27 protein-coding genes (1 of these 27 only partly in view) are annotated in these 43,298 nt (G+C 59.7%); 23 read left to right on the plus strand and 4 right to left on the minus strand.

The genetic code is table 11. From position 1 onward, the window contains the following. From VQ071_RS26080 to VQ071_RS26100, 5 genes are all read left to right on the plus strand, one after another. Positions 1-301 carry the 3' end of an ABC transporter permease gene (locus VQ071_RS26080; RefSeq protein ID WP_340517358.1) on the plus strand. It extends 629 nt beyond the left edge of the window, so only the last 301 of its 930 coding nucleotides appear in the window; its start codon lies beyond the left edge, outside the window; its stop codon occupies positions 299-301. A gap of 36 nt (positions 302-337) precedes the next feature. Further along, positions 338-1,273, plus strand: a complete 936-nt coding sequence (locus VQ071_RS26085) for a carbohydrate ABC transporter permease (protein ID WP_340517360.1) — start codon at positions 338-340, stop codon at positions 1,271-1,273. Positions 1,274-1,366: 93 nt separating this feature from the next. Then, positions 1,367-2,878 carry an ABC transporter substrate-binding protein gene (locus tag VQ071_RS26090; protein WP_340517362.1) on the plus strand — a complete coding sequence of 504 codons (1,512 nt, stop codon included), beginning with the start codon at positions 1,367-1,369 and terminating at the stop codon, positions 2,876-2,878. A 177-nt stretch (positions 2,879-3,055) separates the two neighbouring features. Further along, positions 3,056-4,381: a glycoside hydrolase family 125 protein gene (locus VQ071_RS26095; protein ID WP_340517364.1), complete on the plus strand. Its 1,326-nt coding sequence runs from the start codon at positions 3,056-3,058 to the stop codon at positions 4,379-4,381. 29 nt (positions 4,382-4,410) lie between these two features. Next, entirely contained in the window at positions 4,411-8,034 is a 3,624-nt protein-coding gene (locus VQ071_RS26100) for a beta-galactosidase (RefSeq protein ID WP_340517366.1), read from the plus strand. Between the two features lie 143 nt (positions 8,035-8,177). On the opposite strand, the gene VQ071_RS26105 is transcribed toward VQ071_RS26100, so the two are convergent. Then, the gene (locus tag VQ071_RS26105) at positions 8,178-8,957 is read right to left on the minus strand and encodes a hypothetical protein (RefSeq protein ID WP_340517368.1); all 780 of its coding nucleotides are present in this window, start codon (positions 8,955-8,957) and stop codon (positions 8,178-8,180) included. 253 nt (positions 8,958-9,210) lie between these two features. Between VQ071_RS26105 and VQ071_RS26110 the strand changes: the two genes are divergently transcribed. The 4 genes from VQ071_RS26110 (at position 9,211) to VQ071_RS26125 (ending at position 12,820) form a co-directional block, all read left to right on the plus strand. Then, positions 9,211-9,825: a DUF47 domain-containing protein gene (locus tag VQ071_RS26110; RefSeq protein ID WP_340517370.1), complete on the plus strand. Its 615-nt coding sequence runs from the start codon at positions 9,211-9,213 to the stop codon at positions 9,823-9,825. A gap of 29 nt (positions 9,826-9,854) precedes the next feature. After that, a complete protein-coding gene (locus VQ071_RS26115) occupies positions 9,855-10,850 on the plus strand; it encodes an inorganic phosphate transporter (RefSeq protein ID WP_340517372.1) in 996 nt (331 codons plus the stop codon). Positions 10,851-10,953: 103 nt separating this feature from the next. Further along, complete coding sequence (locus tag VQ071_RS26120; RefSeq protein ID WP_445293342.1) at positions 10,954-11,898, plus strand: DUF1861 family protein; 945 nt, start codon at positions 10,954-10,956, stop codon at positions 11,896-11,898. 520 nt (positions 11,899-12,418) lie between these two features. Beyond that, positions 12,419-12,820 carry a VOC family protein gene (locus VQ071_RS26125; RefSeq protein WP_340517376.1) on the plus strand — a complete coding sequence of 134 codons (402 nt, stop codon included), beginning with the start codon at positions 12,419-12,421 and terminating at the stop codon, positions 12,818-12,820. A 209-nt stretch (positions 12,821-13,029) separates the two neighbouring features. Here the strand turns inward: VQ071_RS26125 and VQ071_RS26130 are convergent, their stop codons facing one another. After that, on the minus strand, positions 13,030-13,590 hold the full coding sequence (locus VQ071_RS26130; RefSeq protein ID WP_340517377.1) for an aminotransferase: 561 nt from the start codon (positions 13,588-13,590) through the stop codon (positions 13,030-13,032). A 287-nt stretch (positions 13,591-13,877) separates the two neighbouring features. Here VQ071_RS26130 and VQ071_RS26135 point away from each other — a divergent pair, with 287 nt between their 5' ends. The 9 genes from VQ071_RS26135 to VQ071_RS26175 all read left to right on the plus strand — a co-directional run bounded on the left by VQ071_RS26135 (position 13,878) and on the right by VQ071_RS26175 (position 33,155). Further along, the gene (locus VQ071_RS26135; protein ID WP_340517379.1) at positions 13,878-14,219 is read left to right on the plus strand and encodes a YerC/YecD family TrpR-related protein; all 342 of its coding nucleotides are present in this window, start codon (positions 13,878-13,880) and stop codon (positions 14,217-14,219) included. A gap of 235 nt (positions 14,220-14,454) precedes the next feature. Next, positions 14,455-16,305, plus strand: coding sequence for a cache domain-containing sensor histidine kinase (locus VQ071_RS26140; RefSeq protein ID WP_340517382.1), 1,851 nt, complete (start codon positions 14,455-14,457; stop codon positions 16,303-16,305). Positions 16,306-16,318: 13 nt separating this feature from the next. Then, positions 16,319-18,004, plus strand: a complete 1,686-nt coding sequence (locus VQ071_RS26145) for a response regulator transcription factor (protein WP_340517384.1) — start codon at positions 16,319-16,321, stop codon at positions 18,002-18,004. Positions 18,005-18,149: 145 nt separating this feature from the next. Next, the gene (locus tag VQ071_RS26150) at positions 18,150-24,464 is read left to right on the plus strand and encodes an Ig-like domain-containing protein (RefSeq protein WP_340517386.1); all 6,315 of its coding nucleotides are present in this window, start codon (positions 18,150-18,152) and stop codon (positions 24,462-24,464) included. Positions 24,465-25,118: 654 nt separating this feature from the next. Then, positions 25,119-26,984: an S-layer homology domain-containing protein gene (locus VQ071_RS26155; RefSeq protein ID WP_340517388.1), complete on the plus strand. Its 1,866-nt coding sequence runs from the start codon at positions 25,119-25,121 to the stop codon at positions 26,982-26,984. A 562-nt stretch (positions 26,985-27,546) separates the two neighbouring features. After that, on the plus strand, positions 27,547-28,554 hold the full coding sequence (locus VQ071_RS26160; RefSeq protein WP_340517390.1) for an ABC transporter permease: 1,008 nt from the start codon (positions 27,547-27,549) through the stop codon (positions 28,552-28,554). A 38-nt stretch (positions 28,555-28,592) separates the two neighbouring features. Further along, positions 28,593-29,522 carry a carbohydrate ABC transporter permease gene (locus VQ071_RS26165; protein WP_340517392.1) on the plus strand — a complete coding sequence of 310 codons (930 nt, stop codon included), beginning with the start codon at positions 28,593-28,595 and terminating at the stop codon, positions 29,520-29,522. 119 nt (positions 29,523-29,641) lie between these two features. Continuing rightward, entirely contained in the window at positions 29,642-31,240 is a 1,599-nt protein-coding gene (locus VQ071_RS26170) for an ABC transporter substrate-binding protein (RefSeq protein ID WP_340517393.1), read from the plus strand. 247 nt (positions 31,241-31,487) lie between these two features. Then, the gene (locus VQ071_RS26175; RefSeq protein WP_340517395.1) at positions 31,488-33,155 is read left to right on the plus strand and encodes a DUF4091 domain-containing protein; all 1,668 of its coding nucleotides are present in this window, start codon (positions 31,488-31,490) and stop codon (positions 33,153-33,155) included. 336 nt (positions 33,156-33,491) lie between these two features. On the opposite strand, the gene VQ071_RS26180 is transcribed toward VQ071_RS26175, so the two are convergent. Beyond that, positions 33,492-35,096 (minus strand): fibronectin type III domain-containing protein, encoded by a 1,605-nt coding sequence (locus tag VQ071_RS26180; protein WP_340517397.1) that lies wholly within the window; start codon positions 35,094-35,096, stop codon positions 33,492-33,494. A 261-nt stretch (positions 35,097-35,357) separates the two neighbouring features. Here VQ071_RS26180 and VQ071_RS26185 point away from each other — a divergent pair, with 261 nt between their 5' ends. The 5 genes from VQ071_RS26185 to VQ071_RS26205 all read left to right on the plus strand — a co-directional run bounded on the left by VQ071_RS26185 (position 35,358) and on the right by VQ071_RS26205 (position 42,809). After that, positions 35,358-36,266, plus strand: coding sequence for an ABC transporter permease (locus VQ071_RS26185; RefSeq protein WP_340517398.1), 909 nt, complete (start codon positions 35,358-35,360; stop codon positions 36,264-36,266). Between the two features lie 34 nt (positions 36,267-36,300). Next, the gene (locus VQ071_RS26190; protein ID WP_340517400.1) at positions 36,301-37,152 is read left to right on the plus strand and encodes a carbohydrate ABC transporter permease; all 852 of its coding nucleotides are present in this window, start codon (positions 36,301-36,303) and stop codon (positions 37,150-37,152) included. A 55-nt stretch (positions 37,153-37,207) separates the two neighbouring features. Continuing rightward, a complete protein-coding gene (locus tag VQ071_RS26195) occupies positions 37,208-38,815 on the plus strand; it encodes an extracellular solute-binding protein (RefSeq protein WP_340517402.1) in 1,608 nt (535 codons plus the stop codon). Positions 38,816-38,919: 104 nt separating this feature from the next. After that, positions 38,920-40,494 (plus strand): extracellular solute-binding protein, encoded by a 1,575-nt coding sequence (locus VQ071_RS26200; RefSeq protein WP_340517404.1) that lies wholly within the window; start codon positions 38,920-38,922, stop codon positions 40,492-40,494. 14 nt (positions 40,495-40,508) lie between these two features. Further along, positions 40,509-42,809, plus strand: a complete 2,301-nt coding sequence (locus VQ071_RS26205; protein ID WP_340517406.1) for a helix-turn-helix domain-containing protein — start codon at positions 40,509-40,511, stop codon at positions 42,807-42,809. Between the two features lie 247 nt (positions 42,810-43,056). Here the strand turns inward: VQ071_RS26205 and VQ071_RS26210 are convergent. Continuing rightward, the coding region (locus VQ071_RS26210; protein ID WP_340517408.1) for an integrase core domain-containing protein at positions 43,057-43,298 on the minus strand (242 nt) is incomplete at its 5' end.

A 43,298-nucleotide genomic window follows, 5' to 3' on the forward strand; every position in this document is an offset into this window, starting at 1 on the left:
GCAGACGACGAAGATCACCGTGCCGCTCATCCGGCCGATGATGATTATCCTGACCATCCTGGCGATCGGCGGAATCTTCCGGGCGGACTTCGGGCTGTTCTTCCAGATTCCGCGCGATTCGGGCGTGCTGTTCCCGGTCACCAACGTCATCGACACCTACGTCTACCGCTCGATGAAGGTGCTGGGCGACTTCGGACTGGCGTCGGCGGCGGGCTTCTATCAATCGGTCGTCGGGTTCATCCTCGTCATCAGCGCCAACTGGTTCGTTAAAAAAGTGAGCGAGGAGCAAGCCCTGTTCTAGCGGATTCGAATCTATCAGCCAAAGGAGACCATGCGCATGAGTTCCGACGCCAACGCCAAGGGAGCCAAGCTGCGCGATGTCCATCGGTTGTCGCCGGGCTGGAACGCGCTGCTGCATCTGATCGCGGGCGCGTTCGCCCTGTCCTGCATCTTCCCGTTCGTGCTGGCGATCGTCATCTCGTTCACGGACGAGAACACGCTGGCGCTTGACGGATACAGCATTTTTCCGAAGAAATGGAGCCTGTTCGCCTACGATTACATCTTCAAGACCGGCGACCAGGTGCTTCACTCGTACGTCGTCACGCTGGGCGTGACCGTCATCGGCACGATTCTCACCGTCTCCATGACGGCGCTGTACGCCTATGCGCTGTCGCGCAAGTCGTTCAAATACCGCAAGTTTTTTACCTTTCTCGCCTTCTTCACGATGCTGTTCGGCGGCGGCCTTGTACCGAGCTACATCATCGTCGCCCAGATGCTTCATCTGAAGGATACGATCTGGGCGCTCATCCTGCCGATGGCGCTCAACGCCTTCAACATCGTCATCCTCCGCACGTTTTTCCAGACGATGATCCCGGACGCCATCGTGGAGTCCGGCAAGATCGACGGCGCCGGCGAGTACAAGATTCTGCTGCGGCTCGTGCTGCCGCTGGCGCTGCCCGGCCTGGCGACGATCGCGCTATTCAGCACGCTCGGCTTCTGGAACGATTGGTTCAACGCGCTGCTCTACATCGATTCGAACAGCCTCGTGCCACTGCAGGCGATGCTCATGCGCATCGAATCGAGCATGCAGTTCATCATTCAGAACTCCAGTCTGCTCAACAGCGGCGAGAGCCGGGAGATGCTCGCCTCGCTGCCGCAGGAGACGTCGCGGATGGCGATGGTCGTCCTCGCGACGGGGCCGATCGTACTGGCCTATCCGTTCTTCCAGCGCTACTTCATCGAGGGACTGACGATCGGGGCGGTCAAGGATTAAGGAAGCGGCGAATCGCGGTTTTAGTTGCTTGTGCGCTGCAGCGCACAGGCGGTTAAAATAGATGAATCCATATCATAAGGGGAGTTGGGCCGATTGAAAAAAGTATGGATGGGCACGACGGCGGCCGTCTTGACGGCCGGCCTGCTGATGGCGGGCTGCGGCAACAGCAACGATAAAGGGGCATCGCCTTCGGCATCGTCCGCCGGCAGCCAGAGCGCCGGGACTTCGGCCGAGCCGTCGAAGAGCGCGGCGCCGGAGGAGACGGTCAACCTCGTCTGGTATACGATCGGCACGCCGCCGAAGGATCTGAAAAAGGTCAATGACGCGGTCAACGATTATATTAAACCGAAGATCAACGCGACCGTGGAGATGAAGATGCTCGACTGGGGCGACTACTCGCAGAAGATGCAGATCATCATCGCCTCGGGCGAGCCGTACGATATCGCCTTTACCAGCTCCTGGGCCAACGACTACTTCGGCAACGCCAAGAAGGGCGCATTCTACGAGCTCGACGGATTGCTGGATGCGCAGGGCAAGGGCGCCAAGGAAGCGCTCAACCCCGCCTTCCTCGAGGGCACCAAGGTGAACGGCCACAACTACGGCCTGCCGACGAACAAGGAGCTGCCGCAGCAGCGCGTATTCCGCTTCAACAAGACGCTCGTCGACAAGTACGGCCTCGATATCTCCAAGGTGAAGACGATCCAGGATCTTGAGCCGCTGCTCAAGACCGTCAAGGAGAAGGAGCCCGGCCTGAACCCGATCCCGGGCAAGATCGCGGAGTACCTGCCGTTCGATCTGCCGTTCAGCGATCTGCCGTTCATCGGCGTGCCGCTGGACACGACCGATTACAAGCTGATCAACGTATGGGATACGCCGGAGGCGATGAGCTACCTGGAGACGGTGCACAAGTATTATCAGGCGGGCTACTTCCCGAAGGACGTGGCGACGCAGACCGATGCGGGCGACTACTTCAAGACGGGCAAATGGCTCGTCGACGTCGCCGACGCGCAGCCGTACGCCGACAACCTGTGGAGCAACGATGCCGGCTACGGCGTCGTCAGCGTGCCGATGCAGGAGCCGATCACGTTCAACTGGTCCGTGGCGGGCTCGCTGCAGGCGATCAATGCGAAGTCCAAGCATCCGGAGAAGGCGATGGAGTTCCTGAACCTGCTGTACACGGACGCCGATCTGATCAACCTGATCGACTTCGGCATTGAAGGCGTGCACTACAAGAAGACGGGCGAGCAGTCCAAGGACGCGATTCCCGACAGCGGCTACGGCTTCCCGGCGTTCAGCACGGGCAATCTGATGCTGACGTATCTGAACACGAACGATCCGGCCGACAAGTGGGAGAAGTTCAAGGAGTTCAACGACTCGGCCACAAGTGCGCCGCTGCTCGGCTTCCAGGCCGACACGTCCGCGATCACGACCGAGATCGCCAACCTCAAGAACGCCAAGGACTCGATCTACAACGCGCTGTTCTCCGGCACGATCGATCCGAAGGAGAATCTGCCCAAGGTCGACCAGAAGCTCAAGGACAGCGGCCTGGACAAGGTCATGGCCGAGCTGCAGAAGCAGGTCGACGCCTGGCGGACGAACAAATAAACAAGCGGGGCGCGCGGCGAACAGTCCGCGGTTACGCACGCGCCGCATACCAGCTATTCGTTACCGGGGACACAATCGAAGCAGCCGCGTCGAGTTTGCGGCTGCTTCCTTTTTTTACGGCTGCGCTCTGCACGAATATGCGGGCAGCCCCAACGAGGGAGAAGGAGGTTCGGTACAATGAAACAGTTCAGATTGCCCCAGGTCGACATGCCGGCGCTCGCGCTGCCGGCAGCCGTGCGTGCCGAGCTCGAAGCAGTCGAAGCCCGGCTCGCGCATCGGCCGAAGCTGCAGCGGTTGTTCAGCAATTGCTATCCGAATACGCTGTCGACGACGGTGAAGCGCATGGACGACGGGACGACATTCGTCATCACGGGGGATATCCCCGCCATGTGGCTGCGCGATTCCGTGGAGCAGGTCATCCATTACGTCCCGCTCGCCAAGGAGGACGCGGAGCTGCGCGGGCTGATCGGCGGGCTGATCAGTCGTCATGCGCGCTGCATTCGGACCGATCCGTACGCCAACGCCTTCAACGAGCGGGCCAGCGGCTGGCATTGGAGCGCCGGCGACCGGACGGAGATGTCGCCCTGGGTGTGGGAGCGCAAGTTCGAGCTGGACTCGATCTGCTTTTCAATGAAGCTCGCTTATGCATATTGGAAGGAGACGGGACGCGCGGACATCTTCGATGCGGAATTCAAGGAAGCGATGACGACGGCGCTGTCGCTGTGGCGGACGGAGCAGCGCCATGCCGCACAGTCGCCCTACCGCTTCGAGCGGGACAACGGGATCGAGGCGGACACGCTGGTCTGCGGCGGGCTCGGCTCCCCGGTCAACGACACGGGCATGGTCTGGTCCGGCTTCCGTCCGAGCGACGACGCCTGCGACTTCCATTACAACGTGCCGTCGAATATGTTCCTGGTCGTCACGCTGCGCCGGATGCGGGAGATCGCCGAGTTCGTGTACAGGGATCTCGGCTTCGAACGGGAGCTGGCGCGACTGGAGCGGGAGGTGGACCGGGGCATTCGCCTGTACGGCATATACCGGCATCCCGAGTTCGGGCGGATCTACGCCTACGAGACGGACGGCTACGGCAACTACGCGCTGCTGGACGACGCGGGGACGCCGGGACTGATGTCCATCCCTTATATCGGCTATGCGGACGCGTCCGATCCGATCTATGCGAATACGCGCCGGTTCGCGCTGAGTACGGCCAATTCCTATTATTATGAAGGCGCCGCGGCGCAGGGCATCGGCAGTCCGCACACGCCTCCGGGCTATATATGGCCGATCGCGCTCGCGATGCAGGGGCTGACGAGCGCGGATGCGGCGGAAAAGCTGCGGATGCTCGCGCTGCTGGAGGCGACCGACGCGGACACGGGATTCATGCACGAGGGCTTCCATATGGACGATCCGTCGCAATATACGCGCGACTGGTTCGCCTGGTCCAACAGCCTGTTCGCGCAGCTGGTACTCGAAGCGATGAAGGCAGGGCTGCTGGATGCGTAGCAATGAAGCGATGAAGGCAGGGCTGCTGGATGCGTAGCAATATTGTTATTTTCTGCGATCCGGCGTTCCCCGGGGCGCCGGCATGGGCCGCCGCGCAGGCCGAGGCGCTCGCGGCCATCGGCACGGTCGCATCCGCCGAGAGCCTCGCGGAGACGCTCCGGCTGACGCAGGGCGGCGCGTTCGCGACGCTGCATGCGCCGTATTTCCCCGCCGAGGCATGGGAGGCGCTGGTCGGCTTCCTGGAGCGAGGGGGTGGGCTCGTGAGCGCGGGCGGCGCGCCGTTCCGGCGGCCGGTCGTGCCCGACGGCAACGGCTGGCGCGTGCAGGCGGAGACGACCGCCTATCACCGCGAGCTGCGCATTCACGAGCTGCTGCCGGTCCGAAGCGGGGCGCGGACGGTCGGTCACGAGGCGTCGGCGGACCTGCCGCTCCTGGCGGGCTGCGAAGCGCTGTTCGATGAGGCGGCCGATACGTGGAACATGGTCCCGCATGTCACGAGAGCGAGCGATCTGCCTCATCAGATGGGCTCGTCCGGTCCGATGGACGCGCGGCTGCATGCGCTGCTGACGGCTGTGAACGGCGACGGGCGCCCTATTGCGGCGCCCGTCGTCCTGCTGGACAATACGCGCGGCGCGTTCGCCGGCGGACGCTGGCTGTTCGTCAACCGCCAGCTCGGCGGGAGCTTCGCCCGGCTTGGGGGCATTGAAGCGCTTCGCGTGTGGACGGCTTACTGCGCGGGCGGCGTGACGGAGCTGTCGCTGGCGCCGGGGTATGCCGCTTATGAACTGCACGAGCGTCCGACGCTCACGCTGCAGGCGCAGCGTCTATCGCGGGCCGGCAGTCTTGGAGATAGCGCCAACGGCTGCATGCGCCCGCACGCCAGTGCCGGGGCCGCGGCGCAGGCACAAGCGGACAGCCGGAGCCTATGGCAGTTCGACATCGAGGTCGTCCACGAGCCGTCCGGCCGTGTCGCGCATGCCGAGCGCGTCGAGCTGGAGGTCGGCTCCGGATTGGTCGTCCGCCGTATTCCGCTGCCGATCGAGCTGGCGCCCGGCCTATACCGGGTCACCTGCGGGGCCGGATCGGCTGCAGGCGAACGACGCACGCTCCGGCAAGGCTTCTGGGGAGCGGACGAGGCACTGCTGACTGCCGGGAAGCGGGTGAGCGCAGGGCGCGATTACTTCGAGCGGGACGGGCGGCCGATGCCGGTCGTCGGCATGACCTATATGGGATCGGATACCGCGCGCAAGTTTTTGTTTCTGCCCAATGCATCCGTCTGGGACCGCGACATGGCCCACATGCGGCGAGCGGGCATCAACTGGATTCGCACGGGCATCTGGACCGCCTATCGGCATGTGATGCAGGTCGACGGCCATGCCTCGGAGGAGGCGCTGCGAGCGATCGACGCCTTCGTCCTGACCGCAGCCAGACATGGACTGCAGCTGACCTTCACCTTTTTCTCGTTCACGCCGGAGACGTGGGAGGGGCTCAATCCGTACCTCGATCCGCGCAGCGTCGCGGCGCAGAAACGGTTCGTGCGCGCCATCGCCGGGCGCTACGCCGAGGCGAAGCACATCGACTGGGATCTCATCAACGAGCCGTCGATGTTCGATCCGGCCCGCATCTTCGCGGACGGCCCGCGTTCGGCGCAGGACTCATACGAGCGGGCGGCCTACGCGGAGTGGCTGGAGCGGCGGCACGGCCGGATCGAGACGCTGCGGGAGCGATGGGGGATGACGGCCCGCGAGCTGCCGGACTTCCGGAGCGTGCGGGCGCCGGAGCCGGAGGAGATCAACTTCGACGTTCAGGACATGCACCGGGGCAAGCGGGGAACGCGCTGGCTCGACTACACGCTGTTCTCGGCAGACATGCTGAACCGCTGGGCAAGGCAGCTGTCCGCGGCGATCAAGGACGTCTGTCCGGACCATATGATCACCGTCGGGCAGGACGAAGCGCTCGGGGCGCAGCGGCCGTCGCCGTTCTTTTACGGCGAATCCGTGGACTATACGACCGTTCACTCGTGGTGGCTGAACGACGACCTGCTCTGGGACGGCGTCTTCGCCAAGACCGCGGACAAGCCTTGCCTCGTGCAGGAGACCGGGATCATGTACGTAGAGACGCCGGACGGCTTCGCCAAGCGCTCGGAGGAGGAGCTGCGCGCGATGCTCGAGCGCAAGTACGCCTATGCGTTCGCCGCAGGCGGGGCCGGCGCGATGCAATGGATCTGGAATACGAACTACTACATGGACAACGCCAACGAGTCCCATATCGGCGCGATCCGCGCAGACGGCACCGAGAAGCCGGAGACGGACGTCTCCTACGGTTTCGGCGCGTTCATGGAGCGCACCCGGGATTTGTATCGCGGCAGGGCGCTGGAGGAGATCGCCGTCGTCTACCCGTACTCCAACGACTTCTCCAATCGCAAGCTCGCGTTCGATGCGACGACACGGCTCGTGCGCGTGCTCGGCTACGAGCTGAAAATGCCGCTGCGCGGCGTGTCGGAATACGATCTGGCGCCGCTGGAGCGCGATCCGGCCAAGCTGATCGTGCTGCCGTCCGCGCACAATATTGACGACGAAGCGCTGGCTCGGTTGATTGGGATCGTGGAGCGAACCGGCGCGACGCTGCTCTTGACCGGTCCCGCCGGGCTCGATGCCTACTGGCGCCACACGGAACGGCTGAACGGATTGCTCGGCGCGCGGCGGCTTGCGAACGTCGTCCGCGAGGAACGGCTGGCGATCGGCGGGCAGACATATGCCGTGTCCTACGGCCGGCGGCGCATCGCCGAGGTCGCCAAGGAGGTGCCGCTGACGACTGAGCCGCGCGGCAGTTCTGTCACTGCTGCCGAGCTGGCGGTGATGGCGCCGGAGCGCCAGGGCGCTTCGCTGCAGCCGGACGGCGGGGATGAGGCTGCGGCGGCGGGCACTGATGCGCGCGAGCGGCCGGGAGCGCTAGGGCGGGAAGGTGAAGCTGCGGATGTGCGTGAGCGGCCGGGAGCGCTAGGGCGGGAAGGCGAAGCTGCGGATGTGCGTGAGCGGCCGGGAGCGCTAGGGCGGGAAGGCGAAGCTGCGGATGCGCGTGAGCGGCCGGGAGCGCTAGGGCGGGCAGGCGAAGCTGCGGATGCGCGTGAGCGGCCGGGAGCGCTAGGGCGGGCAGGCGAAGCTGCGGATGCGCGTGAGCGGCCGGGAGCGCTAGGGCGGGCGGGCGAAGCTGCGGATGTGCGTGAGCGGCCGGGAGCGCATGGGCGGGCAGGCGAAGCTGCGGATGCGCTGATCGAAGTGTCGTGCGGGGCCGGACGGCTGATCTGGTGTCCGCTGCCCGTCGAGCTCGGCGAGCACGACGAGGCGCTGATCGCGCTGTACCGCCACGCAATCGAGGCGGCGGGGTGCAGCGATGACTTGGAGTGGATCGCCGGAGGCGATCTGGTGGGCGTATATGGACGGCTGTTGCGCTTTGCCGAGGGCGCGCTTTTCGTATTCGTATCGGAGCATGCGTACGATGTTGAGATTGCCGTGCGAGATCTGTCGACCGGCGTTTTGTACCGGTTCAACCTGGAGCGTGAGCGGGCAGTATTGTTCGCGGCGGATCGGTCAGGTAGCGTGTCCTGCGTGTACCGGCCAGACGAAGTGGGGGTTGAGGCGGAGATGGTATGAGTTTTAAGAGATGATGCATGTCTGGGCAGCGGCTGAGAGAGCGGTAGAAAGTTGCTTTGAACCACGCTCCCGTGCAGAGAGCGAACGCATACCCCAAGAGGCCTTGCACAGCAAGGCTTTTTGGCGATTCAAAGCAAACCTGTCTAATACGACCGATAGCCACCAGTCGCGGCCGTATCGCCTTCACTACGAGAGGCGATGCGCCCACAGAGTCCGCGCCGCTGTCCATCGCCTTCACTACGCGAGGCGATGCGCCCTCGGAGTCTGCGCCGCAGCGCATCGCCTTCACTACGAGAGGCGATGCGCCCGCAGAGTCCGGGCCGCAGCGCATCGCCTTCACTACGCGAGGCGATGCGCCCGCAGAGCCCGCGCCGCCGCGTATCGCCTTCACTACGCGAGGCGATGCACCCGCAAAGTCCGGGCCGCAGCGCATCGCCTCCACTACGCGAGGCGATGTGCCCGCAAAGCCCGCGCCGCAGCGCATCGCCTTCACTACGAGAGGCGATGCGCTCGCAAAGCCCGCGCCGCAGCGCATCGCCTTCACTACGAGAGGCGATGTGCCCGCAGAGTCCGGGCCGCAGCGCATCGCCTTCACTACGCGAGGCGATGGGCCCGCAGAGCCCGCGCCGCAGCGCATCGCCTTCACTACGAGAGGCGATGTGCCCGCAGAGTCCGGGCCGCAGCGCATCGCCTTCACTACGCGAGGTGATGTGCTCGCAGAGCCCGCGCCGCAGCGCATCGCCTTCACTACGAGAGGCGATGTGCCCGCAGAGTCCGGGCCGCAGCGCATCGCCTTCACTACGAGAGGCGATGCGCCCGAATGCTGCTCCAGGAAGCCGGTCCTTTTTGGTTTCGACAAACGCTACTTTATACCTACTACGCGACTTGTTGAGACAGCACCCTCCGTCCGTTTTAGCGTCCATCCGTTCGTGTTCAATTTTCGTTAAGCAAGCCGACTTACAATGGTTATAAGTAATTATGGAGGTAATACGCCCGTCCGCTGGCGGATTAGAACAACCAAGGAAGGCAAAACTAATCCTAAACATCAATTTGTCAGACTCTATACCGTGCTTGTCCGCTGTGATAAAATATGAAAGGCTAATCGCGTCGAATCGTGTAAAGGCCTGGAAGGGCAAGCAAATCAAGGCATTCATCTGTGAAAGAAGGGGCTTAAACGTGTTCCGGAAAAAAGACATTTTTTTTAAAACGCTCGAGGATATGGCCGATTTGATCATGGAAACGACCGAGCGGTTTTTGACCGCCGTCAACAGCGATATTCCCGATCCGAGCGTCTTCTCCAAGGAGATGAAGGATTACGAGCACCGCGGGGATCAGTTTGCCCATCTCATCATCACCGAGCTGAACAAGACGTTCATCACGCCGATCGAACGCGAGGATATTCTGGAGCTGACCAAGCTGCTGGACGACGTCCTGGACGGCATCGAGGCCGTGGCGTCCCGCTTCGATATGTATCATGTCAAAAAACCCGACGGCAACATTCGCAACTTCGCGGACTGTCTGCATCGCTCGGCCATCGAGATCAAATCCGCCATCTACCTGCTCGGGCAGAAGAAGCTGCTCGCCATCCAGACGCACTGCGTGAAGCTCAACGAGCTGGAGAACGAGGGCGACGACCTGCTGCGCGAGAGCGTGAAGACGCTGTTCCTGAATGTCAAAGACCCGATCGAGCTCATCAAGCTCAAGGAAATCTACGAGCGTCTCGAACAGACGACCGATTCCTGCGAGGATGTCGCCAACACGCTGCAATCCATTATTATGCGCAATTCTTGATGCGCCCGGGACAGGACTGAATATATCGCATGGACATCACAATCTTAGTCGTTATCATCGTCATCCTGGCGCTGGGCTTCGACTTCATCAACGGCTTCCACGATACGGCGAACGCGATCGCCACCTCGGTATCCACCCGCGCGCTGCGGCCGCGCGTCGCGATTCTGCTCGCGGCAGTCATGAACCTGGTCGGCGCGCTCCTGTATACGGGCGTGGCCAAGACGATCGGCGGCAAGGTGACCGACCCGTTCAAGCTGGAGCACGGGCTCACCGTCGTCATCGCGACGCTGATCGCAGCCATCATCTGGAACCTGGTCACGTGGTGGAAGGGGATTCCGTCGTCGTCCTCGCATGCGCTGATTGGCGCGCTCGCCGGCGCGGCGGTCACCTCCGAGGGCTGGAGCGGCATCAACGTCGGCGGTTTCTCGACGATTGTCATCGGCTTGCTGCTGTCGCCAATCATTGCGTTCGTTTTGGGGTATATAATTATGTTCTTGCTGAAGCATCTATTTGCAAGGACGAGCCCGCATCACGTGAACAAGGTGTTCCGGACGGGCCAGATTCTGACGGCGGCGCTCCAGTCGTTCACGCACGGCACCAACGACGCCCAGAAGGCGATGGGCATCATCACGCTGGCGCTCGTCTCGGCGGGCTGGCAGGATCATCTCGAGGTGCCGCTGTGGGTCAAGATCTCCGCTGCGCTCGCGATGGCGCTCGGCACGTCGGTCGGCGGCTGGAAGATCATCAAGACGATGGGCACGAAGATTTTCAAGATCGAGCCGATCAACGGCTTCTCGGCGGATGCGAGTTCGGCCGCAGTTATCTTCACGGCGACGCTGACGCATCTGCCTGTCAGCACGACGCATGCGATCACGTCCTCGATCCTCGGGGTGGGGGCGGCCAAGCGTTTTTCGAGCGTGCGCTGGGACATGGCCGGCAGGATCATCATGACCTGGATCATCACCATTCCGATCTCGGCCTTGGTCGCCGCCGCCGTATATGCCGTCTTGAGCCTGTTTCATTAAAAATGGGCACTGCGGCAAGCGCCAATACTGCCGTTACCACATTACAATATAGAGAGACACGGCGATCTCCTAGGGACGGAGTCTGGAGGAATTCACGCTTATGATCCAAACATCCGCACAGCAAGCCAAATCATGCGTTGAACTGCTCAAGGAGTTCCGCCTCAAAGGCACGGACGCCAGAGGCGAGAAGCTTTTCTTCGCCGGCGTCGGCAGACGCGACGTGTACAATGTGACCGCGCCGTTCCTCGACGAAGGGGAATGGGTCATTGCGGGCCGGGTAGAGGACCGGGCGAGCGAGCGCTCAACGATTATGTTTTTCGTCGAAAAAAACGGCAAATGGATGCCGCGCGAAGGCGCGCCCGCCTTCGATCTGCAGGATCCGTTCTTCACGTTTGTCCGCGGCGAGCTGGTATTCGGCGGGGTGCAGGTGTTCTTCGACCCTGACGATCCCCACTATGTCACGACGTGGCGGACCGTCTTCTACCGCGGCTACCGGATTCGCGATCTGCGCGAGTTCGCGCAGGGGCCGCTCACGATGAAGGACGTGCGCCTCGTCGACCAGCAGAACGGCCGAATCGGCGTCTTCACGCGGCCGATGCCGGTCGGCGACGCCCGGGCGATGATTGGTTATGCCGAGATCTCGGACCTCGACGAACTGACCGAGGACGTGATGACGGACGCCGAGGTGCTGAAGGGCCAGTTCCTGAAGATCGAGTGGGGCGGCGCCAACGAGATCCATCTGCTGAACAACGGCCGGCTCGGCGTGCTCGGCCATGTAGCCTGGATGGACTATGGCAACATCCGCCATTACTACCCGATGGCGTTCGCTCTCGATCCGGCGACGCGTGCGCATACGCCCCTCAAGCTGATCGCCACGCGCAGCCTGTTCCCCGAAGGCCCGGCCAAGCGGCCCGACCTCGAGGACGTATTGTTCAGCGGCGGCCTGCGTCGCAACGGCGACGGCACCGCGACGCTGTACACCGGCGTCAGCGACGCCGAAGCCGCGCGGATCGTCATCGAGGATCCGTTCGCGGAGTATGAGGCATAGGATGTCAGTGACAGGAACCGCTCCGATGGGGCGGTTTTTGTCGTTGGTCGCGGATCCTATGCGCTCAAGCCTTCAGGATACTGTAGAGGCGGTTCTGCCGCGCGCAGGCTCGGTGGATACGCCAAGCACGCGGCGGCAGAAGCGCGAAAGTGGCTCTGTATGGAGCCGCATAGAAGGATATGGCGTGTCGGCGGAGGAGTGCGGTCAAAGTAGTCTCGGGTAGGAACAAACTGGTGTGTCGGCGGCTGCGTGCGGTCAAAGTAGTCTCGGGTAGGAACAAACTGGTGTGTCGGCGGCTGCGTGCGGTCAAAGTAGTCTCAGGTAGGAACAAACTGGTGTGTCGGCTGCTGCGTGCGGGCAAAGTAGTCTCGGGTAGGAACAAACTGGCGTGTCGGCGGCGGAGTGCGGGCAAAGTAGTCTCAGGTAGGAACAAACTGGTGTGTCGGCGGCGGAGTTATGCGCAAGTGGCTCTGTATGGAGCCACATGCCCCCCATTCGTCTTAAGAGAGGAGAGTAAGACTTGAAATCATCAGGTATTATCGTAGACAGGCTCGATCACCTCGTACTGACGGTAAAGGATATCGAAGCGACCGCGGCTTTCTACGATCGGGTGCTGGGTATGCGCACGATTTCGTTCGGCAGCGGTCGATATGCTTTGCAGTTCGGCTCGCAGAAGATCAATCTGCACGAGCGGGGCAAGGAGTTTGAGCCGAAGGCGAAGTACCCGACGCCGGGTTCCGCTGACCTGTGCTTTATCGTTGAGACACCCGTCGAGGAGGCCCTCGCCCATCTTCAGGTTTGCAGCGTTGAGGTGGAGGAGGGGCCTGTCCAACGTACGGGCGCGACCGGTCCGATCCTGTCCGTATACTTCAGGGACCCGGATCGGAATCTGATCGAGATCGCCAATGAGCTGCAGGCGTGACCGTTCGGACCATGCGCTCTGCCGAACCAACCCGGTCACACTTGGAAGCTCTACGCGGTCTGCTGGTCGAAAGTGCGGCTGTGTAAGGACACTTGGCGTTTGGCGCGGACCGGCGGGCGATTGACGCACACGCCGCCGGTCCGCCGGCCGGTTGCTGCTATACAGAAGCTGGCCCCCGCCTTCACGACAGCGTCGACAGCCGCGCCGCCTTAGCGCCGCCTGCCGCCTGCGCGCCGCTTGCCGGTGCGGGTGCGCCGTCGGCTGCCGCCGCCGGAGCGGCGGCGCGTGCGCCTGCGCCGTCTGCGCCTCGGCCGCGGCGCCTCGTATTCGTCGTCGTCCGACTCCGACTTCTTGCCCTTGGACGTGAACAGCTTGATGAGCGGGGCGATCTGTTGGACCGAGGACATGATCTTCTGAATTTTGCCGATATTGCTCAGCAGGCCGTCGATGCCGCCCATCTTGTCGATGAAGCCTTTCACATTTTCCAGATTGCCCATGTTGAGCAGCGCGCCGAGGCCGCCGCCCTTCGCGGCGGGAGCCGCGGCCTGCGCCGCCTGCACGGGCGCCGCGCCGAACAGCGCCGGAGGACCCGACACGATGGGCTCGCCGCCGAGACCGGGGAACCCGCCGCCCCCGGCTCCCGGACCGGGAGCGCCGAGACCGCCGAGGCCGCCGAAGGCATCGAGTCCGGCGCCGCCTCCCTGCGCAGGGAAGCCCGCACCGGGACCGCCGCCCCAGTTGCGATGATACGAAGACGGTATGCGGTTCATGCCATCACTTCCTTCTCTGCTCTGAATCGCCGCGCCCGCCCATGCCGACGGGCAGGGTGAACCTATTTCCGGCGTCCGATGATACAGCATATGTGCGATGGCCCGGCGGCGCATGGACGGATGCCCGCCCAGAACGGCATTTTGCGGCTGCTGCCCGATTTAGTTCTGTAAAGCGCGAATACGTTACAGGTTGAACTGCTTAACCAAACGCAGTACAATAGAGAGAATCGCAATTCGTGTTCCGTCCTGCGGACGGGGCTACAAGTTAGAAACTGGGGTGTGCCTGAATGCAGCTGAAAAAGCTGAATGACAAGTCGATCGACCAATTGTTCGAGGCCATTCTGACACTGAAGTCGGTGGAGGAATGCTACGTCTTCTTCGACGATCTGTGCACGGTCAACGAGATTCAGTCGCTGTCGCAGCGGCTTGAGGTCGCGCGGATGCTCGGCAAGGGTCAGACGTATAACCAGATCGAAGCGGAGACGGGGGCCAGCACGGCGACGATCTCGCGCGTGAAGCGGTGCCTGAACTACGGCAACGACGGCTACAAGATGACGCTGGACCGTCTGGGGCGCTTCGGCAAGGCCGGCGAGGAGTCGGAGCAAGCGACGGAGATTGAGCAAGTCTAGCTCGTCGGCGAGCTTCTCATGCGAGGAGCCCGGAGAGCTTGCATAGCATGGCCATCATACGATGGGAACGGGTTGTCAGACGGTCCGACAGGACTGCGGGCGACCCTTTTTATCATGCGCAGCTCCCGCCTCTGCCTGTCCGCGCAGCCTCACATTTTTACATATTTGCCATTGCCGGGCGGCTGACGGGCAGTTATTCTATTAACAAACGCCGTTAGCCCGGGGAGAGACTGGCATGCGCATTTGGCAATCGGTGCGTTTCAAGATCGTTTTCGGATTTTTTGTTGTAATCGCTCCCATGGTGCTGTTCCTCATCTACAACAACCTGTACGCGATGAAGGTGGTCCGGCAACAGATCTCCGCCCACTACAACAATCTGCTGCTCGCCAACATTTTGGAGAACGACAACATCATGCATGAATACATGCTGTACCTGAACCGGCTGGAGAGCAATCCCGACGTGCCGATCATCCAGGCGCTGCAGCCGGGCGAGAGCGACTATACGCTCGCGAAGATTCGGCTGCTTAATCAGTTCGTCCGCGATTCGAGCGGGATTTACTACGGTATGATGGACACGATCTTCATCTTCGACCGCAAGGCCGACGATCTATACTACGTCACGCAGGACAATTCGACCTATGTGGATAAAAAAGACGTGCTGCTCGGCTGGTCGCGCAATTATTTGCGGGGCGCGGGCGCGCTGAAGCCGAATGCGGGCGAGTGGACGCCGATCGTCATCGGGGACGGTGCGGATTCGCGATACATGATGTGGACGTTCGACCTGGGACTGGACGTGTTCGCCGGCGTTCTTGTCCGGGATCGCAGTCTGCTGCGGGTGCTCCAGGGCTTCGATGTCGGGCCGGAGGGCGGTGCGTTTCTGCTGGACAGCACGGGCAGGCTGCTCGCCGACAGCGATTCTCCGCTCATGGAGGATAACGTTTTCCGTCGGACGATTGCCGACCGGGCGGGTACGTACGGGGTTCTGAAGGAGGAAGGGCGTTCGTATCTCGTCCTGTCGCAGGCTTCCGCCAAGGTGGACGCCGTCTATGCGATCGTGATGCGCGAGGATTACATTTTGCAGAAGCTGCCTTTTTTCCAGAAGGTGCTGTATTACTGGATTCCCCTGCTCGTGGCGCTGCTGCTGATGATCTACCTCGTGTTCCTGCAGCGCATCATGTTCAAGCCGCTCGTCGAGCTGATCCGGGGCATGCGCAAGCTCGGTCAGGGGCGCTTCGACATCCGACTGCCGACGGACCAGAGCAGCGAGTTCGCCTTCATGTCGGGCACATTCAACAATATGGCCGAGCAGATCGAGATGCTCAAGATCGACGTATACGAGGAGCAGCTTCGCGTGCAGAAGGCCGAGTACAAGCATCTGCAGGTGCAGATCAATCCTCATTTTTATATGAACAGTCTGAATATCGTGTACAATCTCGCCGCGCTCAAGGACTTCAAGTCGGTGCAGAAGCTGTCGCTGCATCTGGCCGATTACTTCCGATTCCTCATGCAGAGCCATCGGCAGACGGTGCGTCTCGCCGACGAGCTGCGGCACATCGGTCATTATCTGGAGATCCAGAAGATTCGCTATGCCGGCAAGCTGGACTATGAGGTCCGCGTACTCCCGCAGCATCTGGATTGCGAGCTGTCGCCGCTCATGGTGCAGCCGTTCGTCGAGAACGCGGTTATCCACGGCTTCGGCAAAAAGGTGCCTGACGGCACGTTGTTCCGCATCGAGATCGCGACCGAGCCGGACCCTGCGAGACCGGATACGTATATGCGTCTGCTGATCAGGGACAACGGCACGGGCTTCCCGGCGAACATGCTGGCCGAACTGGCCGCGGGCACCTATGCGGAAGGGACGGGAGAGGAGCACCTGGGCATATGGAATATTCTGAGGCGCTACCGGATGCTGTACGGAGACGAGCGGGGCATCGCGTTCGCGAACGTGCCGGAGGGCGGCGCGGTGGTGACGATCTCGCTGCCTTGCCCGGTCCGGAGGCCGGAGGGTGAAGTCGAGGGCGTGAACGAGGCGGGGCCGGGAGATGGCCCGCACGGAGGCGCGAAGCCCGATGCTCAGGCCGGCTAGAGCGCAAGAACTGATGAACAGGCTTGATAACGGGCGGCTCGCAGGTCGCGGGCGGCTGAACGACGGGGAGGAACGCGCGATGGTGACGATGCTGGTCGTCGACGACGAGATCTATGCGCTCAAGGGCATCACGCAGGGCATCGAATGGGACGATCTGCCGATCTCGCAAATACTGGAGGCCGAGAGCGTGCCGGAGGCGCGGCGGCAGCTGGAGGCGAACAAGGTCGATCTGGTCATCTCGGATATCGAGATGCCGGGCGCGAACGGCATGGAGCTGCTGCGGTATATTCGGGAGGCCTGCCCGTCCACGCTGACGATCTTCCTGACCGGACACGCTCGCTTCGAGTATGCCCAGGAAGCGATGCATCACGGCTGCTTCGAATATGTGCTGAAGCCGGTGGATCATGACGAACTCAAGGAGATCGTGCGGCGGGCCGTGGCGGAGATCGAGGAGCGCCGGGCGCAGCTCACGTTCGAGGAGACGATCGAGACGTACCGCCGCCAATGGACGAGCCAGCTCCCGATACTCGTGGAGCGATTCTGGCAGGAAGCGCTGGCTGGCAGGCTGCCGTCATCGGCGGAGCGTCTCGCGCGGGAGTACGCGTTGTACGATATCCCGCTCGCCGCGGGCGATCGCGTGCTGCCTGTCATGCTGAGCATCGAGCGCTGGGAGCTGGAGCTCGACGGGCGCGACGAGAGCATTATGGAATATGCGCTGCGCAAAGCCGCAGCCGAGATCATCGTCGGGCCTTCGGAGGCGGGCGCGGCGCTGCAGGACCGCAGCCAGCAGAATCTGCTGCTGCTGTATCGTGCGGACGAGGACCGGGCAGCGGTACTCGAGCGCTGCCGCGCGTATATCCGCGCATGTCGCGAGTACTTTCATTGCACAGTCTCATGCTATGTGGGGGTGCCGACGCCGCCGACGTCGCTGGCAGGCGAGCTGGAGCGGCTGTCGCGCCTGGAGCGGGCCAACGTCACGCAGCCGGCGTCGGTCATCGATGCCGGCCCCGGCGCCGATGCCGCGAGTCTCGGCGCCGGCGGTCCCGGCGCGGGCCAGACGATGCCGCCTTTCATGGAGTGGGGCATCCTGCTGGATGCAGGCGGGCTCGCCGAGCTGGAGACGGCCATTGCGGACGCGCTGCGACGGATGAAGGAGGAGGGCGCCGGCCGCGAGAGCCTGGAGCTGTTCTACTACGGCTATGTACACATGCTCTATCAGTCTACCCTGCGGCGGGGCGTGCCTGCCGGCGAGCTGCTGACGCAGCAGGACATTGCCGAGGGTCAGGCGCTGCGGTCGCCGGAGGCCATGAACGCCTGGGCGCTGCGGCTGCTCGCCAGGACCGCCGCGGCGCTTCAGGAACGGCAGCGCGATGCCTCAGCCGTCATCGCCAAGATCCAGAGCTACGTTCAGGATCATCTGGACGAGGAGCTCGGACGCGACGAGATTGCCCGGGCTGTCTACCGCAATCCGGCTTATCTGTCGCGCCTGTTCCGCAAGGAGACGGGCATGTCGCTCACCGACTACATTGCCCAGGCCAAGATCGAGCGCGCCAAGCGGCTGCTCGAGGGCACCAACGACAAGATCAGCAACATCGCCGAAGGACTCGGTTATACGCATTTCTCTTATTTTGCGAAGCTGTTCAAAAAGGTGACGGGTGTAACGCCGCAGGATTACCGGAAGAAGCATCAGTCGATGTGAAGCGGGCGAACGCAGAGCAGAGCAGCAGCAAGCCGGTCGGATCGGTAACTGAAATATACTTTACATAGCCCTAAAGTCCTTGTTGTATTATGACGATAAATGTCATTATCCGTCATTAAACGACTCGACGAAGGGAAGAAGACCCATGGACAACAAGAATACCGGAAAGCTTCCTGCATGGCATCGCAAAAGTCAGATTCTAACCTTAACCGTGCTGCTCGGCGTCGCGCCGCTGGCACAGGCGGGCACCGCGAATGCTGCCGGCGAGGCTATCCTGGCTGCCCCCGTCAAAAATCTGGATGTCAAATGGATCGCCGGCTATGCAGGCAACAACGCCTCCGGTGCGCCCATTGAAATAAACGGTTCTACGATGACGATCGACCTTGCCAACCATACGTCCTGGCAGATCAAGCCCGGCATGAAGCTGTCCGCTTCATCCGACAGCACGGCCGTATCGGTATCTATCGTCGGCAGCAAGCTGGCGGTCACCGTACTCGGCGCAGGCACGGCGAATATCGACCTGAAGGCTGCGACGGACGACGGTTCGGTATCCGCCACCGATCGCGTACAATTCCTCATTACCAAGATCGGCGACACGACCGGAGACGGGTTGGTCACTTCCGCCGATGCCCTCTATATCACCAAAGTCGTGAACAGCAAAGTTCCCCTCAGCGACGAAGAAATCAACCGGCTGGACATCAACCGCGACGGCAAGGTGACGTCCGCCGACGCGACGGCGCTGCTCGCCAATTATGTCGGCAAGACGGGTCCGCAATCCTTCACCTATATCGTGAGCATCAAAGAAGTGAACGACGCGCCGTTCGTGACCGAGGCCGCGATCTCCGGCACGCTCAAGACGGGCGCTACGCTGACCGCCGCCTCCGCATATCGGGACGTCGAAGCGGATGCCGAAGGTGTCAGCGAGTACAAGTGGTACAAGGGCCTAGCGGCCGATGGCTCGGATAAGGCGCCGATCGCCGGGGCAACCAATCGGACCTATGCCGTTCAGGACGAGGACGTCGGCTATTTCCTGTTCGCGGAGATCACGCCGGTGGCCGCCGAGGGCAAGACGCGCGGCGAGACTGTGATCGTGTCGACGGATATGGCCATACCGGATACGACGCCGCCTGCGCTGGCGGCGACGAATGCGCTGACGCCGACGGGAACGGTGGCCAAGGGCGATATGGCGAAGGACTTCGTCATGACGTTCACGGAGAAAGTGAAGGCGGGCGCGGGCAGCATCAAGCTGCGCAAGGTGTCGGGCGGCAGCGAGGCCGTCTCTTACGCGGCGAACGACACGGCGCATGTGACGATCGCAGGCGACACGGTGACGATCAAAAATCCGGGACTCGAAGACGTGACGGCGTACTACGTGGAGGTCGAGCCGACGGCGATCGTCGACCTGGCGGGCAACGCGTATGCCGGCACGCAAGGCAGCACGACATGGACGTTCACGACGCCGGACACGACGGCGCCGATCTTGTTGTCGAAGACGCCTGCGGCTGGATCGCAGCAGGCGCCGAAGAGCGCGGGCGTTGACTTTGTGTTGACGTTCAACGAGCCTGTGAAGGCAGTGACGGGCAAAAAGGTGCAGATCTATCGTGTGGGGGATACGGAGCCGCTCCGGGCATACGATGCGGACAGTGCGAACGTCGTCGTGAACGGTACGACCGTGTCGATCAAGCATCCGGAGCTGACGGAGACGGAGAGTTACGAGGTACGGATCGAGGCTGGCGCGTTCGCCGACCTGTCCGACAACGCCTTCGCTGGCTTGACGTCGGGCTGGAGCTTCACCGTGCCGGATACGACGCCGCCTGCGCTGGCGGCGACGAATGCGCTGACGCCGACGGGAACGGTGGCCAAGGGCGATATGGCGAAGGACTTCGTCATGACGTTCACGGAGAAAGTGAAGGCAGGTGCTGGCAGCATCAAGCTGCGCAAGGTGTCGGGCGGCAGCGAGGCCGTCTCCTACGCGGCGAACGACACGGCGCATGTGACGATCGCAGGCGACACGGTGACGATCAAAAATCCGGGTCTCGAAGACGTGACGGCGTACTACGTGGAAGTCGAGCCGACGGCGATCGTCGACCTGGCGGGCAATGCCTACGCGGGCACGCAGGGCAGCACGACATGGACGTTTACGACGCCGGACACGACGGCGCCGGTGCTGGTGTCGAAGACGCCTGCGGCTGGATCGCAGCAGGCGCCGAAGAGCGCGGGCGTTGACTTTGTGTTGACGTTCAGCGAGCCGGTGAAGGCAGTGTCGGACAAGTATGTATGGATCTATCGCGGGGCGGAGACGACGCCGTTCTTGACGTACAACGCCACGGACAGTGCGAATGTCGTCGTGAACGGTACGAGCGTATCGATCAAGCATCTGGAGCTGACGGAGACGGAGAGTTACGAGGTACGGATCGAGGCCGGCGCGTTCGCCGACCTGTCCGACAACGATTTTGCGGGTCTGACATCGGGCTGGAGCTTCACCGTGCCGGATACGACGGCGCCTGCGCTGGCGGCGACGAATGCGCTGACGCCGATGGGAACGGTGGCCAAGGGCGATATGGCGAAGGACTTCGTCATGACGTTCACGGAGAAAGTCAAGGCGGGCACAGGCAGCATCAAGCTGCGCAAGGTGTCGGGCGGCAGCGAGGCCGTCTCCTACGCGGCGAACGACACGGCGCATGTGACGATCGCAGGCGACACGGTGACGATCAAAAATCCGGGTCTCGAAGACGTGACGGCGTACTACGTGGAAGTCGAGCCGACGGCGATCGTCGACCTGGCGGGCAACGCGTATGCCGGCACGCAAGGCAGCACGACGTGGACGTTCACGACGCCGGACACGACGGCGCCGGTATTGGTGTCGAAGACGCCTGCGGCTGGATCGTTGCAGGCGCCCAAGAGCGAGAGCGTTGACTTTGTGTTGACGTTCAACGAGCCTGTGAAGGCAGTGTCGGACAAAAAGGTGCAGATCTATCGTGTGGGGGATACGGAGCCGCTCCGGGCATACGATGCGGACAGTGCGAACGTCGTCGTGAACGGTACGACCGTGTCAATCAAGCATCCGGAGCTGACGGAGACGGAGAGTTACGAGGTACGGATCGAGGCTGGCGCGTTCGCCGACCTGTCCGACAACGCCTTCGCTGGCTTGACGTCGGGCTGGAGCTTCACCGTGCCGGATACGACGCCGCCTGCGCTGGCGGCGACGAATGCGCTGACGCCGACGGGAACGGTGGCCAAGGGCGATATGGCGAAGGACTTCGTCATGACGTTCACGGAGAAAGTCAAGGCAGGTGCTGGCAGCATCAAGCTGCGCAAGGTATCGGGCGGCAGCGAGGCCGTCTCCTACGCGGCGAATGACACGGCGCATGTGACGATCGCAGGCGACACGGTGACGATCAAAAATCCGGGTCTCGAAGACGTGACGGCGTACTACGTGGAAGTCGAGCCGACGGCGATCGTCGACCTGGCGGGCAATGCCTACGCGGGCACGCAAGGCAGCACGACATGGACGTTCACGACGCCGGACACGACGGCGCCGGTATTGGTGTCGAAGACGCCTGCGGCAGGATCGCAGCAGGCGCCCAAGAGCGAGAGCGTTGACTTTGTGTTGACGTTCAACGAGCCTGTGAAGGCAGTGACGGGCAAAAAAGTGCAGATCTATCGTGTGGGGGATACGACGCCGCTCTGGACGTACGACGTGGACAGTGCGAACGTCGTCGTGAACGGTACGACCGTGTCGATCAAGCATCCGGAGCTGACGGAGACGGAGAGTTACGAGGTACGGATCGAGGCTGGCGCTTTCGCCGACCTGTCCGACAACGCCTTCGCTGGCTTGACGTCGGGCTGGAGCTTCACCGTGCCGGATACGACGGCGCCTGTCATCTCGGGCGTAGCGCCTGCGAATCAGACCGTAAGGGTAAATGCTTCAAGCGATCTCACGATTTCCTTCAACGAAGCTGTGAGAGCCGTGGCAGGACATGCCATCAAGGTGTACAATGCTGCTTCGCCGTCGACGCCGCTGGCCGTTATTCAGGCGGACGACACGGCACATGTCACGATCAGCGGCGGCAAGGTTACGATTGCCAATCCGGGACTTAGCGACAATGCCGCTTACTATGTGGACGTACCTGCCGGCGCCTTTGAAGACCTGGCAGGCAATGCAGCTCCGGCTATTGCCGGCTCGAGCGCGTGGTCGTTCAGGACTCCGGATACGATCGCACCTACGCTGACGACGAAGACGCCGGCCGACGGCGCCGTGACGAACAGCAAGGATTTTGAGGCGACGCTGAAGTTCAGCGAACCGGTGAAGGCCGCTGCCGGCAAGCATATTACAATCTACAAAGCATCCGATGACACGGAGGCCCTTAAGTTCGACGCGGACGACACCGTTAACGTGAATATTAATGGAAATACCGTCACGCTGCCCTTCATGCACATGGATGACGATACAGCTTACTATGCCACGGTAGACAAAGGCGCCTTCACGGACGCAGAGGGTAACGAATATGCCGGTATAACGGGCAAGACGGCTTGGCGCTTCACTACGCCGGACGTTTTCCCGCCGACGGCGGTCACGCTGAGCCCTGTCCGGCAAGCGACGGGTGTCAGCCTTACCGACGATTTCGTTATTCATTTCAGCGAGCCGGTCTTGACGGGCAATGGCACGATCCGGATCTTCCGGGCGACGGACAATGCTCTGATCGCTTCGTATACCGCTGACGATACGACCAAGGTTACGGTAAATGGCTCTCAGGCGACGATTCGCAATCCGGGGCTTGCCGACGAGACAGAGTACTACATCGAGATCTCGAGCTTTGCCTTCCGGGATGCGGCCGGCAATAAATTCTCGGGCTTCACCGGCGAACAAGGCGTATGGAGATTCACGACGCCGGATACGGCGGCACCGGTCATTAGTACGCTGACGCCGGCCCACCAAGGGACAGGGGTCAGCCAGACGGACGATATCAAGATTGTTTTCAACGAGAATATCAAGGCGGTTAGCGGCAAAAGGATTGCGATCCGCAACGCAGCTGACGACAGCCTGTTCGCCGAGTTCGATGCTGCCGATACGGCGAATGTGACGGTCAGCGGCAAGACGCTCCTGGTCGCACACGCGAAGCTGGCCGATGCGATGGCTTATTATGTCGACGTAGAGGCGGGCGCGGTGACGGATACGACGGGCAACGCCTTTGCCGGGATCAGCGGCAAGTCCGCGTGGCGATTCACGGCGGCGGATTCTCGCACATTCGAGGTGCAAAATGTCTCGGACCTCTCCGAGAAGCAGATGAACGAGGATGGCGGCGCGATTCTGATACTCACGATTACGGGGGACCAGTTCCAATTCGACACCGAGAAGGATTCGAACGGAGATCCGGTGCTCGATGCCGACAACATGCCGGTCATGTTTTTCAATACAGCGAACATTCAATTGAATCATGCCCCTGCAGGTGTCACCATCCTGAGTGCGGACAAAATCGACGACGGCTCCTTGATGCTGAGTCTCGACTTTGACGGCACGCCGATGAGCGCGGACGTAACCGACTTCAGCGTGACCGTGGTGCCGTCGGGACTGGTCAGCGGCAAGACGATTACTTCGAACGCGATGACGATCACCGCGCTGCCCCGCATGCTTGCGATCACGAACCGTACACCGGCCGCAGGCGAGACCGATACGGACAAGCGCGGCGCACTGGGCATCACGTTCGACAAGGCTGTCACGGCTGCGGCTGGCAAGACTATCTCGATTCGCAGAAAATCGGACGATGGACTCGTACAAAGCATAAACGCGAACGATGCGTCCAAAGTTACGGTTAACGGCGCTGCGGTCACGATCCAGCCGAATATGCTGAACAATCTGACGGATTACTACGTACAGATGGACGCAGGCGCATTTGTCAGCGGGGACGGTTCAGCCAGTCCGGCGATTAGTGCCAAGACCGATTGGCCGTTCAGGACGATTGAGGAAATTCCGGGTCCGTATTTCTCGCAATATTTGGACGCCGGAGACGGACGAATCGCACTTGAGCTCTACAATACGGGCGCCCAGGATGCGACAGGATACAGCGTCGTCGTCTACAAGTATATGAAGGCGACGAAAACGATCCAAACCACAAACGTGCCGATTCTAAAGATCGTTCCAAATATGCCGTTTATCTACATTGATACGATTTTCTATGACGCCTTTGACAAGATGAACATTTGGTACTATAACGATGAGCTGGACCTTTACAATCCGAACAGCTTCTCCGTGACGGCGATTGTTCTTAAGAACAGCAGCGGCAAGGTCATCGACGTGCTGGGTAACCCGAATGCGACGACAGATGCTCCGTTCATGCCAAGCGGCGGCACGATCATTCGCAAGCCGCAGACGTACGGCGGTTCGCCGAAGTTCCAACTGGGACAGTGGAACAGCTTCCCGAAGGGCACGCTGAACTATTTCGGTACCCATACGAACTAATTTCACACCAACCGGGAGCGTTTAGGGCGATCGCCTCCACTACGAGAGGCGATGGGCCCAACGGCAGCGCGCTCCGGGCGATCGCCTCCACTACGAGAGGCGATGGGCCTAACGGTAGCGCGCTCCGGGCGATCGCCTTCACTACGAGAGGCGATGGGCCTAACGGTAGCACGTTCCGGGCGATCGCCTTCACTACGAGAGGCGATGGGCCCAAAGGCAGCGCGCTCCGGGCGATCGCCTTCACTACGAGAGGCGATGGGCCTAACGGTAGCACACTCCGGGCGATCGCCTTCACTACGAGAGGCGATGGGCTCAACGGCAGCACGTTCCGGGCGATCGCCTTCACTACGAGAGGCGATGGGCTCAACGGCAGCACGTTCCGGGCGATCGCCTCCACTACGAGAGGCGATGGGCCTAACGGTGGCACGTTCCGGGCGATCGCCTTCACTACGAGAGGCGATGGGCTCAACGGCAGCGCGCTCCGGGCGATCGCCTCCACTACGAGAGGCGATGGACCTAACGGTGGCACGTTCCGGGCGATCGCCTCCACTACGAGAGGCGATGGGCCTAACGGTAGCGCGCTCCGGGCGATCGCCTTCACTACGAGAGGCGATGGGCTGTATCGTACGATTTCTAACTTAACGGAGGTTCACCATGAGCATAACCAATCGTTCGTCCATGGCTTGTATGGCGGCGCTGATCGCGCTGATATTGCTGCTGGGTGTTCCAGTCGGCACGTACGGAGCGGCAGCGGCCGAGCCGGCGGCATCCGACGTCCGGCTGACGATCGACAACGGTTCCGCAGCAGTCGGCAGCGCCGTTGTCATCCCCGTATCTGTCCGCACCGCTAAACCGATCGCATCCTACAACATGCAGATCGACTTCGATCCGGAAGCGCTCGAGATCGTGTCGGTGACACCTAAATACGGCAACGCGGACGCAGACAAATGCTTGACGGACGAGCAGGGCTGCATCCAGACCGCATTCGACAACAAAGGCGGATGGCTGCGGGCGGCCTGGATCGATCCGACTACAGGAAGCGCAGCGGAGCATCCGATCAAGTCCGAGCAGATGCTGTTCGTCATCGAAGTGAAGTCCAAGAACCGGACCGGCGATCAGACGTTGTCCATCGATGCCGCGAGCGCCGAGAATCTCTCGTTTACGGACGGCGTCTTTGCGGGAGACAAGCCGCATGCATTGTCGGTCACAGTCAAGGCGGGTGTGCTGGCCGTGAACTTCCCTGCCCAGCCTGCTGCTTCTGATCTTAAGGTGTATATCGACGGGCAGGTACAGCCCAAATCGGCGACCGTCACCAAGGATAAGGTCAACGGCCGCACGGTTGCTACCGTCGCCGTAGACAATGCAGCGGTGCTGTCGCGGATCGAGAGCAACGAGACGAAGACGCTGTTCCTCGATGCGCGTGGAGACGACTCCGGCGCGATCGTCAGCAAGCTGAACGGCAAGCTCGTCAAAGCGATGGAGCGCAAGGAAGCCGTACTGCAGATCGAGACCGACAAGGGCGGGTACACGCTGCCCGCCTCGCAGGTTCGCATCGATGATATTGCCGCGCAGATCGGCAAGGACATCGCCCTGCAGGATATAGACATCAGCGTGCGCATCGCCGAACCGGACGACGCCGCGCTTGCGGCTGCGGAGAAGGCGGCCAAGGTCGCAGGCGCTTCTCAGGTCGCTGAGCCGGTGAGCTTTGAAGTGGAAGCGACCCACGGCGACAAAACGGTTCGGGTCGACCGCTTCAGCAGCTATGTCGAACGGAGCATCGCACTGCCCGAGAACGCTGATCCGTCCAGGATCACCACGGGAGTCGTGCTGAACGCGGACGGAACGCTGACGCATGTCCCTACGAATATCGTCAAAAAGGACGGCCGCTACTACGCGAATATCCGCAGCCTGACGAACAGTGTATATTCGGTCATCTGGCATCCCAAGACGTTCGCCGACGTAGCCGCACACTGGAGCCGCGACGATGTGAACGATCTGGCCTCCAGGCTGGTCGTAAACGGCGCGACTGAGACGACCTTCGAGCCGAATCGCGGCGTCACGCGCGCCGAGTTCGTCTCGATCCTGACGCGCGGTCTGGGACTGCACGCAGCGAAGGGGACGACTACGGCTGCCGCCTATGCGGATGTAGCGGAAGGCAGCTGGTACGGAGATGCGGTTCGGATCGCTGCTTCTTATGGCATCGCTGGCGGCTATAGCGACGGCACATTCAAGCCTGGAGCTTCGATCTCCAGACAGGAAGCGATGACGATGCTGGCACGCGCGATGAAGCTGGTCGGCCTGGAGACCGGCAGCAGCGTTGATACCGAGCGCATGCTGTCCAGATTCGCGGACGCAGGCAGCATCGGCTCATGGGCGAAGGATGCCGCGGCGTCCGTCGTCGGCGCGGGACTGGTCCAAGGCGCGGACGGCAAGCTGAATCCGGGCGCAGGCATCACCCGTGCGGAGACCGCGGCCATCGCGCGCAGAATGCTCGTGAAGGCGGGATATATCAACGAATAGCCGATTCCGCAAGCCGCGGGGTCCGGGTCATATTCGATAGGCAGAGCGTCTTGGGGCGCTCTGCTTTTTTATAAGCAGACGGCGTTTGTGCTTAAGCGTCACAGGCGCGGAACGTCAGCGTGTGCGGCAAGCGGCAAGTAGAGTAGAAGAGGAGCGCGGAGGTATGCGGCGGGAGCCAGGAGAGAGTGGGGCGGCTGATAAAGCCTGCATCCGTACAGCTTTTTAACGCGCCCGACCAGCGAAGGCGACAAAAGATGCAAATCGGCATCTATTTGGCCGCGAAGTCTGAGATTGCGATGGAAATGAGGCCAAAGCCTGCAAATTCGCAGCTTTTATCGCGCGAGGCGCACCGTGCACGGAAAAAGGATGTAAATTTGCAGGAATTCGTTTATTTCTGCCTCGCACGCAGGGGAGGGGCCATGGACAGCATGCGCAAATGGTAAAATATCGTATGCAAGTCACAATTGTGCTATCTCGGTCATCCCAGTAGATAGATGGTGGGTGCACCTGCCCTGTACAATGACATCACAGACCAAAAAGAGACAAAAGGAACGTGATGGAGATGGAGCAGGCCCCCCAAGCCGCGCGGGCGGCGGACAAGAGCGCGCTGAAGGCCGGGAAAGCGCAGGCCAAGGCCAAGACGCTGAACCAGGGCTACTGGCAGAAGTACGGCGTATTCTACCTGATGATGGCACCGGCCCTCATCGTGCTGATCGTCAACAACTATATTCCGATGGCCGGCGCGCTGATTGCGTTCAAGCAGATGACGTACGCGTCGCCGAGCTTCTTCCAGAACTTCGCGGACAGCCCGTGGGTCGGCTGGGACAACTTCAAGTATCTGTTCGCCAACAGCATCGCCTGGGACATCACGCGCAACACGATTTTGTACAATGCGGTGTTCATCCTGCTCAACCTGATCTTCGGCGTCGGGATGGCGCTCATGCTCAATGTGATGCGCAACCGCTTTTTATCCAAGCTGCACCAGACGATTCTATTTCTGCCATACTTTATGTCGTGGATCATCCTCTCGTATCTGGTCTACGCCTTCCTGAATCCGGAGATCGGCATCATGAACAAGTTCGTCCTGTCGTGGTTCGGCGCGCAGCCGGTCGACTGGTACTCGGATCCGAAGTGGTGGCCGCTCGTGCTGCCGATCGTCAATACGTGGAAAGGGATCGGCTACTACGCGGTCATTTACCTCGCGGCGATCGTCGGCATCGACAACGAGTATTACGAGGCGGCTCATATGGACGGCGCGACGAAGTGGCGGCAGATCTGGACGATCACGATCCCGCTCATCCGCCCGGTCATCACCATCATGACGCTGCTGCAGATCGGCCGGATTTTCTACGCGGACTTCGGACTGTTCTTCCAGGTCACGCGCAATGCCGGCGCGCTGTACGACAAGACGCTCGTCATCGACACCTATGTGTATCAGGGATTCCTCGTCTCCGGCGACATCGGGATGTCCTCCGCGGCCGGCCTCTACCAGGCGCTCGTCGGCTTCGTCCTCGTACTCGGCGCCAACATGGTCGTCAGACGAATCAGCAAGGATGACGCCCTGTTCTAGGCAGACGCCGCTTAAGACACCCGAAGGAGGAACCCCCTATGACCACCACCGCGCTTAAACGCAAAAAATTTAATGCGAACGAAATCTCGTCCGGCACCAATGCCGTCATCAATATCGTGTTCTGGATCTACAGCGCACTGTGCGTCATTCCGCTGCTCATCGTCGTCGCCGTTTCCTTTTCGGACGAGAAGAAGGTGACGGTCGGCGGCTACAAGCTCTGGCCCGAGCAGTTCAGCCTGGGCGCCTACAAGTTCCTGCTGGACGATTGGAAGCCGATCGTGAACTCCTACGGCGTCTCGATCTTCGTCACCGTCGTCGGCACGATCGTCGCACTCTCGATCATGACGCTATACGCGTATCCGATCTCGCGGCGCGACTTCAAGCACCGCAGCATCTTTTCCTTTATCGTCTTCTTCACGATCTTGTTCAACAGCGGGCTCGTGCCGTTCTATCTGACCTACAAGCAAGGGCTTCACCTGCAGAACACGATGCTCGTGCTCATGCTGCCAATGTTCGTCCAGGGCTTCTTCGTCATCCTGATCCGCACGTTCTTCAGTAACTCGATCCCGCCGGCGCTCATCGAATCGGCCAAGATCGACGGGGCGGGCGAGCTGCGCACCTTCTTCCAGATCGTGCTCCCGCTGTCGCTGCCGGTGCTCGCCTCGGTCGGCCTGCTGTGTACGCTGAACTACTGGAACGACTGGTTCCTGAGCCTCCTGTTCATCGGACAGGACGGACCGATGAGCATCCAGTTCCGCATGTACAAGACGCTGCTCGACATCGCCTACCTAAGCTCCAACTCGCAAGCGTACTCGGCGATCATGCAGGCGAATCCAAACTTCCAGATGCCGAGCGAGACCGCCCGGATGGCGATGGCCGTCGTCGGGATCGGGCCGATCATCTTCATCTATCCGTTCTTCCAGCGGTACTTCATCCAAGGTCTCACCGTCGGCGCCGTCAAGGGCTGACGCCATGTCAGGGCTTGCCGCCCCAGGCGGCGGCCCGGACGATCAGGCAGGCTGAATCCGGTTACCGGCCGGTTCACGCATATATAGCGATATTCACTATTCAAAGGGAGGCATTACCCATGCAAGTTCAGAACAAGCTCGGCAAATCCGCACTCGCACTCGCGGCGCTCTCCGTCGTGCTCGCAGGCTGCGGCAGCAACAGCAACAACAAGGGCGCCGATTCGTCGCCGTCGTCCACCGCGTCCGCGAAGCCGTCGAGCTCCGCCAGCGCAGCTCCGTCCGAGAGCGCCTCGGCGGCTCCGTCGTCCGCCGCATCCGATCTGAAGGAATACAAGCTGTCGCTGTACATCCCCGGCACGCCGCCGAAGGACGAGGCGAAGGTCGAAGCCGAGATCAACAAGTACCTCAAAGAAAAAATCAACGCGACGCTCGATCTCAACCTCATCGATTGGGGTCAATGGGACAACAAGATGAACCTCGCGATCGCCTCCCGCGATCCGATGGACATCATCTTCACCGCAGGCTGGAACGGACATCCGACGAACGTCGCCAAGGGCGCTTTCCTGCCGCTGAACGATCCGAACGGCAAGTACGGCAACCTGCTCGAGCAATACGGCCAGGACATCCTGTCCACGCTGCCCGAAGCGTTCCTCAAGGGCGCCAAGATCAACGGCTTCAACTACGGCGTGCCGACGAACAAGGAGCTCGCAGAGCAAGGCGGCATCATCTTCCGCAAGGACATCGCCGACGAGCTGGGCCTGACCGACAAGCTGATGGCCGTCAAGTCGATCGCCGATCTCGACCCGATCCTGGCCGAAGTCAAGGCCAAGAAGCCGGACTTCATCCCGCTGTTCCTCCGCGACGGCGACAACTTCAACGCACACTACTTTGCCAAATACGACTATCTCGGCGATACGACGATCGAAGGCGTCATCCTGAAGGACGGCGACGAGACGACTGTCAAGCCTCGCTTCGAAGAGCCGCGCTACAAGGAGACGCTGAACGTCACCCGCGACTTCTTCAAGAAGGGCTACATTAACAAAGACTCCGCGGTCACGCAGCTGAGCGGCAACGATGCGCTCAAGAAGGGCAATGTGTTCATGATCACCGCTTCGCTCAAGCCGGGCAAGGACGCCGAGACGGCGAACTCCACCGGTCTGGCCGGCAAGCTGGCGCAGGTCTCCATGACAGCCAAGACGGTCGCCACGAGCGACACGGCAGGCTCGATGCTCGGCATCTCCACGACGTCGGGCGATCCGGCCCGCGCGATGATGCTCATCAACCTGCTGCACTCCGACCAGTACCTGAACAACCTGATCAACTTCGGCATCGAGGGCGATCACTATACGAAGAACGGCGATATCATCACGCCGACCGACAATACCGGCAACTACGCCATCGGCGCCAACTGGATGCTGGGCAGCCAATTCCTGAACTACGTCTGGAACACGGAAGCGCCGGACAAGTGGGAGCAGTTCAAAGCGTTCAACGAAGGCGCGCACAACTCGCCGGCGCTCGGCTTCACGTTCAATGCCGAGCCGGTCAAGTCGCAGGTGTCCGTCGAGAGCAACATCCGCAAGCAGTACGATCCGGGCCTCGATACCGGCTCGATCGATCCGTCCAAGGCCGACGAGTACTACAAGAAGCTCAAGAGCAACGGCCTCGACGCGATCATCGCCGAGAAGCAGAAGCAACTGAACGCGTTTCTGGGCAAATAACCGCAGCTTGAACAACTGAACGCCGACCCGCAGGAAGGACACTTTGAAAAAAGTGACCCTCCTGCGGGTCTTTTATATGTTTTTCAAACGGATCGACAAAATTGATACACGGGTAAACAGGCATCGGATAAGGAACGAGAGATCCGGCACTTTATCGGACGTCCGGCGATGGATAAGGTTGAGATCAGGAGCCGGCCCGCATGTGCGCGCTGCTTCTGATTCTGCTTAGAAAAGGAGGCGTTCTTCCTTGCAAAATTCGTCCCCGCCGCCATTCGAACTCCGCTGCATCGATTCGCTTGTCAAAGTTTTCGCCGATGACGCGCTCACCGCGCTTCCCCATGTTCGCGCTGCGGCGCTGCTGAACGAGACGTATTCGTTTCAGGCGGCATACCGGTCCGATCGATTGCTCAAGCAAGTCGGCGTTCGTGTGCAGAGCGAGCTGGCGCCTCGGATCTCGATTCGACAAGTCGGCCTCGTTCCGGCCGAGATGCTGAACTACTCCGACCACGATGCGCATGTGCTGCGCGTCACGCCGGGACTATATCCCGATCCGCTGTACCCTATCGACGCTGCGGATGGGCTGACCTGTCTCCCCGGCCAATGGCGGAGCGTCTGGATATCCGTCGATCTCGACGCGACGATCGCACGGGGCGTCTATCCGATCCGGGTCGTGTTCGCCGATGCGCAGTCCGACGAGCTGGGGACCGCGGATTTTGAGCTCGAAGTGCTGCCGTGCGCGCTTCCGGAGCAGCAAATCATGCATACGGAATGGTTCCATGCCGACTGCTTGGCTACTTATTACAAGACGGATGTGTTCAGCGAGCGGCATTGGGAGCTGATCGACAATTATGTCCGCGCCTACGTTCGCTACGGCGCCAACATGATCTTGACCCCGCTGTTCACGCCGCCGCTGGATACGGCCCCGGGACTGGAGCGTCCTACCGTCCAGCTTGTCCGCGTCGAGATGGTAGAGGAGGGGAGTTACCGGTTTGATTTCGGATTGCTGGAAAGGTGGATCGCGTTATGTTTGCGGCACGGGATTCGCTGCTTCGAGTTTTCCCATCTGTTCACGCAGTGGGGAGCGCAGCATGCCCCGAAGGTGATGGCTTATACCAACGGAGCGGAGACAAAAATATTCGGTTGGGAGACCGATGCCGCCGGGGAGCCGTATAAAAGTTTTCTGAGTCGGCTGCTCCCGGAATTGGTGGCGTTTATTCATACGTATGGAATTCAGGACCGCTGTTATTTTCATCTGTCGGACGAACCGAAGCTCGAGCATCTGGAGGCGTATGAGAGCGCCAGCACGCTGCTGCGCAAGCATTTAGGCGGGCTGCCGATTGTTGACGCGCTGTCGGCGCCGGATTTTTATGCAAGCGGGCTCGTCCATACGCCGATACCTCCAACGGATCACGCCGAGCACTTTTTGCCGATTGTGGAGGGGGAACGCTGGACTTATTATTGCTGCGATCAATACAAGCAGGTGTCCAACCGATTTTTCTGCATGCCGTCCGCGCGCAACCGAATCATCGGGATGCAGCTTTACAAGTATGCGGTAAACGGGTTTTTGCACTGGGGGTACAACTTCTGGTATTCGCAATTCTCGCGGAAGGAAGTCGATCCGTTTAAATCGACCGACGCCGATTACGGCTTCCCTGCCGGGGACGCTTTTCTTGTGTACCCGGGCGCGGACGGCCATCCGCTGGCGTCCATCCGGCTCGAGGTGCTGCACGAGGGCTTCCAGGATCTGCGGGCGCTCTGCTTGCTGGAGTCGCTGGCCGGCCGCGATACGGCCATTGCCATATTGGAGGCGGGGCTGGAGACGCCGCTGACGTTCGCGACGTATCCTCGGGACGAAGGCTGGATCGTACAATGCAGACAGCGAATCAACTCGGCGATTAAAACCTATCTGGACTAGAGGAGGGAGCGCGGGGCAAATGCCTGCGATTCTGCAGGCTTTGCTGCGAATCCCGGCTGCCGCACAGGTAAAGATGCAAATCGGCAGGCTTTTGTACTTGCGGCACACCCCGATGCCCGGTTCGGGCGGAAAAAGCTGCGCATATGCAGGCATTTGCTCCAAAAAGCCAGCCAGGTGCAAAAAAAGATGTATATTTGCAGGTTGCGAGGCTGAACCGCTGCCCCAGCCACTCGCTGCCCCAGCCACTCGCTGCCCCAGCCACTCGCTGCGCCATCCGCACAGGGCGAGCAGAAGCAAATGAGGCTGTCCCAAATAATATCGGGACAGCCTCATTGCTTAGCTCAAGGTTACATCATCGAAGCAGAAGGTTCCGGTTTGCTGCTTGTAGGCATGCAGCACCACTCGGACTTGATTCGAGGCAGCGGTAAAGGTGACCGATCTCGTCTGCGCCGCTGTGCCGTTATAGCCGGCCTCCTTGAGCACGCCGTTATCGTATACCCGCAAGTACCCCCAGGTGCCGCTGCCGGAATTCCACATCCGCGCGGACAGTGTGTACGCCTTGCCGGGCGTTACGTTGACATACTGCTCGACCTCGGCGGTGGCGCTGCTGGTAGGTTTGAGATTCATGCTGCCGCCCGCAATAACTGCGCTGGCGCCGCTCTGGGACAGATTGGTCCAGCCGCCCGCCCCCGAGAAGTCGCCGTTCGTCACGAGGTTCGTCCCCCCGCTCCCGCCCCCGGAGGCGGATGTCGTCACGTTAAGAGTGGAGCTTGCCGCGGACACATTCCCTGCCGCATCTCTGGCCTTCACATAGAAGCTGTAAGCCGTGGACGCCGTCAGTCCGCCGACGGTTGCCGAAGTGGAGGTCACCGTCTGATTCAAGGTGCCGTTCCTGTAAACCTCATAAGCCGTCACGCCTACATTGTCTGTCGCTGCCGTCCAGCTTAACTGGACGCTGCTGGACGTTCTGGACGGCGCGGACAGATTGGACGGCGCGGTCGGCGCTTGCGTATCCGTCATGACGGGGCTGGCCCAGCCTTCGTTCGGATAAGTCTCGGCGAGGTAGCGGTCGCCGGGCTCGTCGAACGGCGTGATCTTCACCCAGTCGACTTCGAAGGTGTCCGTATCGAAGCTGGGCGTCCCGGTCCAGCCGTTCGGGAACCAGGCGCCGAGCCACAGCCGTCCGGCGATATCCGGCACCGTCGTCGTGACCGACCGCAGGAAGACGCCGTCGAGATAAAAGTCGACCCGCTTCGCTTGTCCGTTGCCGCCCGTATGCCACTCGAACCGGTACGTATGGAACTGCCCGTCATTTACATATTTTCCGAGGCTCGTATAACCCGTCGTATACTCCCCTTCGTTCTCGCCCTGCCACGTATTGAACAGCGCCTTGTTAAAATCCATATTGGTATGCGCTGCGCCGGGCCTGCCGGGAATCTCGATATCGATCTCGTGATTGACCGCATAATAATCCCCGTTTCCTTTGTATTGCGGATCGCCCGGCCCCACCTCCTGATAGTGGAACGTCCATACGGCCGAGCAGACGCCAAGCTTCGGCGCGACCTTCATGGAAAATTCGTAGCTGCCCGACCCGTAATAATTTTTGGTGGCGACGGCGGCGCCGACTCTTTTCCCGTCTGCCCTCGTCGTGCCGTCCTTGTTGATCCCTTTAACGGAACCGGTATACTGGTCGCCGTGCGCCTCGAGAATCAGTTTGCCGTTCGATACGCGAACGTTTTCCGGTACGACCCCGCCGTTGGCGTTGGCGCCACCCCACTGCCGCTTGGCCACCAGCCATTTGGAGTTGTCTAGAGCGCTTCCATTAAAATCCTCAAAAAAAACGGGCGTTGTCGCATTTGTCCGAGACGGCGTCGCAAATAATGCCAGCGCAACGGAAAACAACATCGCGCCTGCGATCATGACCGAACAAGCCTTCTTCATCAAATAGCCTCCCTATCGCTCAATGGATTGAAACCGGGCCCGGTTCCTCACCCCATATGCTAGTTCCCGGCATGCAGGACGTACAGCCTCAATTTTATTGATCTGTCGCATATCTGATGTCTACGGAAATGAAAAGTCCCGAGCAACAGATTTGAAACACATCGACAGATCTGTTTCTTTACCGCCCAAAACGGGCCTATCTATAATTTAGGCAATCCCAGGCACACAAAATTGATCGATCAAGGAGGGCGCAACCCTATTTTGAAACAGCTCACGCTCGGAAAAGATCTGAAAAGGCATTATCAGCTTTATTTGCTGGTACTCCCGATGACTTTGTTTTTTATCCTTTTCGTTTACACGCCGATGTACGGCATCACGATCGCCTTCAAGGACTACTCGTTTATCCAGGGCGTATTCGGCAGCCCGTGGGCAGGCTTGGACAACTTCAAGCAAGTGTTCGGCAACATCTTTTTTGTGCGGGCATTGGAGAACACGCTAATCATCAGTCTCGGGAAGATTGTGTTCGGATTCCCGTTCCCGATCATTCTCGCCCTGCTGCTGAACGAGCTCAGAGTCCGGTGGTTTAAGGGACTGTTTCAGAACGTCATGTTTATTCCTTATTTTTTATCCTGGGTCGTTTTTGCCGGCATCATCGAGAATTTGCTGAACGCTTCCGGACTGGTGAACGGAATTATGGCGACCGCCGGCCGGGAACCGATCGGATTTATGGCCGACAGCCATTGGTTTCTGGGGATCGTATTCGTCTCGGACATTATCCGGGGCGCCGGCTGGGAATGCGTCATCTATCTGGCCGCGCTCTCGGCTATCGATCCGAGCTTGTACGAGGCCGCCCAGGTAGATGGCGCGGGCAGGTGGAAGCAGGCGCTGCATATTACCCTCCCGGGCATCATGAACACGGTAGTGGTGCTGCTCATTTTGCGCGTCGGCTACCTGATGTTTGCGGGCTTCGAACAAATTTTCGCCATGTATTCGCCGATCGTCTACGATTCCGCGGACATTTTGGATACGTTCGTCTATCGGATGGGGATCGAGCAAGGCAACTTCAGCTTTGCGGCGGCTGCCGGGCTGTTCCAGGGCATTGTAGGTCTCACTCTGCTGCTCGCGGTCAACAAAATCGCCAAGAAGCTCGGCTCCGCCGGACTATTCTGATGGCGGCGCGCAGATACGCATAAGGGGGAAGACCATGAACAATCGCAGTCCTTGGTATATGCAGGCGGGTATCGTGGCCAGTCTGGCGGTCGTCATCATCCTGCTTTTGTTTCCATTCTATTATGTGCTGACCCTGTCGGTCATGCCCAACGAGAATTATGCGACCAAAGCCTATCATTTGCTGCCCGACGGTTTTTCGCTTGAATACTACAAGCTGATTTTCAGCGACGAGCGTCTGCAGAAGGCGATTAAAATATCCATCTTCGTGACGGTTGTCGGAACCGTGTTGAACGTGCTGGTCACCGCTGCGGGCTCATACGTGCTCACCAAGAGCGAGCTGCGGCTGCATCGGCTGTTGAACTGGATGGTGATTATTCCGCTGTTGTTCGGAGGCGGCATCATCCCGCTGTATATGGTCATTAAAAGTCTGCATCTTACGGGAAGTGTATGGGGGCTGATTGTGCCCTTCTTGTGCAACTCCTTCTATATCATTTTGATGAAAAACTACTTCGCGGGGCTGCCGATCGAGCTTGAGGAGGCGGCATATATAGACGGCGCGAAGGAGATGACCGTATTCCGCCGCATCGTATTTCCATTGTCCAAACCGATTTTGGCGGTTATGACGCTGTTTTACGGCGTCTTTCACTGGAACGAGTTTTTCTGGTCGGGCATCATTGTCAGTCCGGACAAATATCCGATGATGGTGCTGCTGCGCCAGCTCATTCGTCGCGTGGACACTCAGATGCAGGTTCAATTGCCGGGTCTTATTCCAATGTCGCTTACTTCCGCGATTATCGTCGTCATGGTCATCCCGATCGTGCTCATCTCGCCCTTCATCCAGAAGTTTTTCGTCAAAGGCATGGTGCTGGGCGCCGTGAAGTCGTAGACCATCGGGATTCATCATGACGGTTGTAATATAAAAAAACAGAGGAGGATTTTTCATGCGTTTTAAAAGGTGGTCGATTGTCATGGTGGCGGTCATCCTGATCGGCATGCTCGCCGCTTGCGCCGGCAAAAAAAACAACACGGCACCCGCCCAGTCGGGCACGGAGGCGAGCCCAACCCCGGTTGTTGAGGCGTCCGCAGAACCCGTCCCGGTCTCCGTCTTTGCCTATGACAGAACCGATTATAAAGACGATCGGGTGATCCGGGAGATCGAGAAGAAAACCAATACGAAGCTGGACATCCAGCCGGCGGTGCCGTGGGACCCGCAGCAGCTCGATATTATGTCCGCCTCCGGCAACTACAAAGACATCATCACCGGCATCGACAACGATGAGTTTAACCGGACCGGGCAATGGATCAAGCAGGGCGTCCTGGCTCCGATTACGGATGACATGCTGGCCCAGCTCCCCAATCTGAAAAGCCTGCTCACGCAGCCCGAGTTTGCCGACCTGAAGGTGGACGGCAAATATTATTTGGTCCCGATGCGGGATGAGCCGCCGCTGGGCTCCGCAGGGCAATTCGTGTTCCAGATCCGCAAGGACTGGCTCGACCGCTTAAGCCTGCCGGTTCCGACGACGACGGACGCGTTTTTCGACACCCTGATGAAGTTCAAGACCGAAGATCCGGACGGCAATCACAAGGACGATACGTACGGCCTGATCACGAACGGCTTGGACAAGCTCGTGTCCTACAGCGTCGGCTTCTGGGGACTGCCGCACGACGAACGGAGCACCGGCTTCCTGAAGGTCGGCGACCATTACGAATATTGGGCCGTTCAGCCCGAGGTCAAGGAGACGCTGAAGTGGGTCAAGAAACTGTACGACAACAAGCTGATTCATCCCGATACGCTGACGCAGACGAATATTGTGAAGACGCGGCCGGTGTTCGCGGAAGGTCATATCGGCGTCACTGTCGAGAATATGAACTTCGATCAGCTGGTCAACCGCAACAAAGACCTCGGACGCAACGTTCCGGACGGTCAAGTCATTGAGATCGGCGCGCTTCAAGGCAACGACGGCCCCTACGGCTATACGACAGGCAACGGGCATTGGGCGTACACGGCCATCTCGAGCCAAGCCAAGGACCCGATGGCAGCCGCGCGGCTGATCGATTACCTGCTGTCCGACGAAGGCATGCAGTTAAGTCTGGTCGGCATCGAAGGCGTTCACTACACGACGCAGGACGGCAAGTTCCAATGGAACCTGGAGGAGAAAAAGAAAGATCCGGGCTTCAACGAAAATTCCTCCGGACAGTTCTACGAGATGAATTGGGGCATCGTGCGCTGGTCGCCGATGGTCAGCGACTTCTACATTAAAGCCTCGGAGACGACAGTTCCCGAATACGGGACGATCGTGCGGGAGAATCTGGATCGCGTCAATCAGCACTTGATCGAGCCGGCATCGTTCAACGCGATGGATGAAGCGTGGTCCAAGTTTATGGGAACGGGCAAAACCCTTCAGAACGAATTTTTCAACAAGGCGGTCGTCGGCAAAGTCGATATCGATAAAGGCTTCGACGAATTCGTGCGGCAATGGAAAAAAGCGGGCGGAGAGCAGGCCATGCAGTCGATGAGCGACACGATCAAGCGGAGCAAGGGAGAATGACGCTATAATCTGGGCGGGCAGGGGAAGAAGTGGGCTTCTTCCCCTGCTGAGCGTGCTATAATTGCACCTAAGTTCCACGATATCAAGCGATGGGGGATGCCGCCTTGAAGAACACGGCCGCGACTTGCATTGTACTCACAGGCATGTTGCTTCTGCCAGGGTGCGCCTTATGGTCGTCCAATGAGGAATTAACCAAATCCGCCATCGGGAACGCAAGACAAATCAGCATTTACAGCTTCGACAGACAAGATTATGACAGTCACCCGGATCGCGTGCTGGCCGAGATCGAACGCCGGACGGACACCCGGCTTCAGCTTCATTCGGGATATTGGGACGACACCCAGTTCGATGTGATGATGGCTTCCGGCGAATACCCCGATGTCATCACCATCGTAGACAGCGAGAAGACAGGACGCTTCAACAAATGGGTGAGAGAAGGCAAGCTGATCCCCTTTACGAACGAATTGCTGGCGGGACTTCCGCATCTGCAGAAGCTGTTCGCCGACCCCGTGTACCAGGATTTAAAAATCGACGGACAATTTTACGGGCTGCCTTTAAAGGACGAATTCCCCCAGAACAGTCCCGGCCAATACATTATCGCCCTCCGCAAGGATTGGCTGGAGCAGCTTCATCTGAAGGTGCCGGAGACGCTGGAACAGTTCAAGCAGGTGTTGATTGCGTTCAAAACGCAGGATCCGGACCGCAACGGATTGGACGACACGTACGGCCTGATCTCCAACGGCTTGTATTCGATCGTCAGAAATCTGGTCGGGGCTTGGGGAATTCCATCCGATGCGCGGAGTACGGGGTTCCTGAAGGTCGGGGACCGCTACGAATATTGGGCGATTCAGCCGCAGGTCAAGGAAGCGCTCCGCTACGTGCGGGACCTCTACCAGAGCAAGCTGATTCAGCCGGACACGCTGTCGGCCAATACGAACGTACAGGTCAGGCCCAAGTTCATTGAAGGCAAGGTGGGCGTCCTGTTCGACAATATGAACTTTGACGAGCTGATCAAGAAGCAGGAGCAGCTCAAGCGGACAAGTCCCCAGGCCGAAATGATGGAAATCTCCGCCTTGGCCGGACCGGACGGCGACAGAGGGTACAGTGCGGGTTCGGGATTTTGGGGATATACGGTCATTACGAATCAGGCCAAAAATCCGCGCGCCGCGGCCGAGCTGTTCGACTTTTTGCTCTCGGAGGAAGGGCAGGCGCTCACCACGTACGGCATTCCGGACACCCACTTTACGCAGCAAAACGGCAGCATCGCCTTAAATCTCGAGGAGCGCAAAAAAGATATCGGCTTCGGCCAGCAGCCGGGCGTGCAGCACGAATTGAACTGGGGCATCGTCAGCTGGACGCCGCTGACGGCTGCGTCGTATTTGCAGTTCCGGGATTTGACACGACCGGGCTTCTCGGACATCGTGAAGGAAAACCTGGAGCGGGTGAACCGTTATCTGATCGCCCCCGCGTCGTACAATATCGCCACACCGAAGTGGATCTCCTTCAAGAGCAACTCCGACGAACTGTATCAGGACTACTTCAATCGCATCGTTATGGGAGAGCTTGATGTCGATCGCGGCTTTGATACCTTTGTGAAAAAATGGGAAGAGTCCGGGGGCCAGGATGCGATGCGCGAGATGAGCGACGCGATCAAGCAATCCAAGGCCGCAGCCGGTTAATGGTGGTCGGGCGTATGCAAAAAGGGAGACTCGTTTTCGTAAAACAGATGATACGCAGCCGTTTGCCGCTTTATTTTTCCATCCTGATTTTAACGATCATCATCTTGCTGATCATACCGCTTTATTTGACCTACACGGAAAAGCTGAAAACGCAGATCACCGAGATGAACCTGTCTCTGCTGTCCCAAGTGCAAACCAATCAGGACGGCTTCTTGCAGGAAATAGACCGGTCCTCGATCAAGCTGTCCGAGGATGTCAATTTGAAGCGGTTTATATTTCTCGAGAAAAACGGGCTGTTCGGCAGCGAAGAGGATTATCAGCTGTTTCTTAAAAAAATATATGACGTCATTCGCAACGAGGAAAAAATATTCGCGAATTTGACGAGCATTTCTCTGTATGTGCATCAGACGGAAAAAATCGTTACGGACGATGCCGTAGTGGATGTTAAGCAATTTGCGGATCGCGCGTTTATCGAATCGGTGGTGGGGGAATCGGCCAGCGATCGCTGGAGCGGCAAAAGAAAAACGAATATTTTTCAAGTCAGCGGTTACCCCGTCGAAAAAGACGTGATTACCTTTCACAGTCATATTTCCAACGACGGTCTCGTCAACGATGCGACTTTGTTTTTTAATGTGCGCCTCGAATACATGCAGCAGCGTTTTCAGCAATTTCATAGCGATTATCCGCTGACTATGATGATATTGGATCAGAACGGCGAATCCATTTTTCATGTCAGTAAAAATATGACCCTGCCGGACGCGCTGCTCGACCAGATTACGCACGGCAAATCGGCGGACCCTCATTATGTGATCTCCAAGATTTCCTCCAACTACAACAACTGGACTTATCTGGTCGTCATTCCAAAGTCATGGCTGTTCTCTCCGATGAAATTCATCAGCCAGATGACATTGATATTAACGGTCGTCGTGCTGATGTTCGGACTGCTCGTCTCGCTTTATTTGTCCCGCAAGTTTTTTAAGCCGTTCGAGGCGGTGCTGTCGCGCTGGAAGCGGTCGCTGTCCGGGGAAGCCAGCGCGGAGCCGCCCGGCGATACGCTGTATGAGGCCGTTCAGCGGCTCGTGAGCGATACGGAGCTGTACGGAAAGGTGCTTGAGGACAACCGCAGCATGATCAAAAACCGGATGCTGCTGGATTTGCTCAAGCATAACAGATGGCCCGATTCCGGCCTGTTTGCGCTAAATATCAAGCGCGATCGGCGTCATTATCAGGTATGCCAATGGCAGTTGGACGACACGGAGGCGCTCGACGAGCATGACATCGGGCTCATCCTGTTCGCGGCCATCAATATCGTACAAGAAACCGTCCAGCACTGCGGTTACGACTATGAGGTCGCGCTCGTTGACGATCGTTCGTTTGCGGTTCTGCTGTCGGACGATCACGAGGAGACGGGGACCGAGCTGCCGAAGGCCGTTGCGGACATCCAGCACAATTTGCAAAGCTACCTGAAATACAGCTGGACCGTCGGCATCGGCAAGCGCTACGATTCCGACCGCAAAATATATATTTCCTACAAGGAATCGTGCACCTCCGTTCTTCACCGGATATACAGGGGGAAGGGCAGCGTGATCAAGTTCCAGGACTTGAATATAATGGAGCAGATGCCCCTGCAGATGGACGAGTGGGTGAAGTTTAAAGAAGATATCATAGCGGCGGTGAAGGAACGGAAAGCGGGGGAGATGCGGCAGGCGGTCGACCGGCTGTGCGAATGGCTGGGACAGCTGCGGCAGACGAACCTGAACCTGGTCCACTTTATTTTCCATTCCTTGCTGTTCGATCTGGAGAAAATCATATACGACCTGAACATCGACCGCAAAATCGTCTTCTCGCAGGAGCAGTCTTTTCTGTCGTTAATCGACGCGAATCAAACGATCGTGGAAAGCCGGCAGCTGCTCATCCAAAATTGCGAGAAGCTGATCGAGCATCTTTCCTCCAAAACGAACAGTGTCAAAGCTTCTTTTATTACCTCGGTCGTCCAGTACATTCAGCTTTATTTTTACCAGGAGCAAATCACGCTGGAAAATACGGCGGAGCGGTTCGGCATGAATCCGTCTTACCTTGGGCAGCTGCTGAAAAAGCAAATCAACAAAACCTTTCTCCAGCTGCTGAGCGAAGCCAGAATCGAAAAGGCCAAGGAGCTGCTGGCCGATACGGAAATCAATGTCCAGGAGGTGGGCCGGCGGGTCGGCTACCCCAGCCGCTCGACCTTCATCCGCGTGTTCAAAAGCCAGGTCGGCGTCGTGCCGAGCGATTATCGCAATCAGCTGATCTTGAAAAGTAAATCTTCGGGCGAATAATCGGGTTCATGTCGTTCCCTCCTGACCCGGGTGGCGGCGATTCTTGGACAGGGAGGCGTGATTGCGGCGTGCGCGGCGGGGCATTACGGTAGTTTGCCGGCGGCGCCAAAACCTGCATTTATACATGTTTTTTGTGCCGATCAACGGTACCTGATGCAATGCCTGCAAATACGGCTAGGCCCCCTAAAATTGGAGTCATGCCCCACAATGATACCAATCTCACACCATAGCTCATTATTTCGTGGGATTACACTGTTCGGTAGAAAGCCGAAGCATCTTCCAACGTCTTGACCCACGCCGAAAATGCTGTTGGCGGCATGTACTTTAAGCTGCCGTGCATCTTGCGGTTGTTGTAAAAGTCGATGAATCGGTCGAGTGCTTCATAAGCTTCCTCGAGCGTCGTGAATTCGTGAATGCGAAACAGCTTCAGCTCAAGTATGCTGTGAAACGATTCAATGTAGGCATTCATATTCGGCGTTCGTGGCGGGA

The organism is Cohnella sp. 56, from assembly GCF_037963805.1.
Classification (GTDB): domain Bacteria; phylum Bacillota; class Bacilli; order Paenibacillales; family Paenibacillaceae; genus Cohnella.

What these genes read in the sequence shown, in the direction of transcription:
- VQ071_RS26085 (WP_340517360.1), top strand. Translation starts at nt 338, where the DNA reads ATGAGTTCCGACGCCAACGCCAAGGGAGCCAAGCTGCGCGATGTCCAT.
- VQ071_RS26095 (WP_340517364.1), top strand. Translation starts at nt 3,056, where the DNA reads ATGAAACAGTTCAGATTGCCCCAGGTCGACATGCCGGCGCTCGCGCTG.
- VQ071_RS26100 (WP_340517366.1), top strand. Translation starts at nt 4,411, where the DNA reads ATGCGTAGCAATATTGTTATTTTCTGCGATCCGGCGTTCCCCGGGGCG.
- VQ071_RS26105 (WP_340517368.1), bottom strand. Translation starts at nt 8,957, where the DNA reads ATGGACGCTAAAACGGACGGAGGGTGCTGTCTCAACAAGTCGCGTAGT.
- VQ071_RS26115 (WP_340517372.1), top strand. Translation starts at nt 9,855, where the DNA reads ATGGACATCACAATCTTAGTCGTTATCATCGTCATCCTGGCGCTGGGC.
- VQ071_RS26130 (WP_340517377.1), bottom strand. Translation starts at nt 13,590, where the DNA reads ATGAACCGCATACCGTCTTCGTATCATCGCAACTGGGGCGGCGGTCCC.
- VQ071_RS26135 (WP_340517379.1), top strand. Translation starts at nt 13,878, where the DNA reads ATGCAGCTGAAAAAGCTGAATGACAAGTCGATCGACCAATTGTTCGAG.
- VQ071_RS26140 (WP_340517382.1), top strand. Translation starts at nt 14,455, where the DNA reads ATGCGCATTTGGCAATCGGTGCGTTTCAAGATCGTTTTCGGATTTTTT.
- VQ071_RS26145 (WP_340517384.1), top strand. Translation starts at nt 16,319, where the DNA reads ATGAACAGGCTTGATAACGGGCGGCTCGCAGGTCGCGGGCGGCTGAAC.
- VQ071_RS26150 (WP_340517386.1), top strand. Translation starts at nt 18,150, where the DNA reads ATGGACAACAAGAATACCGGAAAGCTTCCTGCATGGCATCGCAAAAGT.
- VQ071_RS26155 (WP_340517388.1), top strand. Translation starts at nt 25,119, where the DNA reads ATGAGCATAACCAATCGTTCGTCCATGGCTTGTATGGCGGCGCTGATC.
- VQ071_RS26160 (WP_340517390.1), top strand. Translation starts at nt 27,547, where the DNA reads ATGGAGCAGGCCCCCCAAGCCGCGCGGGCGGCGGACAAGAGCGCGCTG.
- VQ071_RS26165 (WP_340517392.1), top strand. Translation starts at nt 28,593, where the DNA reads ATGACCACCACCGCGCTTAAACGCAAAAAATTTAATGCGAACGAAATC.
- VQ071_RS26170 (WP_340517393.1), top strand. Translation starts at nt 29,642, where the DNA reads ATGCAAGTTCAGAACAAGCTCGGCAAATCCGCACTCGCACTCGCGGCG.
- VQ071_RS26180 (WP_340517397.1), bottom strand. Translation starts at nt 35,096, where the DNA reads ATGAAGAAGGCTTGTTCGGTCATGATCGCAGGCGCGATGTTGTTTTCC.
- VQ071_RS26190 (WP_340517400.1), top strand. Translation starts at nt 36,301, where the DNA reads ATGAACAATCGCAGTCCTTGGTATATGCAGGCGGGTATCGTGGCCAGT.
- VQ071_RS26195 (WP_340517402.1), top strand. Translation starts at nt 37,208, where the DNA reads ATGCGTTTTAAAAGGTGGTCGATTGTCATGGTGGCGGTCATCCTGATC.
- VQ071_RS26205 (WP_340517406.1), top strand. Translation starts at nt 40,509, where the DNA reads ATGCAAAAAGGGAGACTCGTTTTCGTAAAACAGATGATACGCAGCCGT.